Source organism: Streptomyces sparsogenes (genome assembly GCF_001704635.1).
Classification (GTDB): Bacteria; Actinomycetota; Actinomycetes; order Streptomycetales; family Streptomycetaceae; genus Streptomyces; species Streptomyces sparsogenes.
On the sequence record NZ_MAXF01000095.1, the window covers coordinates 1 to 55769 of the forward strand.

The 55769-nt window shown below is 73.8% G+C and carries 54 protein-coding genes and 1 pseudogene (1 of these 55 running past the window's edge); 31 read left to right on the forward strand and 24 right to left on the reverse strand.

Annotation, left to right across the window (positions count from 1 at the left end; translation table 11 throughout):
• The 4 genes from BBH68_RS19115 to BBH68_RS19130 all read right to left on the reverse strand — a co-directional run.
• Positions 1–543, reverse strand: a 543-nt coding sequence (locus tag BBH68_RS19115; protein WP_141713024.1) for an ATP-binding cassette domain-containing protein, incomplete at its 3' end; no start/stop codon positions are given.
• A gap of 13 nt (positions 544–556) precedes the next feature.
• Positions 557–1534 (reverse strand): ABC transporter permease, encoded by a 978-nt coding sequence (locus BBH68_RS19120; RefSeq protein ID WP_065964089.1) that lies wholly within the window; start codon positions 1532–1534, stop codon positions 557–559.
• Between the two features lie 173 nt (positions 1535–1707).
• The gene (locus BBH68_RS19125; RefSeq protein ID WP_065964090.1) at positions 1708–3510 is read right to left on the reverse strand and encodes an ABC transporter substrate-binding protein; all 1803 of its coding nucleotides are present in this window, start codon (positions 3508–3510) and stop codon (positions 1708–1710) included.
• A gap of 16 nt (positions 3511–3526) precedes the next feature.
• Entirely contained in the window at positions 3527–4564 is a 1038-nt protein-coding gene (locus BBH68_RS19130) for an ABC transporter permease (protein WP_076970783.1), read from the reverse strand.
• Between the two features lie 481 nt (positions 4565–5045).
• Here BBH68_RS19130 and BBH68_RS42010 point away from each other — a divergent pair, with 481 nt between their 5' ends.
• Positions 5046–6239, forward strand: coding sequence for a hypothetical protein (locus BBH68_RS42010; protein ID WP_065964091.1), 1194 nt, complete (start codon positions 5046–5048; stop codon positions 6237–6239).
• An 18-nt stretch (positions 6240–6257) separates the two neighbouring features.
• Here the strand turns inward: BBH68_RS42010 and BBH68_RS19140 are convergent, their stop codons facing one another.
• A complete protein-coding gene (locus BBH68_RS19140; RefSeq protein WP_065964092.1) occupies positions 6258–8444 on the reverse strand; it encodes a S9 family peptidase in 2187 nt (728 codons plus the stop codon).
• Between the two features lie 261 nt (positions 8445–8705).
• Here BBH68_RS19140 and BBH68_RS19145 point away from each other — a divergent pair, with 261 nt between their 5' ends.
• From BBH68_RS19145 to BBH68_RS39565, 4 genes are all read left to right on the forward strand, one after another.
• Positions 8706–8900 (forward strand): hypothetical protein, encoded by a 195-nt coding sequence (locus tag BBH68_RS19145; protein ID WP_065964097.1) that lies wholly within the window; start codon positions 8706–8708, stop codon positions 8898–8900.
• Positions 8901–8948: 48 nt separating this feature from the next.
• On the forward strand, positions 8949–9854 hold the full coding sequence (gene mshB, locus BBH68_RS19150; RefSeq protein WP_065964098.1) for an N-acetyl-1-D-myo-inositol-2-amino-2-deoxy-alpha-D-glucopyranoside deacetylase: 906 nt from the start codon (positions 8949–8951) through the stop codon (positions 9852–9854).
• The gene (locus tag BBH68_RS19155) at positions 9854–10219 is read left to right on the forward strand and encodes a DUF6113 family protein (RefSeq protein ID WP_065964383.1); all 366 of its coding nucleotides are present in this window, start codon (positions 9854–9856) and stop codon (positions 10217–10219) included. The genes mshB and BBH68_RS19155 overlap by 1 nt, the downstream gene beginning before the upstream one ends.
• 173 nt (positions 10220–10392) lie before the next feature.
• Positions 10393–12597 carry a peptidoglycan binding domain-containing protein gene (locus tag BBH68_RS39565; protein WP_065964101.1) on the forward strand — a complete coding sequence of 735 codons (2205 nt, stop codon included), beginning with the start codon at positions 10393–10395 and terminating at the stop codon, positions 12595–12597.
• Positions 12598–12740: 143 nt separating this feature from the next.
• Here the strand turns inward: BBH68_RS39565 and BBH68_RS19165 are convergent, their stop codons facing one another.
• Complete coding sequence (locus tag BBH68_RS19165; RefSeq protein WP_065964102.1) at positions 12741–13580, reverse strand: transglutaminase family protein; 840 nt, start codon at positions 13578–13580, stop codon at positions 12741–12743.
• A gap of 17 nt (positions 13581–13597) precedes the next feature.
• The gene (locus BBH68_RS19170; RefSeq protein WP_065964104.1) at positions 13598–14659 is read right to left on the reverse strand and encodes a GNAT family N-acetyltransferase; all 1062 of its coding nucleotides are present in this window, start codon (positions 14657–14659) and stop codon (positions 13598–13600) included.
• Between the two features lie 114 nt (positions 14660–14773).
• Here BBH68_RS19170 and fdxA point away from each other — a divergent pair, with 114 nt between their 5' ends.
• Entirely contained in the window at positions 14774–15100 is a 327-nt protein-coding gene (fdxA, locus tag BBH68_RS19175) for a ferredoxin (protein ID WP_065964105.1), read from the forward strand.
• A gap of 114 nt (positions 15101–15214) precedes the next feature.
• On the forward strand, positions 15215–16351 hold the full coding sequence (gene dapC / locus BBH68_RS19180; protein ID WP_065964106.1) for a succinyldiaminopimelate transaminase: 1137 nt from the start codon (positions 15215–15217) through the stop codon (positions 16349–16351).
• 190 nt (positions 16352–16541) lie between these two features.
• Here the strand turns inward: dapC and BBH68_RS44505 are convergent, their stop codons facing one another.
• Together BBH68_RS44505 and BBH68_RS19190 are read right to left on the reverse strand one after the other, a co-directional pair.
• Positions 16542–17219, reverse strand: a complete 678-nt coding sequence (locus BBH68_RS44505) for a hypothetical protein (protein WP_065964108.1) — start codon at positions 17217–17219, stop codon at positions 16542–16544.
• Positions 17220–17421: 202 nt separating this feature from the next.
• On the reverse strand, positions 17422–18336 hold the full coding sequence (locus BBH68_RS19190; protein WP_170066576.1) for a VldE C-terminal domain-containing protein: 915 nt from the start codon (positions 18334–18336) through the stop codon (positions 17422–17424).
• A 130-nt stretch (positions 18337–18466) separates the two neighbouring features.
• On the opposite strand from BBH68_RS19190, the gene dapE reads away from it, so the two are divergent.
• Positions 18467–19537 carry a succinyl-diaminopimelate desuccinylase gene (gene dapE / locus BBH68_RS19195; RefSeq protein WP_065964110.1) on the forward strand — a complete coding sequence of 357 codons (1071 nt, stop codon included), beginning with the start codon at positions 18467–18469 and terminating at the stop codon, positions 19535–19537.
• Positions 19538–19633: 96 nt separating this feature from the next.
• A complete protein-coding gene (locus tag BBH68_RS19200) occupies positions 19634–20383 on the forward strand; it encodes an LOG family protein (RefSeq protein WP_065964113.1) in 750 nt (249 codons plus the stop codon).
• A 77-nt stretch (positions 20384–20460) separates the two neighbouring features.
• On the opposite strand, the gene folP is transcribed toward BBH68_RS19200, so the two are convergent.
• Positions 20461–21321, reverse strand: a complete 861-nt coding sequence (gene folP / locus BBH68_RS19205) for a dihydropteroate synthase (protein ID WP_065964114.1) — start codon at positions 21319–21321, stop codon at positions 20461–20463.
• A 132-nt stretch (positions 21322–21453) separates the two neighbouring features.
• On the opposite strand from folP, the pseudogene BBH68_RS19210 reads away from it, so the two are divergent.
• Together BBH68_RS19210 and BBH68_RS19215 are read left to right on the forward strand one after the other, a co-directional pair.
• A pseudogene (locus BBH68_RS19210) lies at positions 21454–21775 on the forward strand (DivIVA domain-containing protein); the annotation flags it as partial.
• 211 nt (positions 21776–21986) lie between these two features.
• Positions 21987–22601 (forward strand): DNA-3-methyladenine glycosylase I, encoded by a 615-nt coding sequence (locus tag BBH68_RS19215; protein ID WP_065964115.1) that lies wholly within the window; start codon positions 21987–21989, stop codon positions 22599–22601.
• On the opposite strand, the gene chcB is transcribed toward BBH68_RS19215, so the two are convergent.
• Positions 22588–23391, reverse strand: coding sequence for a 2-cyclohexenylcarbonyl CoA isomerase (gene chcB / locus BBH68_RS19220; protein ID WP_065964116.1), 804 nt, complete (start codon positions 23389–23391; stop codon positions 22588–22590). The two genes, BBH68_RS19215 and chcB, sit on opposite strands and share 14 nt — an antisense overlap.
• 432 nt (positions 23392–23823) lie before the next feature.
• Here chcB and BBH68_RS19225 point away from each other — a divergent pair, with 432 nt between their 5' ends.
• On the forward strand, positions 23824–23991 hold the full coding sequence (locus BBH68_RS19225) for a DUF3117 domain-containing protein (protein WP_003966491.1): 168 nt from the start codon (positions 23824–23826) through the stop codon (positions 23989–23991).
• Positions 23992–24093: 102 nt separating this feature from the next.
• Here BBH68_RS19225 and BBH68_RS19230 read toward each other — a convergent pair whose 3' ends face one another.
• On the reverse strand, positions 24094–24759 hold the full coding sequence (locus BBH68_RS19230) for an O-methyltransferase (RefSeq protein WP_076970778.1): 666 nt from the start codon (positions 24757–24759) through the stop codon (positions 24094–24096).
• Between the two features lie 130 nt (positions 24760–24889).
• Between BBH68_RS19230 and sigE the strand changes: the two genes are divergently transcribed.
• The 5 genes from sigE (at position 24890) to BBH68_RS19255 (ending at position 30273) form a co-directional block, all read left to right on the forward strand.
• A complete protein-coding gene (gene sigE, locus BBH68_RS19235; RefSeq protein ID WP_076970779.1) occupies positions 24890–25672 on the forward strand; it encodes an RNA polymerase sigma factor SigE in 783 nt (260 codons plus the stop codon).
• Complete coding sequence (locus BBH68_RS19240; RefSeq protein WP_065964119.1) at positions 25669–26580, forward strand: anti-sigma factor family protein; 912 nt, start codon at positions 25669–25671, stop codon at positions 26578–26580. The genes sigE and BBH68_RS19240 overlap by 4 nt, the downstream gene beginning before the upstream one ends.
• 887 nt (positions 26581–27467) lie before the next feature.
• On the forward strand, positions 27468–28853 hold the full coding sequence (locus BBH68_RS39575) for a S1C family serine protease (RefSeq protein WP_245738122.1): 1386 nt from the start codon (positions 27468–27470) through the stop codon (positions 28851–28853).
• A 129-nt stretch (positions 28854–28982) separates the two neighbouring features.
• Entirely contained in the window at positions 28983–29465 is a 483-nt protein-coding gene (locus BBH68_RS19250) for a sec-independent translocase (protein WP_065964123.1), read from the forward strand.
• Between the two features lie 118 nt (positions 29466–29583).
• Complete coding sequence (locus BBH68_RS19255) at positions 29584–30273, forward strand: hypothetical protein (RefSeq protein ID WP_245738124.1); 690 nt, start codon at positions 29584–29586, stop codon at positions 30271–30273.
• A gap of 107 nt (positions 30274–30380) precedes the next feature.
• Here BBH68_RS19255 and BBH68_RS19260 read toward each other — a convergent pair whose 3' ends face one another.
• Genes BBH68_RS19260 through BBH68_RS19270 form a run of 3 tightly spaced genes read right to left on the reverse strand, consistent with a single transcriptional unit; the run spans position 30381 to position 33409 of the window.
• Entirely contained in the window at positions 30381–31535 is a 1155-nt protein-coding gene (locus BBH68_RS19260; RefSeq protein ID WP_065964126.1) for an Mrp/NBP35 family ATP-binding protein, read from the reverse strand.
• A 43-nt stretch (positions 31536–31578) separates the two neighbouring features.
• A complete protein-coding gene (locus BBH68_RS19265) occupies positions 31579–32097 on the reverse strand; it encodes a DUF1003 domain-containing protein (protein WP_065964129.1) in 519 nt (172 codons plus the stop codon).
• Entirely contained in the window at positions 32087–33409 is a 1323-nt protein-coding gene (locus BBH68_RS19270; RefSeq protein WP_065964130.1) for a magnesium transporter MgtE N-terminal domain-containing protein, read from the reverse strand. Before BBH68_RS19270 ends, BBH68_RS19265 begins: the two co-directional genes overlap by 11 nt.
• A 198-nt stretch (positions 33410–33607) precedes the next feature.
• On the opposite strand from BBH68_RS19270, the gene BBH68_RS19275 reads away from it, so the two are divergent.
• On the forward strand, positions 33608–34384 hold the full coding sequence (locus tag BBH68_RS19275) for a hypothetical protein (protein WP_174589053.1): 777 nt from the start codon (positions 33608–33610) through the stop codon (positions 34382–34384).
• A 24-nt stretch (positions 34385–34408) separates the two neighbouring features.
• Here the strand turns inward: BBH68_RS19275 and BBH68_RS19280 are convergent, their stop codons facing one another.
• Positions 34409–34948, reverse strand: a complete 540-nt coding sequence (locus tag BBH68_RS19280; RefSeq protein ID WP_065964132.1) for a hypothetical protein — start codon at positions 34946–34948, stop codon at positions 34409–34411.
• 124 nt (positions 34949–35072) lie between these two features.
• On the opposite strand from BBH68_RS19280, the gene BBH68_RS19285 reads away from it, so the two are divergent.
• Positions 35073–36095 carry a DMT family transporter gene (locus BBH68_RS19285; protein ID WP_065964134.1) on the forward strand — a complete coding sequence of 341 codons (1023 nt, stop codon included), beginning with the start codon at positions 35073–35075 and terminating at the stop codon, positions 36093–36095.
• A 42-nt stretch (positions 36096–36137) separates the two neighbouring features.
• Here BBH68_RS19285 and BBH68_RS19290 read toward each other — a convergent pair whose 3' ends face one another.
• Entirely contained in the window at positions 36138–37238 is a 1101-nt protein-coding gene (locus BBH68_RS19290) for a magnesium and cobalt transport protein CorA (RefSeq protein ID WP_065964138.1), read from the reverse strand.
• A 463-nt stretch (positions 37239–37701) separates the two neighbouring features.
• On the opposite strand from BBH68_RS19290, the gene BBH68_RS19295 reads away from it, so the two are divergent.
• From BBH68_RS19295 to BBH68_RS19310, 4 genes are all read left to right on the forward strand, one after another.
• Entirely contained in the window at positions 37702–38304 is a 603-nt protein-coding gene (locus tag BBH68_RS19295) for a suppressor of fused domain protein (RefSeq protein ID WP_065964139.1), read from the forward strand.
• A gap of 82 nt (positions 38305–38386) precedes the next feature.
• Positions 38387–39025 carry a DUF6758 family protein gene (locus BBH68_RS19300; RefSeq protein ID WP_065964140.1) on the forward strand — a complete coding sequence of 213 codons (639 nt, stop codon included), beginning with the start codon at positions 38387–38389 and terminating at the stop codon, positions 39023–39025.
• Between the two features lie 161 nt (positions 39026–39186).
• Positions 39187–40098: a PHP domain-containing protein gene (locus tag BBH68_RS19305; RefSeq protein WP_065964142.1), complete on the forward strand. Its 912-nt coding sequence runs from the start codon at positions 39187–39189 to the stop codon at positions 40096–40098.
• 100 nt (positions 40099–40198) lie between these two features.
• A complete protein-coding gene (locus BBH68_RS19310) occupies positions 40199–40804 on the forward strand; it encodes a MarC family protein (protein WP_065964144.1) in 606 nt (201 codons plus the stop codon).
• 170 nt (positions 40805–40974) lie between these two features.
• On the opposite strand, the gene BBH68_RS42015 is transcribed toward BBH68_RS19310, so the two are convergent.
• A complete protein-coding gene (locus tag BBH68_RS42015) occupies positions 40975–41127 on the reverse strand; it encodes a hypothetical protein (protein ID WP_014176661.1) in 153 nt (50 codons plus the stop codon).
• Between the two features lie 208 nt (positions 41128–41335).
• On the opposite strand from BBH68_RS42015, the gene BBH68_RS19315 reads away from it, so the two are divergent.
• Positions 41336–42268, forward strand: a complete 933-nt coding sequence (locus BBH68_RS19315) for an NYN domain-containing protein (protein ID WP_065964146.1) — start codon at positions 41336–41338, stop codon at positions 42266–42268.
• A 25-nt stretch (positions 42269–42293) separates the two neighbouring features.
• Here the strand turns inward: BBH68_RS19315 and BBH68_RS19320 are convergent, their stop codons facing one another.
• Both BBH68_RS19320 and BBH68_RS19325 read right to left on the reverse strand, forming a co-directional pair.
• Positions 42294–43187, reverse strand: a complete 894-nt coding sequence (locus BBH68_RS19320) for an alpha/beta fold hydrolase (RefSeq protein WP_065964149.1) — start codon at positions 43185–43187, stop codon at positions 42294–42296.
• Positions 43188–43338: 151 nt separating this feature from the next.
• Positions 43339–45186: a DEAD/DEAH box helicase gene (locus BBH68_RS19325; RefSeq protein WP_065964151.1), complete on the reverse strand. Its 1848-nt coding sequence runs from the start codon at positions 45184–45186 to the stop codon at positions 43339–43341.
• Positions 45187–45650: 464 nt separating this feature from the next.
• On the opposite strand from BBH68_RS19325, the gene BBH68_RS19330 reads away from it, so the two are divergent.
• A complete protein-coding gene (locus BBH68_RS19330; RefSeq protein ID WP_065964152.1) occupies positions 45651–46421 on the forward strand; it encodes a ferritin-like fold-containing protein in 771 nt (256 codons plus the stop codon).
• Positions 46422–46506: 85 nt separating this feature from the next.
• Here the strand turns inward: BBH68_RS19330 and BBH68_RS19335 are convergent, their stop codons facing one another.
• From BBH68_RS19335 to BBH68_RS19350, 4 genes are all read right to left on the reverse strand, one after another.
• Positions 46507–46773 carry a hypothetical protein gene (locus BBH68_RS19335; protein ID WP_065964153.1) on the reverse strand — a complete coding sequence of 89 codons (267 nt, stop codon included), beginning with the start codon at positions 46771–46773 and terminating at the stop codon, positions 46507–46509.
• A gap of 263 nt (positions 46774–47036) precedes the next feature.
• Positions 47037–47264 carry a DUF3107 domain-containing protein gene (locus BBH68_RS19340; protein ID WP_065964155.1) on the reverse strand — a complete coding sequence of 76 codons (228 nt, stop codon included), beginning with the start codon at positions 47262–47264 and terminating at the stop codon, positions 47037–47039.
• A gap of 147 nt (positions 47265–47411) precedes the next feature.
• Positions 47412–48053 carry a TetR/AcrR family transcriptional regulator gene (locus BBH68_RS19345; protein ID WP_065964158.1) on the reverse strand — a complete coding sequence of 214 codons (642 nt, stop codon included), beginning with the start codon at positions 48051–48053 and terminating at the stop codon, positions 47412–47414.
• A 135-nt stretch (positions 48054–48188) separates the two neighbouring features.
• Entirely contained in the window at positions 48189–48413 is a 225-nt protein-coding gene (locus tag BBH68_RS19350; RefSeq protein ID WP_065964159.1) for a hypothetical protein, read from the reverse strand.
• A gap of 166 nt (positions 48414–48579) precedes the next feature.
• Here BBH68_RS19350 and BBH68_RS19355 point away from each other — a divergent pair, with 166 nt between their 5' ends.
• From BBH68_RS19355 to BBH68_RS19380, 6 genes are all read left to right on the forward strand, one after another.
• Positions 48580–49638 (forward strand): alpha/beta fold hydrolase, encoded by a 1059-nt coding sequence (locus BBH68_RS19355; protein WP_065964160.1) that lies wholly within the window; start codon positions 48580–48582, stop codon positions 49636–49638.
• Between the two features lie 284 nt (positions 49639–49922).
• Positions 49923–50279, forward strand: a complete 357-nt coding sequence (locus tag BBH68_RS44270; RefSeq protein WP_065964162.1) for a hypothetical protein — start codon at positions 49923–49925, stop codon at positions 50277–50279.
• Positions 50276–51343, forward strand: coding sequence for a DUF3152 domain-containing protein (locus tag BBH68_RS19365; protein ID WP_342673139.1), 1068 nt, complete (start codon positions 50276–50278; stop codon positions 51341–51343). Before BBH68_RS44270 ends, BBH68_RS19365 begins: the two co-directional genes overlap by 4 nt.
• Positions 51344–51627: 284 nt before the next feature.
• On the forward strand, positions 51628–53574 hold the full coding sequence (locus BBH68_RS19370) for a DUF3492 domain-containing protein (RefSeq protein ID WP_065964164.1): 1947 nt from the start codon (positions 51628–51630) through the stop codon (positions 53572–53574).
• A gap of 104 nt (positions 53575–53678) precedes the next feature.
• Positions 53679–55115 (forward strand): hypothetical protein, encoded by a 1437-nt coding sequence (locus BBH68_RS19375; RefSeq protein ID WP_065964166.1) that lies wholly within the window; start codon positions 53679–53681, stop codon positions 55113–55115.
• Positions 55112–55769, forward strand: the 5' portion of a protein-coding gene (locus tag BBH68_RS19380; protein WP_065964168.1) for an SDR family oxidoreductase. The gene runs 314 nt beyond the window's last position; only the first 658 of its 972 coding nucleotides appear in the window; the start codon lies at positions 55112–55114; its stop codon lies off the right edge, out of view. The genes BBH68_RS19375 and BBH68_RS19380 overlap by 4 nt, the downstream gene beginning before the upstream one ends.

Genomic DNA, 55769 nt, shown 5'->3' on the forward strand with positions numbered 1-55769 from the left:
GCCATGGCGAGCGCGCTGCCGCATGCCGCCGGAGAACTGGTGCGGATAGTCGCGCACGCGCAGCTTGGGGTTGGGGATGCCGACCTTCTCGAGCATCTCGATCGCGCGGTCCCACGCCTCGCGCCGGGAGGCACCGGTGTGCTTGCGGTAGGGCTCGGCGATCTGGCGGCCGACGGTGTAGTAGGGCGAGAGGGCGGTGAGCGAGTCCTGGAAGATCATCGCCATCTTGTGGCCGCGCAGCTTCTCCAGGGTGCGCTCGGGCGCCCGGGTCAGCTCCTGGCCGTCCAGCCGGATCTCGCCGCGGATCTCGGTGGTGCGCGGGTCGTGCAGGCCCAGGACGGCGAGGTTGGTGACGGACTTGCCGGAGCCGGACTCGCCGACGATGCCGAGGGTGCGACCGCGCTCGAGCTCGAAGGACAGGCCGTCCACGGCCTTGACGACGCCGTCCTCGGTGGCGAAGCGCACATACAGATCGCGCACGGACAGGAAGGCGTCGCCCGCGGCGGGCGCCGGGGCGGCCTCGGACTTGGTCAGGGTGGTCACGTCGGTCGTACTCCTAGGCGAGGCGCACGCGCGGGTCGATGACGGCGTACAGCGCGTCCACGATGATGTTGGCGATGACGATCGCCGTGCAGCTGAAGAGCATCACGCCCATCAGCATGGGGAGGTCCTTCTCGGTCACCGACTCCACCGCGAGCCGGCCGAGACCGTGCAGGGTGAAGGTGAACTCCGTGATCATCGCTCCGCCGAACAGCGAGCCGAGGTCGATGCCGACGATGGTGACGATGGGGGCGATCGCGCCGCGCCAGGCGTAGCGGAAGAAGACCGTGCGGCCCGACATGCCCTTGGCCCGCGCGGTGCGCACATGCTCCTCGCTGAGCTGCTCGACCATCTGGGAGCGCGTCATACGGCTGTAGTTGGCGATGAAGATGATGGAGAGCACCAGCCAGGGCAGCAGCAGCCCGCTGAACCACTTGGCCGGGTTCTCGGTGATCGGGTAGTACTCGGGCCGGTCGATCAGGCCCCAGCTGTCGACCAGCAGCCACAGCGCGATGACGCCGACGAAGTAGATCTGGAGGGAGTTGCCGATCAGCGACAGGGAGCTGAAGAACTTGTCGGTGAAGGTGCCCCGCCGGGCCGCCGCGATCATGCCGATGCCGACCCCGATGAGCAGGAAGACGGCGGCGCCGCCGACGGCGAGCGACAGCGTGGTCGGGTAGCGGTCCATGATGGTCTCCCAGACCGGCTGGGAGTTGGTGAAGGAGTACCCGAAGCAGGGGGCCGGGCAATGGCCGACCTCGAAGTCCCGGCCGGCGAAGATGCCCACCAGATAGTGCCAGTACTGGACGGGGACCGGCTCGTCCAGGCCCAGGTTCTTGTTGATGAGGGCGATGGCGTCCGGGCCGCAGTTCTTGCCGCAGGCCAGCTGCGCCGGTTCGGAGGGCAGCGCGAAGAAGCAGAAGAACGTGATCGCGCTGATCAGAAGGATGATGACGATCGCGCCGAGGGAGCGGCGTACGAGGAAACGAAGCATGGCGTCGCGGGTCTTCCGGTACGGGCGCCTTGGGCGACCAGGTCGGGATCGGACGGGCGGCGCCGTCCGTCACCCTCGGGGTGGCGGACAGCGTGCCCAGGGAGCTGGTGGAGCGCCACGCGGCGGGGGGCCGGCTGTGCGGGACGAGGCTCCGCCGCGTGGCGTTCGCGGTGCTACTTCACATACACCCCGGTCGGGTTCGCGGTTCCGTATACCGGGTGGTAAGTGATGCCGCCGAGCCCCGAACCCCAGATGGACCACTGGCGGTTGTAGAAGAGCGGGACGCCGGGCACGTCGTCGGTGAGGATCTTGTTGGCGAGGGTGACCCACTCACCGGAGGCCTTCTCCACGTCCGTGACCTTCAGGATGCGGGCGATCTCGGCGTCCACCTTGCCGTCCTTGAGGTGCCAGTAGTTCTGCGAGCCGTCGGCGACGGCCTTGCTGTCGAACAACTGCGGCACCACGGTGGAGCCGACCGGCCAGTCGGCGCCCCAGGAGACGCGGTAGATGTCGAAGCCGTTGTCGACCTTGGCGATCTCGGTGGAGTAGTTGTTGGAGTCGATCTCCTTGCGCTCCACCTTGAACCCGGCGGCCTTCAGGGCCTTGGCGACGACCAGCGAGACGTTCTGGTACTCGGTGGTGTTGGGGTAGGCGTAGACGATCTCCTGCCCCTCCTTGCCCGCCTCTTTCAGCAGCTGCCTGGCCTTCTTGATGTCGCCGCCCTCGTTGCCCTTCTTGGTCTTGCCGAAGGGATCGAAGTCCTTCCAGCCGGCCAGGGAGGGGGCGACCAGGCTGCCCGCGACCTGCCCGGCCCGCTTGCCGCCGAACTGGCCCAGGATCTGGGCGTTGGGCATGGCGTAGGCGATGGCCTCCCGGACCTTCTTGTCCTTGATCCGGTCCATGTTGATGGCCATGTAGTCGACGTACGGCTGCACCTCGAGGAAGGTGCGCGACTTGGTGCCCGGGTCGTTGGCGACCTCCTCGCCGGCCTCCAGGGTCACCGCGTTGGTGAACGACATGGTCTGCTTGTCGCTGCCCCGGTCGGCCAGCAGCCGGCGGGCCGAGTCGGGCTCCTGGACGCCGAAGCGGATGTCGAACTTGTCCGGGTACTGGTGGCGGACCGGGTCCGTCTTGGGGTCCCACTCCGGGTTGCGCACCAGCGTCAGCGACTTGTCCGGGTTCAGCTTCTCGATCTTGTAGGGCCCGGAGGACACCGGGTGGTTGGTGTACTTGTCGGCGGTGTCCTTCTTGCCGTCGGAGGGCACCGCGCCGATGTTGGGCATGGCCACCGCGTACGGGGTGTCCGCGTGCGGCTTCTTGAAGTGGAAGACGATCGTCTTGTCGTCGGGCGTGTCCAGTACGTCCTTGGGCAGGTGCTTGCCCTTGTAGGGGCCGTCGGGCAGCGCCTTGCGGAAGCTCTGGCCCTCGCCGGAGAGCCACTGCGGGATGTACAGCGGGCCGTCGGTGGCCCACTTGGCGTAGAGCCGCTCGACCGACTGCCGGACATCGGCGGAGGTGATCGGGGACCCGTCCTCGAACTTGAGGTTGTCCTTGAGCGTGTACGTCCAGGTCTTGCCGCCGTCCGAGGACTTGCCGGTGTCGGTGGCGAGGTCGCCGACGAGCTTGACCCGGCCCTTGGCGTCGATCTTGTAGCTGGTCAGCGACCGGTTGTAGAGCATCTGGACGGTCAGCATGTCGGCGTAGTAGATCTGCGCCGGGTCCAGGTAGGTGAAGGCGTCGCGTTGCAGGACGTTGACCGTCCCGCCCTTCTTGGCGCCCGGCACCTCGGGGGCCGGGCCCGCGGAGTCGGCCGCGGTGCCCAGCGAGTAGTTCTCGGCCCGGTTCTTGTCCGGCTTGTTCTCCAGGGGCTCGTCGCCACTTTTGCCCCCGCCGCTGCTGCAGGCGGAGAGCACGAGGGCCCCGATCGCCAAAGAGACGGCCGCCAGCCGCCCTCTGCCCCGCTGAGATGAGGTCATGTGTCGTTGCACCTGCCTAGCGCTTAGTCTTCGGATCGAATGCGTCCCGGACCGAGTCCCCGAGCAGGTTGAAGGCCACCACGAAGATCACCATGGCCACGCCCGGGAAGAACATGTACGTGATGTCGTTCTGGTAGTGCCGGGCTCCGGTGGCGAACATCCGTCCCCAGTCGGGGGTCGGTTCGACGAGCCCGACGCCGAGGAAGGAGAGCCCGGCCTCGGCGGTCACGAAGGTCGGCAGCATCAGCGTCGACTGCACCAGGATCGGCGTCCACAGATTCGGCAGCAGCTCCTTGCGGATGATCCGCCAGGGGGAGGCGCCGGTCACCTTGGCGGCCTCCACGAACTCCCGCTCGCGCAGGCTGAGCACCTGCCCGCGCAGCAGCCGCGCCAGGCCCATCCAGCCCAGCGCCCACTGGACCAGGATCAGGGTGATGACCCGCAGATACGTCGGCGTCTCCTTCTCCGGGCTGACGAAGAGCGAGTAGACGACCGGGGTGAAGGCCACGAAGGAGAGCTGCGCGGGGAAGGCCAGGAGCAGGTCGATGAAACGGCCCAGGAAGTAGTCGGTCCTGCCGCCCATGTAGCCGGCCGTGACGCCCACGACGATGCCGGTGATGGTGCACAGGATGGTCACGGCGACCGCGATCAGCAGTGACGTGCGTATGCCGTACAGGAGTTGGGTGAACACGTCCCGGCCGAGCTGGGGCTGGAGGCCGAACCAGAACTCGCCGTCGATGCCCCCGTTGGGCTTGATCGGGTAGTAGAACTCGTTGAGCAGCCCGGGCCGGTCGAGGCCATAGGTGGTGTACGGGTCCTTGCCGTACAGCCAGGCGATCACCGGAGCGAGCAGGGCGATGAGGAAGAAGAAGATCACGACGTAGGCCGAGATCACGCCTGTCTTGTCGCGTTTGAAGCGCCGCCACATGAGCTGGCCGGGCGAGCGCCCCACCGGCGGGGCGCCCTCCTTGCCGACCTGGCCCGTCGGCTCGGCGTCCGGGCCCGGCACGGGGGCGTTCGCCCCGGCCGCGGCGGCCTGGGAAGGACTCGTCATCGCGTAGCGCCCCCCGCACTGATCGCTTGTGTATCGCGCTTGTCTACTCGCGTCATGTCGCTGCCCGGTCGCCGATCGTGCGCGTCTCGGGATGAGCGGACTTTCGCAACCCTTGAACAGCCCAGTCAAGGGGCCAGCGGAAGCGGAAGGTGCCCACCGGGCAACCTTGAGCGAACATTTTGCAGATCGAGGTCCCGGCGTGCTTGACAGAGATCATCCGAGGGCGGCAAACGGTGAGCAACGGGCATCAACCGCGTTAACAGGCAAGCAACTTGGCCGACGCGAGACCGATATACGGACGCGCCAGGCTGAACTGCGTACGGCCGTGCGGGTGCCGTAGACCGGCCGGGGCGCGCCATGTCGCCCCGGCCGGTCGCCCACCCCGGCGGTGCCGGGGCGCGCGGACCCTCCCGGGCTGCGCCGGCACATTGGTGGCGCCGGGACGGTTGATCGGGGGCCGGGGCGGGGCAAACCTACAGCCATGGGGCAGGGACGGATTCTCAACCGCGGGGCACGCGTCTTCGGCGCGCTGGTCTGCGCCGTGCTCGGGCTGATCTCACTGGCGTGGATCATCCGGGACTTCGACAAGGCCGACGAGGCCAGTCATGTGTGGTGGACCTGGGCCGGGATGCCGTACGGATTTTCCGGCACCCTCTTCGGCTCATCCCTCGCCGACCTGCTCCTGCTGATCCTCTACGCGGTCGTCGGGATGACCGCGCTGCGCTCGTCGGCCACCGCCGGAGCGCTGGCCTCGGCCGGCCTCGCGACGGTCGCGCTGCGCCTGCCCAGCCTGTGGAACCTGCCCGCCGACTGGATGCGGGGCATCCCCGACGACCTGAAGACCCGCGCCCAGCTGAGCGCGTGGACGGCGGTCCTGCTCGGGGCCGCCCTGCTGGTCGTCGTGGCCGTCGGCCGGCGCCCGGCCGACGCGGCCGTCCCCGACTACGCCGTCCCGCCCGCCGGCCGGCCGCCCGCCCGGCTCACACCCGGGGCCGGGGGGACGGCCGCGCTGTTCCTGGGGGCCGCCGCGGTCATCGGGGGCGCCTGGCAGATCTACTTCGCCCAGAAGCGGGACTGGGACCTCTACAAGTACCAGCTCACCGGGAAGTACACGCTGACCACGTTGCTCTCGCCGCCCAGCGCCTGGGCCGCCTGGACGGTGGCCCTGCTGACCCTGGCGGCGGCCTTCGCGGCCCTCGGCCGGTCGGCGCCGGCCCGGCCGCTGGGGATGACGGCGGCGTTCCTGGTGCTGGGCTACGGCATCGCCACGCTCTCGCTGTACATCAAGTTCGACTTCGTGGACCACTTCGACGACCTGGAGACCGTCGGCCAACTCTCCGTGCTGACCGCGTTCTTCGAGATCCTCGTCGGCCTGGTCGTCCTGATCGCGCTGGCCCAGCCCGGGGTCCCGGCCGACGGCGCGCCGCCCACCGGGTGGGGACAGCCCGCGGCACCGCCGTACGGGGGCTACGGCGGCGCCGACGGGGGCTACGGCGGCTACGGCAACCAGGGTGGCGCGGACGGCGGTTACGGGGGCTACGGCGGCGCGGACGGCGGCTATGGCTACGGCCCGCCGCCCGCGAGCCCACCCCCGCCCCCGGCGCCCCCCGCGACGCCGCCCACGGTCCCGCCGCCCCCGTCCTCGCCCCCGCCGCCGCCCCCGCCGGGCTGGTAGAGGCAGGGGCGCGCGGGCTCAGCTCACGCCCAGCGAGCGCCTCAGGAAGTCCACCTGCAGCAGGAGCAGGTTCTCGGCGACCTGCTCCTGGGGCGTCATGTGGGTCACCCCGGACAGCGGCAGCACCTCGTGCGGCCGCCCGGCGGCGAGCAGTGCGGAGGACAGGCGCAGGGCGTGCGCGACGACCACGTTGTCGTCCGCCAGGCCGTGGACGATCATCATCGGACGGTGCGGTTCCGCCGCGCCGGACAGTCCCTCGTCGGTCACCAGCGAGTTCTCGGCGTACACCTTCGGCTGCTCGTCGGGGTGGCCGAGATACCGCTCGGTGTAGTGGGTGTCGTACAGCCGCAGATCGGTGACGGGGGCGCCCACGATGCCCGCGTGGAAGACGTCGGGGCGGCGCAGCACCGCCAGCGCGGCGAGATAGCCGCCGTACGACCAGCCCCGGATGGCGACCCGGGACAGGTCCAGCGGATAGCGCTCGGCCAGCGCCTCGAGCGCCTCGACCTGGTCCCGCAGCGTCACCGCCGCCAGGTCGTCGCGGACGGCCTTCTCCCAGGCGGGGGAGCGGCCGGGCGTGCCGCGGCCGTCGGCGACGATCACCGCGAACCCCTGGTCGGCGAACCACTGCGAGGTGAGGTGGGCGTTGTGGGCGGCCACCACGCGCTGGCCGTGCGGGCCGCCGTAGGGGTCCATGAGGACGGGCAGCGGCCCGTCCCCCTCGCTGTGGCCGGACGGCAGCAGCACCGCGCAGGGGATGTCGCGCTCGCCCGCGAAGACCAGGTGCGGGCGGGCGGTGATGACGGGCCGCTCGGCGTGCGAGGGGATCTCCGCGAGGCGGTCGGCCGAGCCGTCGGCGGCGGGCCTGAGCACCTCCACCGTCGCGCCGGGCCGGTCGGGCCCGGCGTACGACAGGACGACGACCTCGCCGCCGCGCACGGCCGAGGACACGGCCGGGCGGGGTCGCTCGCCCACCGGCTCCCAGCCGCCCTGGTCCCCGCTGCCCCGGAACCAGGCGCGGAAGACGCCGATCTCGCCGGGCCCCTCGGGCAGGGCGGCGTCCGCGCCCGGCGAGGCGGAGAACAGCACGTCCTCGTCGCCGATGTCGAGCACGGAACGGACGTGCAGCGCCCCCGAGGTGAGCTTGCGGTCGCCGACCATCAGCACCCGGGCGCCGCCCTCGTCGGCGATGCGGACCAGCCGCCCGTCCGGCGTCCAGGACGGCACCCCAGGGAAAAGATCAAGCCAGACCGGGTCCTCGTCCACATGCACCGTGCGGGTGCGCCCGGTCGCGGTGTCCACGGCCAGATAGAGCTGGCTGCGCTGGTCGCGCGCCTGGACCAGCAGCAGCGGCGGGCCGTACGCGGACCAGTGCACCCGGGCCAGGTACGGATAGCGCCGCCGGTCCCACTCGATCTCCGTGCGCGACCCGTCCAGGCCCAGCAGCACCAGCCGCACCTCCGCGTTGTCGGTGCCCGCGGCCGGGTACGCGACCTCGGCGGGCCGCCGGTCGGGGTGCGCGGGGTCGGCGATCCACCACCTGCGCACCGGCGCCTCGTCGACCCGGGCGACCAGCAGCGCGTCGCTGTCCGGGGACCACCAGAAGCCGCGCGAGCGGTCCATCTCCTCGGCCGCGATGAACTCCGCGAGCCCATAGGTGACGGTGTCGCCCTCGGGCCGAGCCAGCGCCCGGTCGCCGCCGCCCCCGTCAGCGCCCCCAGCCCCCTCGTCGAGGTCTCTTACGCGCAGCGCGCCCTGCGCCACATAGGCGATGCGGCGTCCGTCGGGTGACGGGCGCGGGTCGACCACCGGCCCGGGCGCGGGGAGTTCGCGGGTCACGCCGGCGCGCAACTCGGAGGCGAACAGCCGTCCCGAGAGTGTGAAAGCGGCCAATTCGACGGCCAGGTCGGTCGCGTAGCCGACGATCCCCGCCGAGCCCTCGCGGCTGCGCTCGCGGCGCGCCCGCTCCTCGGCGGACAACTCCTCCTCCGCGCCGCCGAGCAGGGCCGCCGGGTCCGCGGCGGGGTACTCCCGCCGCTCGGCGAGGTCGTACACCCACAGGAGATTGGCCCGGTCGGTGCCGGAGCGGGAGCGCAGGAACACCACCCGCGAGTCGTCGGGCGCCACCGTGAAGGCCCTCGGCGCGCCGAGGGTGAAGCGCTGGGTGCGGGCGTGTTGCCGGGGGAACGAGAGCTGTCCGGTCATAGGGCGAGCGTACGGCTCCGCTCCGATTGCCCCCGGCATGTTCAGCCCGTGGCGGACGCGGAGCGCACGTTGTCGGATGTGGCGAGAATCAGGCCTGATGACGAGGCCGACGGTGCGAACAGGCATGCGCCCCTGTCATGCTCCCGTGCACCGAGTCGTGCGCACGGGCCCATAGTTATGATCGATTGCGCATAGTGGGTAGGCCCCCTGTGGCATGAATATGTCGTCCGTTCGAGCGCGTGTACCTGGAGGTGAGCCGCTGTGGCGCTCTCGATTTCGTTGGTCGTGCTGCTGCTGATCATCGTCGTCATGCTCGTCCAGAAGGCTGGGCTGAAGTCGGGGCACGCACTCCTCTGTGTGCTGCTCGGCTTCTACCTCGCCAGTTCCTCGATCGCCCCGACGATCGACGACCTCACGACGAACGTGGCGAACATGATCGGAGATGTCGACCTCTGATCCATGGCTGACCCGCGGCTCAGGCCGCGGGGCTCGTAGGCTGTGCCCATGACCCCGGTCCTTCCCGCCCGTCGCCTGCTTCTGGTACACGCACATCCGGACGACGAGTCGATCAACAACGGCGCGACCATGGCCAAGTACGCCTCCGAGGGCGCCCACGTCACCCTGGTGACCTGCACGCTCGGCGAGGAGGGCGAGGTCATCCCGCCCGCCCTGGCGCACCTCGCCGCCGACCGCGACGACGCGCTCGGCGCCCACAGGGTGGGCGAACTCGCCGTGGCGATGAAGGCGTTGGGGGTCAGCGATCACCGCTTCCTGGGCGGGCCCGGCCGGTACCGCGACTCCGGGATGATGGGCGCCCCGCAGAACGCCCGCCCGGAGTGCTTCTGGCGGGCGGACGTCGACGAGGCGGCCGCCCACCTGGTCGAGGTGATCCGCGAGGTGCGCCCGCAGGTCCTGGTCGCCTACGACCCGCACGGGGGCTATGGCCACCCCGACCACATCCAGGCCCACCGCGTCGCCATGCGCGCCGCCGAGCTGGCCGCGGAGCCGGTCTACCGCCGCGACCTGGGCGACCCCCACGAGATCGCCAAGGTCTACTGGAACTGCGTTCCGCGCTCGGAGCTGGAGGAGGGCTTCGCCCGGCTGCGCGCCGCGGGCGCGGACGCCCCGTTCCCGGGGATCGCCTCGGCCGGTGATGTGCCGGGGGTGGTCGACGACGACCGGGTGACGGCCACGGTGGACGGCTCCGCCCACGCCGAGGCGAAGGCGGAGGCCATGCGGGCCCACGCCACCCAGATCGTGGTGGACGGGCCCTTCTTCGCGCTCTCGAACGATCTGGGTCAGCCGCTGTTCACCAGGGAGCACTATCTGCTCGTCAAGGGGCGGGCGGTGCCGCCGCCCGGCGCGGACCGGGGCCGCGAGGACGACCTGTTCGCCGGGGTGACGGCGTGATGGCCGGGCGCGTGGCGGCGTATGTGCTGCTCGGAGTGGTGGGTGCGCTGGTCGCCGCCGCGGGCGCGCTGGTCCAAGCGGCCTGGTTTCCGGGCGGGTTGCTGCTCGCGCTGCTCGCGGTGGGTGCCCTCTGCTACGGCGGGGTCAAGGCCATGGGCACCCGGCTGGGCGGGGCGGTGCCGGCCGGGGCGTGGGTGATCGCGGTGCTGTTCCTCACGGTGGCCCGTCCCGAGGGGGATTTCCTTTTCGGTGCCGGAGCGGGTTCGTATGCTTTTCTCCTGGGCGGAATGTTCGCCGGTGTGATGTGTGCCACGATGCCGAAGGTGTCGCAACCGGGCAGCGGCCCGGCCCGACTTGGTAAGTGACGTCACGTTTTCGCCGGGGCGTTCCCAGGACGGCGGGCGGCGCCCGCCGGTGCGCGGGCTGCGGCGATACAGCGGTCGTCAAGTGCGTGCCCGTGTGGCCCAGTAAGGTGGTGCCGCCGCCGAGCCGCCCGCGCGAGTCTGACGGGCGGCGGAGCTAACTGGGAGAACCTGCTTTGAGCCGTGAATCTGACAGTTCGTCCTCCGGGGCCCGGAAGGGCAGCGGCGCCGCCGCCTACCCGCCCGGCACCCCGCCGTACGGATCCCGCCAGTACCCGTCGCCGAACCCGACGCAGGAGGCCCGGCAGGGCGGTTCCGGCGACGGCGAGGCGCGTGCCGCGGCCAGGCCGGAGGAACCGAAGACCGAGACCACGCTGACGACCCGGATCAAGATCAACATCCCGGGCTCGCGACCCATCCCCCCGGTCGTCATGCGTACCCCCGTCGGCGAGGAGGGCGTACCGGGCCCCCGGTCCGCCGACGACGCAGAGAGCGCCGGCGACGCCGCCCGGCCCGGCCCCGCCCCGGCGGCGGGCCCGGGAGCGGCCGGGGCGGCGCGCGGGGAGCACCCGGAGAAGCCGGAGAAGAAGGAGGAGCGGACCAGCGACTGGTTCGCGCCCCGCAAGCCCAAGGGCGGCGCCGCCACGACGGGCGGCTCGCCCAAGCCCCCGGCCCCGCCGTCCGGCGCCACGCAGTCCGGGTCCGTGCCGTCCGGCTCCGGGACGTCCGGTTCGGCGCGCTCCGGGTCCGCGCCCGAGACCACGCAGCAGTTCCCCGTCGTCGCCGAGGCCACCCAGCCGATTCCGACGGTGGAGGGCGGGCAGCCGTTCCCGGGCTCCGACTTCTCCTCGCCGCAGACCACCCAGCAGTTCCCCGCCGTGTCGCAGGACGGCGGGCCGGGCGCCGACCTGCCGTACTTCACCGACACCCCGCAGGGCGGCTTCCCCGGCGCGCCGGAGCCCAGCGGCCCGACGACCGGCCCGGTCACCGGCGAGATGCGGCTGCCCGGGCGGGCCCCGGGCGCCACCCGGCCACCGGCCGCGGGCGGCGGCGGGGGCGCGGCGCAGCCGCCCACCCCGCCGAACGGCTCGCCGCTGTCCGGCAGCCTCGGCGCCACCACGGGCACGAGCCCCGCGGCGTCGGCCGGGCCGCTCGGCGGCCTCGGCGGCAAGCCGGGGCAGGACTCCACGACGACCCCGCCGATCTTCCGCGACCCCGACCCGGCCCCCGGCGGGGGCGCGCCGGCCGAGCATGTCTCCGGAGAGACGCTGGTCAGCGGCATCCCCGTCGTCCCGCCCACGGGCAACCGGCCCGGCTCGCCCTTCCCGCCCGCCGGGAGCGGCACCGACGCGCCCGCCCCGGCCGCCGAGGACGCCACCCCGCCGAGCGGCCCCAAGCCCCCCGCCGCCCCGGCGGCCGCCCGCCCCAAGAAGAAGGGGCGCTCCAAGCTGGTGATGGCCGTGGGCGCGCTCGTCGTCCTCGGCGGCATCGCCTACGGCGCGGGCCTGGTGATGAACCACGCCGACGTCCCGAACGGCACCACCGTGCTGGGCGTCGACATCGGCGGCACCTCCAAGGAGACGGCCGTCCAGAAGCTGGACACCGCGCTGGAGGGCCGTACCACCGCCCCGCTGAAGGTGTCCGTGGACGGCCAGCAGAAGGAGATCAAGCCGTCCGTCGCGGGCCTGACCCTGGACACCGAGGCCACGGTCCGCGGCGTCGCCGGCCGCGACTACAACCCGGTCACCGTGATCGGCTCGCTGTTCGGCGGCACCCACCAGGCCGAGCCCGTCGTCACGATCGACGAGGAGAAGCTCAAGGACGCGCTGGAGCGGCTCGCGGGCACCTCGGGCACGGCCCGCGAGGGCACGATCAAGTTCGAGCCCGGCAAGGCCGTCGCGGTGTACGGCAAGGCCGGCAAGGCGCTGGACGTCGACAAGGCGGTCGCGGCGGTGGACGAGGCGTTCCGGCAGCGGGCCGCCACCGGGCAGAACAAGGTCATCACCCTGCCCGTCGTCACCAAGCAGCCGCAGATCAGCAACGCCGAGGTGGACCGGAAGATGCGGACCTTCGCCAAGCCCGCGATGTCGGCCCTGGTGAAGGTCCAGACGGACCCGGCGCACTCGCTGCCGCTGAGCCCGCAGAACTCGCTGTGGAAGGTCCTCTCCATGCGGGTGGTGGACGGCAAGCTGGTGGAGCACTACGACCTGAACGCCCTCAAGGAGCTGTACGGCGGCTTCTTCGACGGCGTGCTGATCGAGCGCGGCAACGGCAGCAAGCAGCCCGTCGCCCCGACGGACGTCGCGGTGGCGCTGGCCAAGGCGCTGCAGGGCAAGACTCCGGCCGAGCGGATCGGGATCATCGAGACCAACGGCAGCTGAGCCCGGCGCGTATCACGGCCCCCGCCCGGCACCGGGCGGGGGCCGTGGCGCGCGCCCGTCGCCGTACGGGAGCCGTGGTGCCCGGTGCCGTACGGGTCCGTGATACGCCTGGTGCCCGATGGGGCCGCGCGCGCCCGGCCCGCTCAGTTCAGCATCGCCCGGGCGGCCCGCGCCTGGCGCCGTACGGCCTCCGCCGCGTTCGGCTCCATCGCGGCCACCACCTCCGCGTACTGCTCCATCTCCTTCGCGCCGGCCACGAAGTCCCCACGCTCCACGAGCAGTTTGGCCCGCTCGTAGCGGAGCCGGGCCGGGTGGCTGGGCAGCAGCAGGGACAGCTCCACCGCCCAGAGCTGGACATCCGTACGCTCCGGGCGGGCGGCCGCCCAGGCGCGGATGTTGTTCAGGATCCGCAGCACGATCTCCAGCGGGGTGGCCGGGGCCAGTGCCGCCGGGGCCAGTGGGGTCCCCAGCGCGCCCGCCACCAGCAGCGCCGCGTCCTCGTCGGACAGCACCCGGCCGCCGTCGAAGGGGTCGGCCAGCACATGGCTCCCGTAGGGGTCGCCGAAGCCGACCACGAAGTGGCCCGGCAGCGCCACCCCGTACACCGGCGCGCCCGCCCGCCGCGCCACCTCCATCCAGACCACGGACAGCAGGATCGGCAGCCCGCGGCGCCGTCGCAGCACCTCGTGCAGCAGCGAGGACTCCAGCCGCCGGTAGTCGCCGGCGGAGCCGCGGAAGTCCAGCCGGTCCCCGAGCAGCCCGGCCAGCGCGGCGGCCCAGGCGTCGGGCGCGCCGGGGGAGTAGGGCACCAGACCGGCCAGCCGGTCCAGCTCGATCTGCGCGGCGTCGATTCCGTCCTCGTCCAGCTCCGGATCGGCTTCCTGGCCCACCAGCAGGCACAGCAGCGCCAGGTCGGGCCGCTCCTCGCGGGCCGCCTCGGCGAAGCGCGGGCGCCGGTCCGGGGTGTCGTTCATGCGTGGCATAGGTGCCTCGTACCCGCTCAGCGGTGGTTCTCGTGGGGTGCGCGCCAGTGGTGGTAGCTGTGGTGGGTGGTGAAGCCCATGCCCTCGTAGAGTGCCCGGGCACCGTCATTGTCCGTCTCGACCTGCAGATACGCAGCCGAGGCGCCCTCCTGGAGGGCCTTGCGGGCGAGCGCGGTCATCGCGGCGGTGGCCAGGCCGCGCCGGCGCAGCAGCGGGTCGGTCTCCACGGCCGTGAACCCGGCCCAGCGGCCGTCCACCACACACCGCCCGATCGCGGCCGGGGCAACCGCGGCCCCGTGCTCCTCCGTGCCTTCCGTCTCCTCCGTGTTCGCAATGGTCGCGGGAACGGTCGCGAACCACACCGACGGGCCGCCGCTGAGCACCCGCACCACCTCGGGGGCGGGCTCGCCGGAGGCGGAGCGCTGGTAGCGGGCCAGCCAGGCGTCGTCGAGGTCGCGGGAGAGGACGACCCGTGAGACATCGGCGTCGAGGTCCGCGAGGGGCGCGAGGGCCGCGATCCGTATCTCCGCGGAGACCTCCTGGGTCCAGCCGTGCTCCGCCAGCTCCGCGGCCAGCAGCTCCTGCGTTCCCTCCGCGCCTGTGCTGACCTGGATGTACGCGGGCAGGCCGCGCTCGGCGTACCAGGCGGCCACCCGCCGCAGCGCGTCCCGCACCGGCATGCCGGGGTCGCCCAGCGGCAGGACCGAGTTGGCGCGCCGGGTGAAGCCGCCCGCCGCGCGCAGCTCCCACCCGCCCAGCCGCTCGCTGACCACGGGCGGCCAGGCGCGGGCCGCGGCCCGGTCCAGCTCCGCCGCGGTGGCCGCCGGGCCGCGCCGGCGGGCCGGAGCCGCGGGCACCACCTTGCCCGCCACCAGCGAGGATTCCGGAATGCGGACCTCCGCCCCCGTCCTCCGGGTGACGCACAGCACACCGCCCGTCCACGATGTGAGCACCCCGACCACGTCGGTGAACCGCGCGCCGCTCTCGCCATCCGTGACCGTCAGCCTGACGGACACGCGTTTTCCCACGTCAGACGGGTCAATTCGGATCTCAAGACGTCCGCCAGTGGTGAAATCCACAGCTCTGTTCGCCCCTCATGTGCGTCTGGTGCCCAAGACCGGAGATACTAGGTGCGGGCATCGACGACGCCGCGCTCCCGCGCGATAGCAGCCCTAACGAGGAGGAACGACAGCGTGACCTACGTCATCGCGCAGCCTTGTGTCGACCTGAAAGACAAGGCGTGCATCGAGGAGTGCCCCGTCGACTGCATCTACGAGGGCCGGCGGTCCTTGTACATCCACCCGGACGAGTGCGTCGACTGTGGGGCCTGCGAGCCGGTCTGCCCGGTCGAGGCGATCTTCTACGAGGACGACACTCCCGAGGAGTGGAAGGACTACTACAAGGCCAACGTCGAGTTCTTCGACGAGCTGGGCTCGCCCGGTGGCGCGAGCAAGCTGGGCCTGATCGAGCGTGACCACCCCTTCATCGCCGCCCTGCCCCCGCAGGAGCACGACGAGTGACCTCGCGGCGCGCGGGGGCGTTCTGAAGACGCCCCGGCACCGCGCAGCCCTCGGTCCCGCACGCCACCCCGGCCTGCGGGGCCGGGCTGTTTTACCCGAGAAAGCGAGCCAGTTGTGCCACCCGTCTCCGCCCGTCTCCCGGTCTTCCCCTGGGACCGGCTCGAACCGTACAAGGCGACCGCCGCGGCGCACCCGGACGGCATCGTCGACCTGTCGGTGGGCACCCCCGTCGACCCGGTCCCCGAGCTGATCCGCGAGGCGCTGACCGGCGCGGCCGACAGCCCCGGCTATCCGACCGTATGGGGCACCGCCGCGCTGCGGGACGCGCTGACCGGCTGGGTGGAGCGGCGGCTGGGCGCGACGGGCGTGGACCACACCCAGGTGCTGCCGGTCGTGGGCTCCAAGGAGCTGGTGGCGTCGCTGCCGGCCCAGCTCGGCATCGGCCCCGGCGACCGGGTCGCCTTCCCGCGGCTGGCCTACCCGACGTACGAGGTGGGGGCGCGGCTGGCGGGCGCGGAGCCCGTGCCGTACGACCCGGAGACCTTCGCGGCCGGCGCCGCGGCTACCGAGCTGGACCCGGCGGGGCTGAAGCTGCTGTGGCTCAACTCCCCGTCCAACCCGACCGGCCGGGTGATGGACAAGGACGAGCTGCGGGCCGCGGTGGCCTGGGCGCGCGAGCACGGCGTGCTCCTGGTCAGCGACGAGTGCTACCTGGAGCTGGGCTGGGACGCCGACCCGGTGTCCGTGCTGCACCCCGAGGTGTCCGGCGGCTCCTTCGAGGGCCTGGTGGCGGTCCACTCGCTCTCCAAGCGCTCCAACCTGGCGGGCTACCGCGCGGCGTTCCTCGCCGGTGACGCGGCGGTGCTCGGCGAGCTGCTGAAGATCCGCAAGCACGGCGGGATGATGGTGCCCGCGCCCGTCCAGGCCGCCACCGTCGCGGCCCTGGGCGACGACGCGCACGTCGCCGAGCAGCGCGAGCGCTACGCCCGCCGCCGGTCCGCGCTGCGCGAGGCGCTGGAGGGGTGCGGCTTCCGCATCGAGCACAGCGAGGCGTCGCTGTACCTGTGGGCGACGCGGGACGAGCCGTGCTGGGACACCGTCGGCGCGCTCGCCGAGCTGGGCATCCTGGTGGCGCCGGGCGACTTCTACGGCCCGGCGGGGGAGCGGAACGTCCGGGTCGCGTTCACCGCGACCGACGAGCGGGTGGCCGCGGCGGCCCGCCGCCTGGGCGGCGGCCTGCCCAAGGCCTGAGGGACGCGGCTGAGCGGACATACGACGGGCCCGGGGAGCCGAAGCTCCCCGGGCCCGGGTGCGCCGAAGGGGTGCGCCGCTGTCGAAAGGGAGAGCGCGCGGAGGCCTTGAGGAACGAAGGGCCGAGCACGGTCGACCGTCGACAGGGGCTGAGGCGCCCCGGAGGCGGGAGCCCCTGAAGAAGGAGGCGTCAGCCGCCGAGGAGGGGGAGGCCCTTGACCGCCAGGCCGTCGGACAGCGGGGTGGTCGGCAGCGGGTTCTGGGCGGCCGGGGCGGCGGGGGTGGCCGGGTGCTCGGCGGTCTTCGCCGCCTTGCCGACCTTGCCCGCGACGGCCTTGCCGACCTTGCCGGCCATGGCCTTGCCGCGGCTCGGCGCTGCGTGACGGCCCTTGCCCTTGGCCGCGCCGGCCACGGCCTTGCCGTGGTCGCCCTTGACGGCCTTGACGGCCTTGACGGCCTTGGCGCTCTTGGCGCCCTTGGCGGCCTTGGCGGCCTTGGTGCCGGAGGAGACCGCCTTGCCGGTGGCCGTCTTCGCCCCGGAGGCGGTCCTGCCCGCGGCCGAAGCGGCCTGGCCCGCGGTCTTGCCCGTCGCGGGAGCGGCCTGGTCCTGGCCCGGGAGAACACGCTTGACGGTCCCGCCGGCCTTGCCGCTGACCTCGCCCGCCGCGCTCCCGACGTGCTGCGAGGCGGAGTCCGCGAGGCTGCCGACCGCGGCGGTGTCGAGCGCGCTCAGCCCACCGAGCTTGGAGGTCTGCGGCAGGGCGAGGTCCGCCGCGCTCGCGGCGCCGGCCGCACCGACCACGGGAGCTGCGCCCGCTGCGACCAGCAGCGCGGTCCGGGCGATCCGACGCGTGAGGGGGAGGGACATGATGCTCCTTTGACGGAGGGACATTTGGCGTGGGTGTCCGGCAGGCGGACGCAGTGAATACCGCGTGAGAAGCGGGAAGGTTGCGGTGCGCCAAGGTAAAGAATTGGCAATGCGTCGCATAATCCGTTTCGGATATGGGTGGCCGTCCGGGAATGCCGCCGCAGCCGCCCCGACCCCCCGTCACCAGCGGTGACGCGCCCCGCTATCGGGCGGTGACGATCCGCACTTCCGCCCCGGAACCCGTGTCGGTGGTACGCCAACCACCGTCCGAATTCCCGGCGTTCCACACATGGTCGCCGTAAGAAACGCGTTCGATGCGCAACTCGTCCGAGTGGGCCACCGCCCAGGAGGCCAATTCCCAGCCGCGCCGCTCCCCGCCGTCCCGGGCCGTGGCCGCCCCGGCCTGGACGCGCACCACATGCGGGGCCGCCGTCCGCCCGCCGCCCTGCCCGGCCGGCCGGATCGCCGCCGCCACCTCCGCGCCGAACTGCCGCTTCAACTCCGCCCGGACCCGCGCCGGTTCGCCCGCGACTCCGTCGTCCACCGGGCCGGGGCAGGAGAAGGCGGCCTCCGAACGCCCCGTCAGCGCCGCGGTCAGCACCACGGCCTCGGTCTCGTGCTTCGCGTACGCCTGCGGGAAGCCGCTGTACTGCACCCGCTGGGCGGCCACCGTGAGCGGGAGCCGCGAGTAACCGGGGACCCGCACCAGACGGTCGTAGAACCTGCCCGTGGCGTAGACCGGGTCCTGGATCTGCCGCGCGGTCCCCCAGCCCTGCGAGGGCCGCTGCTGGAAGAGCCCCAGCGAATCCCGGTCGCCGTGGCGGACGTTGCGCAGCCCGGACTCCTGCAGCGCGGTGGCGAGCGCGATCGTGACGGCCCGCTCGGGCAGCCCCCGGGAGGCGGCCACCGCCTCGATCGTGGCCGCGTTGACCGCCTGTTCGGGATCCAGCGACACGTCCTCGCCGTCCACCCGGGCCGTACAGCGCGGCGGCCCCCAGCCGCCGGTCTCGACGAGCAGCGCCGCATAGCCGACCAAGGCCAGCAGAACGGCGAACGCGATCGTGGTACGCCCCCTGCGGGCGCGGCTGGCAAGGACGGACAGGGGCACGGCCCACACGTTACTTCAGCGCCACCCGGCCCCGGGGCGGCATGTGCCAAGCGGCACATCACCCTCCGGACGGCCGCCGCGGCCACCGCGCCCGGCCCGGACGGCGCCGCGCCCGGACTCCTCGTCTAGGGTCGGCTCCATGGCACACCCCGCACTCGATCTGTCCCTGGACGCCGCCCGGCTCACCGCCCGGCTCGTCGACTTCCCCTCGGTCAGCGGCGACGAGAAGGCGCTCGCCGACGCCGTCGAGCAGGCCCTGCGCGCCCTGCCGCACCTGACCGTCGACCGCGACGGGGACGCCGTCGTGGCCCGGACGAACCTGGGACGGGCCGAGCGGGTGGTGCTCGCCGGACACATCGACACCGTACCGATCGCCGACAACGTGCCCTCGCGGCTCGACGAGCACGGCGTGCTGTGGGGCTGCGGCACCTCCGACATGAAGTCCGGCGTGGCCGTCCAGCTGCGCATCGCCCGGACCGTGCCCGCCCCGAACCGCGATCTGACCTTCGTCTTCTACGACCACGAAGAGGTGGCCGCCGAGCTCAACGGGCTGGGGCGGCTGGCCGGCCGGCACCCCGAGTGGCTGGCCGGCGACTTCGCCGTCCTGCTGGAGCCCACCGACGGCAAGGTCGAGGGCGGCTGCCAGGGCACCCTGCGGGTGCGGGTCACCGCCACCGGCCGGCGCGCCCACTCCGCGCGCAGCTGGCTCGGCGAGAACGCCATCCACAAGGCCGCGCCCATCCTGGACCGGCTGGCCGGCTACCTGCCGCGCCGCGTGGAGATCGACGGGCTCACCTACCGCGAGGGCCTCAACGCGGTGCGCGTCGAGGGCGGCCACGCGGGCAACGTGATCCCGGACCTGTGTGTGGTGACCGTGAACTACCGGTTCGCCCCCGACCGCTCCGAGGCGCAGGCGCTGGAGCATGTGCGCGAGGTGTTCGCCGGTTTCGAGGTCGAGGTCACCGACAGCGCGCCCGGCGCCCTGCCCGGCCTGACACGCCCGGCCGCCGCGGCCTTCGTCGAGGCGGTCGGCGTGGAGGTGGCCCCCAAGGACGCCTGGACGGACGTCGCCCGCTTCTCGGGCCTCGGCGTGCCCGCGATCAACTACGGCCCCGGCGATCCGAAGCTCGCCCACACCCGGGAGGAGCACGTCGCCACCGCGGCCGTGCTGGAGGCCGAGGAGCGGCTGCGGGCGTGGCTGACGCGCTGAACACCCTTTTTCTTGGCTCCGCCCGCCGCCGGGGGGCCTAGGCTGAACGACAGGTCTGCGGCTGATCCGAGGCAGATCTTGGCGAAGGGAGCACACATGGGCAAAGCCGACGACGAGCGAGCGCCGCAGGAGCAGCGCCAGGGCCCGGTCGTGCGCCGACGTCACCAGGTACGGGCCGGCACGACCGACCAGCGGCTGCTGGACACCCAGGGCGCGACGCACTGGGTGCACGAGGACCCGTTCCGGGTGCTGCGCATCCAGTCCGAGTTCGTCGAGGGGTTCGGCACGCTCGCCGAGCTGGGCCGGGCGGTCAGCGTCTTCGGGTCCGCCCGCACGCCGGAGGGATCCCCCGAGTACGAGGCGGGGGTGCGGATCGGGCGGGCCCTCGCGGAGGCGGGGTTCGCGGTGATCACCGGCGGCGGCCCGGGCGCGATGGAGGCGGCGAACCGGGGCGCGTGCGAGGCGGGCGGGGTCTCCGTCGGCCTCGGCATCGAGCTGCCGTACGAGCAGGGGCTCAACCCGTACGTCGACATCGGCGTGAACTTCCGCTACTTCTTCGTCCGCAAGACGATGTTCGTGAAGTACGCGCAGGGCTTCGTGGTGCTGCCCGGCGGGGTCGGCACCCTGGACGAGTTCTTCGAGGCGCTCACCCTCGTCCAGACGAAGAAGGTGACCCGCTTCCCGATCGTCCTCTACGGCAGCGCCTACTGGCAGGGGCTGGTGGGCTGGCTGAAGGACACGCTCGTCGCGCAGGGCAAGGCGAGCCCGGTGGACCTGGAGCTGTTCCGCCTCACGGACGACGTGGACGAGGTCGTCGAGCTGATGACCAAGGAGTCCGGCGGCTGACCGACCGCCGGACCAGCCGCCCCCGCCCGGCGCCGTCGGGCCCCGTCCGGCGCCGCCGGCCCAGCCGCCCGGAGCCGTCAGGCCAGTCCGCGCCGGGCGACCGCCGGGGGCCGGTGGCCGGCGATGGCCGAGACCATGTCCAGCACCTGGCGGGTCTCGGCCACCTCATGCACCCGGTAGACCCGCGCGCCGAGCCAGGCCGAGACCGCGGTCGTCGCCAGGGTGCCCAGCAGCCGCTCCTTGACCGGGCGGTCGAGCGTCTCGCCGACGAAGTCCTTGTTGGACAGCGAGACCAGCACGGGCCAGCCGGTCTCCGCCAGCTCGCCCAGCCGCCGGGTCGCCTCCAGCGAGTGCCGGGTGTTCTTGCCGAAGTCGTGGCCCGGGTCGATCAGGATCGACTCGCGCTCCACGCCCAGCTCGAGGGCGCGCCGCGCCAGCCCGAGCGTGACCCGCAGGATGTCGGCCACCACGTCGTCGTACGCGACCCGGTGCGGCCGGGTGCGCGGCTCGGCGCCGCCCGCGTGGGTGCACACCAGGCCGACGCCGTGCCGGGCCGCGACCTCGGCCAGCTTCGGGTCCACCCCGCCCCACGCGTCATTGAGCAGATCCGCGCCCGCCTCGCAGACCGCCTCCCCGACCTCATGGCGCCAGGTGTCCACACTGATCACCACGTCGGGGTGGCGCCGGCGCACCTCGGCGACGAAGCCGACCGTGCGGCGCGCCTCCTCGGCGGCGCTCACCTCTTCCCCGGGACCGGCCTTCACCCCGCCGATGTCGATGATGGCCGCGCCCTCCGCCACCGCCTGCTCGACCCGGGCCAGGGCCGGCTCGTCGCGGAAGGTGGCCCCCTGGTCATAGAAGGAGTCCGGCGTCCGGTTCACGATCGCCATGATCACCTGTTCGTTCTCGCCGAACTCACGCCGTCCGAGCCGCAGCATTCCGTACTTCCTCTCGCTTCGTCTTCAGAGGGCTTCAGCGACGATAACTGTCGGTGGGGCATGGCACGATCGAGGCAGACTGATAGGACGTACGGGTAGGACGTACGCGCGCACCCCGGGGAGACGGTCGTCGTGTTTTGGTTCTTGCTGATCGCGCTGGTCGTGGTGGTCGGCGCGGTCACGCTCGCGGTCGTCGGGGGCGGTGACGGCGGCGCGCTGGCCGAGGCGCCCCCCGACCGGCTCGACGACGCGCTGCCCGCCGACCGGCCGCTGGGCCGGGCCGATGTGGAGGCCCTGCGGCTTCCGATGACCGTGCGGGGGTACCGCATGGCCGATGTGGACGATGTGCTGGGCCGGCTCGGCGCCGAGCTGGCCGAGCGCGACGCCCGGATCGCCGAGCTGGAGACGGCCCTGGCCGGGGCGCGGGCGTCGGCGCACGGCGGGGCCGGCCCGCTGGAGCGGCCCGGCGGCTTCCCGCCGGGGGACACCGCCGCGCCGGGTCTGCCGCCCCACGACACCGCCCCGCCCGGCCTGCCGCGCGACCTGCCGCCGCCCGGGCCGCCCGCCCATGACCTGCCGACCCACGATCTGTCCCCGCACGACCCGCCCCCGCACCATCCGCCTCTGCCCGGCACCCCGCCGCGCCGACCCGACGGGGAGGGGGCGTGAGCGCCGGGGGAGCGGTTCCGGGTCCGGACGGGCTGGCGCGCTGCCCGTGGGGCCTCGAGGCCGAGACCATGGCCGACTACCGCGTCTACCACGACACCGAGTGGGGCCGCCCGGTCCACGGCGACGACGCCCTGTTCGAGCGGATCTCCCTGGAGGCGTTCCAGTCCGGCCTGTCCTGGCTGACGATCCTGCGCCGCCGCGAGGGCTTCCGCGCCGCCTTTGCCGACTTCAAGATCGCGGCGGTCGCGGAGTTCACGGCGGCGGACGAGCAGCGGCTGCTCGGCGACTCCCGCATCATCCGCAACCGGGCCAAGATCTCCGCCGTGGTGGCCAACGCGCGGGCGGCCGCCGAGCTGGCGGCGGGCGAGCTGGACGAGCTGATCTGGTCGCACGCCCCGGACCCGGCCGCCCGCCCGGCGCCGCGGACCTTCGCCGACGTCCCCGCGATCACCCCGGAGTCGACGGCGCTGGCCCGCGACCTCAAGAAGCGAGGCTTCCGTTTCGTGGGCCCGACCACGGCGTACGCCCTGATGCAGGCCTGCGGCCTGGTCGACGACCACCTGGCCGACTGCCACGCCCGGGGCTCGGGGGCGGCACTCAGCGGCCGGTGAAGCGGGGCTTCTCCTTCTTGACGAAGGCGTCCACCGCGGCGAGGTGGTCCTCCGAGGCGCCCGCGCGCCGCTGCAGCTCGTCCTCCTTGGACAGCGCCTCGGTCAGGCTGTGCCCGGCCGCGTAGGCGAGGGATTCCTTGATCGCCGCATAGGCCCCGGTGGGGCCCTCCGCCAGCCGCCGGGCCACCGCCGCCGCCTCGGCGGCCAGCTCCGCGGCCGGGACGACCTTGTTCGCGATGCCCAGCTCGTAGGCCTCCTGGGCGCCCACAGAGCGCGGGAAGAGGAGCAGGTCGGCGGCGCGGCCGTGGCCGACCAGGCGCTGCAGGGTCCAGGAGATGCCGGAGTCGGCGGTGAGGGCGACCCCGGCGAAGGAGGTGTTGAAGGAGGCCGTGTCGGCGACGACGCGGTAGTCGGCGGCGAGGGCGAAGCCCGCGCCCGCGCCCGCCGCGACCCCGTTGACCGCGGCGACGACCGGCTTCGGCATCCCCGCGATGGTGGTCACGATCGGGTTGTAGTGCAGCGCGACGGTGCTCATCGTCGAGCCCTCGCCCTGGCCCGCCCGTTCGGCCGCCAGCAGTCCGATGTGCTCCTTGAGGTCCTGGCCCACACAGAAGGCGCGGCCGCTGCCGGTGAGCAGCACGGCCCGCACGGCCGGGTCCCCGGCGGCCTGCCGCAGGGTGTCGCGCAGCGCGACCTTGGCGTCGATGTTGAGCGAGTTCATGGCGTCGGGACGATTCAGGGTGATCGTCGCGAGTCCGTCGGTCAGCTCGTAGAGCACGGTGTCGGCCATGGTGGGTCCTCCGGTGCGGCTGGGTCGCGGCTCGGTGCGCCGCACCGGCGGCCCGGTCGGGGCCCGGCGCGGCGGTCAGCGCACAGCATGCCGGAGATCGGCGCGGGGCGACACGCGACCGTGCCCGAGATGTGACCGCGGCCGACATGCGACCGTGTTCGGCGTATGACTGTGCCCGACCTGTGACCTGCGTCAAACAACCGGCCCCTTCCGGGCCGCCGCGGGGAGGCACCTCGGGCGTCGGCGCCGTACGGTATCGCGACCCCTCCCCGAATTGGGCGGTTTTGGGTGAGCGCGTTGCGCAGGGGTTGCCGACCGATGTTGGTCATCGGGTCGTGCCATGCGGGATAATGACAGGGAAGCAACGTGTTCGATGCCGGTGACACCTGGGTTGTCGGCTGCGATGAGCTGGTTTCAGGAAGGGGAACGAGCATGGCGGCCATGAAGCCGCGGACGGGCGACGGCCCGCTCGAGGTGACCAAGGAGGGGCGGGGCATCGTCATGCGCGTTCCGCTCGAAGGCGGCGGTCGGCTCGTCGTCGAGCTGACCCCGGACGAGGCCGACGCGCTCGGCGATGCCCTGAAGAAGGTCGTCGGCTGAAGCCATCGGTCCCACCACCACCCGTGTGCCGCCCCGGCGGCCGGTATGTCCATACCGGCCGCCGGGGCGGTGCTTTTACGCCCGCCGCCGCCCGCGCCGCCCTCACCTGCGCTTGACCGCGCAGAGCAGCCCGTCGCCCACCGGCAGCAGCGACGACTGGAGCACGGTGGACTCCCGCACGGTGCGCAGCAGCTCGCGCAGGCGCAGCACCTCGGCCGGCTGCACCGCGGAGTCCACGGTCCGCCCGTTCGCGAAGACGCCCTCGAAGCACACCAGCCCGCCAGGCCGCAGCAGGCGCAACGATTCACCGAGGTAGTCGAGGCACTCGGAGCGGTCGCCGTCGCAGAACACCAGGTCGTAGCCGCCGTCGGCGAGCCGGGGGAGGACGTCGAGCGCCCGGCCGGGGATGAAGCGCGCCCGGTTCCCGGTGAAGCCCGCGGCGCGGAACGCCTGCCGGGCCAGCTGCTGCATCTCCGGTTCGGAGTCCACGGTGGTCAGCACGCCGTCGGGCCGCATGCCGTGCAGCAGGTGGATGCCCGAGACGCCGGTCCCGGTGCCGATCTCGGCGACGGCCTTGGCGTCCGCGGCGGCGGCGAGCAGGCGCAGCGCCGCGCCCGTGCCGGACGACACCGAGCGCATCCCCGCCTCCCGGGCCCGCTCACGGGCCCAGCGCAGGGCTGCGTCCTCGGCTACGTACGCGTCGGCGAACGCCCAGCTCGTCTGCCGGTTGCCGGTAATGGCCCTCTCCTGTCCCCGTAGTTGACGCAAGCGTGACTGTAGCCGCTGCGCCCGGGAACCCGCAGATGGGACCGGGCGTTGGAAGAGGAAGGGGGAGCTTGTGGACCACGAACAAATGCAGGTCAAAAATGCTTATCCGGAGCTAACGGGCGAGGTGGATATGGTAGGGGCTCTACTGGACACCACCAGAGCCGACAGGGGAGGTGCGGCTGCGGCCGGTGACCGGGGAGTGCTGAGGCGCTTTCGCAGGTCAGCGGGCGAGCCGAAATCCGTGACCGACATTGCTGACCGTCCTCGTTCCGCCGATTCCGCTACGACCGCGACCTTCGCCACCGCTGCGGACGCCCCGGCGTGGACGCCTCCTACCTGGGAGGAGATCGTCAGCACGCACAGTGCACGGGTCTACCGCCTCGCGTACCGCCTCACCGGGAACCAGCACGACGCCGAGGACCTCACCCAGGAGGTCTTCGTCCGCGTCTTCCGCTCGCTGTCCACGTACAGCCCCGGCACCTTCGAGGGGTGGCTGCACCGCATCACCACCAACCTCTTCCTCGACATGGTCCGCCGCCGGCAGCGCATCCGCTTCGACGCGCTCGGTGAGGACGCGGCCGAGCGGCTCCCCAGCCGTGAGCCCTCTCCCCAGCAGCATTTCAACGACACCCACTTCGACGCCGATGTGCAGCAGGCCCTCGACACCCTCGCGCCGGAGTTCCGCGCCGCCGTGGTGCTCTGCGACATCGAGGGGCTGTCGTACGAGGAGATCGCCGCCACCCTCGGTGTGAAGCTCGGCACGGTGCGCAGCCGGATCCACCGCGGCCGCTCGCACCTGCGCAAGGCCCTGAAGCACCGCTCGCCCGAGGCCCGGGCCGAGCAGCGCACGGTGACCGCGGTGCCCCGCCGCGTCGCCGCGCCCAGGCTGAGCGGGGAGGTCGGAATCGCGTGACCCGGTCAGGCGGTCAGTCCCCCGCCGAGCAGCATCTCGGCGACCGCCTTGCAGCTCTGGTCGATGGCGAGCTGGGGCACGACGCGCGCGAGCGCGTACTCGCGCACCTCGCGACGTGCTGCAAGTGCAAGGCGGAGGCCGACGCTCAGCGGCGGCTGAAGAACGTGTTCGCGCAGACGGCGCCCCCCGCTCCCTCGGAGGGCTTCCTGGCGCGGCTCCAGGGCCTGCCGGGCCTGTCGTCGGCCGACGGGCCCGACGGCGACGGCGCCGGGAGCGACGGCTCGCCGTTCGGCGGCTCCGGCGTCTTCGGCGCCCGGGACACCCCGGGCGTGCGCGGTGCGCACGAGCCGCGGGAGCAGCCCTTCGCGTATCTGCCGACGGCCGGGCCGGCCGGCCCGGCCGCCGCGCGTGTCGCCGCCTCGCGTGAGCGCGGCTTCCGCATCCATGAGGTCGGGCGCTCCGCCCCGCGCCGACGGTTCGCCTTCGCGGCGGCGGGGGCGGTGTCCCTGGCCGCGTTCGCGCTCGGCGGAGCGCTTCCGCTGGACGCGGCGGTCGAGTCGCCCGGCAGCCAGGCGGAGGGCTCGGACAGCGCGGTGAGCCCGGTCGGTGCGAGCACCAAGGTGGAGGACGCCGTAGGGGTGTGGGAGCGCACCCGCCGCGACCTGGGCCTGATGGACGCGGCGGCCTCCCAGGGCACGCCGTCGCCGAGCTTCACAGGATCCCAGACCCTCAGTGAGTTCTCCGGCAGCGTCCCGGATCCGCTGATCCAGCCGATCCTGGCGGCCACCCGGCTGCTGCGCGCCGCGACGTCCACGCCCCCGGCCCCCGCGCCGACCGAGATGGTGGGCCCCTCCCAGTCGGCGTCCCGGACCCCGCCGTACCACGGGGTGGCCGCCCCGCCGGAGTAGGCCCCGCCCCGGCGCGGCTCCCCGGCATACGTCTGGCGAGCCTGTGGGGAGGAAGCGAGCCGCGCTGTGGTGGCGGACCTGATTGAATCGCTTCCGGGCGGCGCCACCCGGTGGCGGTGGGGGCCGTCCCGAGGCGGCGCAGTCCGCGTCGTGTCGCGGGATACCTGGGGAGATCATGGACGAGGGAAAGGCCACCGGGCCCAAGCCGAAGTGGTGGAACCGCCCGGTCACACGACCCGTCGGCCGGTCGTCATCCGAGGCCGAGCCGAAGCCCGCGGAAGACGCCACGGCAGGGGACTCCGTGGCGCCGGGCGCGGCTGACGGCACGTCGGTTCCGTCAGCTCCATCGGTTCCGTCGGCGGGGGCCCGAAGCCCCGCCGACAACGCTGTCGGTGACGCTGTCTCCGGAGGCGACCGTGACGGTGCGTCGGACCGGCCGGCGGAGCCCGCCGAACGCACCGGGGCACAAGCCGACGCGGCAGCGGCAGACGCGGCAAGCGAGTCCGGCACCGCAGCGGCAGACGCGGACGCGGTGGGCAGTCGGCAAGCGGCGGACAGTCAGCACGCGGCCGGGAACCGGCCCGAGGCGGGCCGGTCGGGCGCCGAGAGCGCGCCGGGCGCCGAGAGCACGCCGGGCCCCGAGAGCGCGCCGGGCGCGCAGGCCGCCGTCCATCCGCTGCACGAACCCGATCCGTACAGCACCCCGCCCTACGGCGGCCCCGGCCCCTGGGCCCCGGCCCCTCCCGTGCAGCGGCCGATGCCGACCCCGGCCCACGGCACCCACCTTCCACCCGGCCTCCCCCCGGCCGCGACGCCCGCCCACGGCACCCACCTTCCGCCCGCCGCCGCGCCCCAGGCCGTGCCGCCGCCCGGGATGACCCCGGCCCATGGCACCCAGCTCCCGCCGGGCGCGCCGACGGACCCGGGCGCCGCCACCGCCCAGCTCCCGCAGCAGCCCGGCCAGCCCCTGCAGTCCCAACCCCAGCCGGGCCAAGCCCAACCCGGCCAGCCCCTGCAGCCCCAACCCGGCGGGCCCCAACCCGCCCCAACCCGGCGGGCCCCAACCCGGCGGGCCCCTGCCGGCCCAGCCGGGCCAGGCCGCGCAGTGGCAGCACTACGACCCGTGGACCTCGGCCCCGTCGCCGGACGCGCCGCGGAAGGCCCCCCGGCGCCGCGGTCTGGCCGGGGCCGTGCTGATCGCGCTGATCGCGGGCTGCCTCGGCGGCGGCATCGGCGCGTATCTGGAGCACGAGAGGGCCGGCGAGGGCAGCGCGATCCACCTGCCGCAGGCGCCCGCCGAGGACGAGCCACGAGACCCGGACAGCGTCGCGGGCATCGCCGCCAGCGCCCTGCCGGGCGTGGTGACCATCCATGTCAGCGGCGGCACCGAGCAGGCCACCGGCACCGGCTTCGTGCTCGACAAGCAGGGCCACATCCTCACCAACAACCATGTCGTGGAGCCCGCCGGGGCCGGCGGCGACATATCGGTGACGTTCAGCGGCGGCGAGGTGGCGGACGCGAAGGTCGTCGGCCGGGACAGCGGCTACGATCTGGCGGTCATCAAGGTCGAGGGCGTCTCCGGGCTGCACCCGCTGCCCCTCGGCAACTCCGACTCGGTGCGCGTCGGCGACCCCGTCGTGGCCATCGGCGCCCCGTACGACCTGGCGGGCACCGTGACCTCCGGGATCATCAGCGCCAAGGAGCGCCCCATCACCGCGGGCGGCGAGCAGGGCGACGGCAGCGACATCAGCTATGTCGACGCGCTGCAGACCGACGCCCCGATCAACCCGGGCAACTCCGGCGGCCCGCTGGTGGATTCCAAGGGGCGGGTGATCGGCATCAACAGCGCCATCCGGGCGGCCGACGACGGCTCGGGGGTCGACGGCGGCCAGGGCGGCAGCATCGGCCTGGGCTTCGCGATCCCGATCAACCAGGGCAAGCGGGTCGCCGAGGAGCTGATCAACACCGGCAAGGCCACCCACCCTGTGATCGGCGTCACGCTCGACATGGAGTACACGGGGGACGGCGCGCGGGTGCACACCCGGGGCGCCGGCGGCCCGCCGGTCAACCCGGGCGGCCCGGGTGACAAGGCCGGGATCGAGGCCGGCGATGTGATCACCGAGGTGGACGGCGTCCGGGTGCACAGCGGCCAGGAGTTGATCGTCAAGATCCGCAGCCACCGGCCCGGCGACCGGCTCCGGCTGACGCTGCACCGGGACGGCGGGGAGCGGACCGTGGAGCTGACGCTCGGTTCGGCCGGGGGCGGCGGCTGAGACCGTCCGGCGGCGGGGACCGCGGACGACGCCCGATGTTGGTCCGGGCGTCTCCCGCCCCGCCCCTACGGGCAGGTACCGTGTTCTGTGGCCTGGACCGTGGCCTCAGACGTCTCTAGGAGCTGCAAGGTGTTCTTCGACATAGGACCCCTCGAGCTGATCGCGCTCGTCATCCTTGCGGTGCTCGTCTTCGGTCCCGAGAAGCTCCCGAAGGTCATCCAGGATGTGTCGCGGTTCATACGGAAGGTCAGGGAGTTCTCCGACAACGCCAAGGAGGACATCCGCTCCGAGCTGGGCCCGGAGTTCAAGGACTTCGAGTTCGAGGACCTGAATCCGAAGAACTTCGTCCGCAAGCACGTGCTGGACTCGGACGACCTGGGCCTCAAGGAGATCCGCAACGGCTTCGACCTCCGCAAGGAGATGGCCGAGGTCGCGGACGCGGTGAACGGCCGGGAGAGTGACTCCGCGCAGGGCTCTTCAGGTTCTTCCCCGGGCTCGCGGTCCGGTGGCGGCTCCGGGTCCGGCGGCGGCTCCAGCACCCCTGACCTGCTGCGCAAGCGTGAGGAGCCGGGGCGGGAGGACCGTCCGCCCTTCGACTCCGACGCCACTTGATCCCCCCCGTATGCCCGGGCTGGTTGACCCGTATGGCTATCCTCCCTTTGTCCGGGGTGAGGTCGCCTGAGGGGGGCGGGCCGCCCACGACGCAGGGCAACGAGGAGGCTCCGCGCAGATGGAGACGACGAGTCGGCTGGGGACGGAAGGGGCCGCCGGTGGATCGGGCGCGCCCGGCGGCGACGCCGGGGCGGCCGCGCACGGCATCCCCGCCGACGCTCGGCGGAAGGTCGACGGCTATCTGCTGGCCGCCTTCCCGTGGTACGGCCTTGACGAGGCGTTCACGGGGCGGCGCTGGCTGATGCAGGTGGGCGCGGCCGCGGACGGGACGGTCGAGCACGGCTCCACCGGCCACGGCGACGAGCCGTCGCTGCGCGCGGAGACCGAACCGGACCAGCAGCGCTTCGCGGTCGTGGTGACCGTGGCCAGCCGCCCGGTGCGGGACAGCGCGGACGGCACCGGCGTGCTGGAGGCCACCTCGGTCTCCTCCGCAGCCTGGCTGGCCGGGTCCGGCCTGCTGTCGTCCACCTGGCCGACGCGCATGGAGCGGGCGCTGCGCCAGGACTGGCTGGACCAGCAGACGGCGATCGCCTGGGAGCTGGCGGACGACCTCGACGGCCCGAGCTGGTCGCAGCTCTCCCTGCCGGTGGACGGGGTGCCGACCGACTTCCACTACCGCGAGTCGGAGTACGGCTGGGTGCTGGCCGGATCCGCCCGCGAGGGCGTGCACATCGGCGCGTACGGGCGCGGGATGAGCGCGTACGGGCTGGGCTTCGCGGTGGTCAAGGACATCACCGCGTACGAGTAGGCAGAACCGCGTACGGCCGGGACGCGGGGAAAGAGTCGGGGGCGGCCCCCTGGGGAGGCCGCCCGTCGCCCACCGCCCTCACCGGGCGCGGTCGGGCCCTCAGGCCGTCAGAACTTGTTGCGCGGCGTGATCCCCAGCGACATGCCCGCCAGCCCGCGCTGCCGCCCGCCGAGCTTGCCCGCGATGGCCCGCAGCGCGCTGCCCGCCGGGGAGTCGGGGTCGCTCAGCACGACCGGCTTGCCCTCGTCGCCGCCCTCGCGCAGCCGCACGTCGATGGGGATGGCCCCGAGCACCGGCACGGTGGCCCCGGTGGCCCGGGTCAGCCCGTCGGCGACCGTCTGGCCGCCGCCCGTGCCGAAGACGTCCACCATCTCGTCGCAGTGCGGGCAGGGCAGCCCGGACATGTTCTCGACCACGCCGACGATCTTCTGGTGGGTCTGGACCGCGATCGACCCCGCCCGCTCGGCGACCTCGGCGGCGGCCTGCTGCGGCGTGGTGACGACCAGGATCTCGGCGTTGGGCACCAGCTGGGCCACGGAGATCGCGATGTCCCCGGTGCCCGGCGGCAGGTCGAGCAGCAGCACGTCCAGGTCGCCCCAGTAGACATCGGCCAGGAACTGCTGGAGCGCGCGGTGCAGCATCGGCCCGCGCCACACCACCGGCGTGTTGCCCGGCGTGAACATGCCGATGGAGATGACCTTCACGCCGTGGGCGGACGGCGGCATGATCATGTTCTCGACCTGGGTGGGGCTGCCGTCGGCGCCCAGCATGCGGGGGACCGAGTGGCCGTAGATGTCGGCGTCGACCACGCCGACCTTCAGGCCGTCGGCGGCCATCGCCGCGGCCAGGTTGACCGTCACCGACGACTTGCCGACGCCGCCCTTGCCGGACGCCACCGCGTAGACCCGGGTCAGCGAGCCGGGCTTGGCGAAGGGCACCTCGCGCTCGGCCTGGCCGCCGCGCAGCGAGGCGGCCAGCTCGCGCCGCTGCTCGTCGCTCATCACATCCAGCTCGACGGTGACGCCGGTCACCCCGGCGACCTGGGCCACCGCCTCCCGCACCCGGGCGGTGATCGTCTCGCGCATGGGGCAGCCGGAGACCGTCAGATAGACCGCCACCGCGACCGTACCGTCCGCCGCGATCTCGACGGATTTCACCATGCCGAGGTCCGTGATCGGCTTGTGGATCTCCGGGTCGTTGACCGTCGCGAGCGCGGCGCGCACCGCGTCCTCGGTCGGTGTGGGGGCAGTGTCGGTAGCCATAGGGAGATGGTACGGCGCGCGGGGTACTCAGCGGTAAGGCGCGTCAGCGGTCCCGTTCCTCCTGGGGGGCGGGGGACGGGGCGGCCCGCCCCCTCTCCCGCTCCATCTCCCTGACCAGGTCCTGGAACTCCGAGCGGATCCAGTCACGGGTGGCCACCTCGCCCATGCCCATCCGCAGCGCCGCGATCTCCCGGGCCAGGAACTCGGTGTCGGCGATGGACCGCTCGTCCCGGGCGCGGTCCTGCTCGAGGGTGACGCGGTCCCGGTCGGCCTGCCGGTACTGGGAGAGGAGGATCAGCGGGGCCGAGTAGGAGGCCTGGAGCGAGAGCATCAACGTCAGGAAGATGAACGGGTAGGAGTCGAACCGCAGCCGCTCCGGGGCCAGGATGTTCCAGCCGAGCCACACGGCGACGAAGACCGTCATCCAGGCGATGAAGCGCCCGGTGCCCAGGAAGCGGGCGATGTGCTCCGACGCCTTGCCGAACGCCTCCGGGTCCCACCGCGGCAGTCGCACGCGGCGGCGCTCCCGGGGCCGGTCGAGCCGGGTTCCGTCACCGGACATCGGGCGCCTCCGGCCGGCCGGCGGGGACCTGGGGCGCGCGGCCGGCGACCGGCGGCAGCGCCATGCCGTACAGCTCCCGCTCCCGCCAGTCCGGCGGCAGCAGGTGGTCCAGCACGTCGTCCACGGTCACCGCGCCGAGCAGCGAGCCGCCCTCGTCCACCACCGGCGCCGTGACCAGGTTGTAGGTGGCCAGATAGCTGGTCACCCCGGGCAGCGGGGCCTCGGGCGGCAGCGGCCGCAGATCGGTGTCGACGACCGAGCCGACGAGCGTGTACGGCGGCTCGCGCAGCAGCCGCTGGAAGTGGACCAGGCCCAGGTAGCGGCCGGTCGGCGTCTCGTCGGGCGGCCGGCAGACGTACACCTGCGCGGCCAGCGCCGGGGTCAGGTCCTGGTCGCGCACCCGCGCGAGGGCGTCCGCGACCGTCGCGTCGGGGCGCAGCACGATCGGGTCGGGCGTCATCAGCCCGCCCGCCGAGCCCTCCTCGTACGACATCAGGCGCCGCATGTCCGCCGCGTCCCGGGGGCGCATCAGGGCCAGCAGCCGCTCCTTGTCCTCCTCGGGGAGCTCGGAGAGCAGGTCGGCCGCGTCGTCGGGGTCCATCGCCTCCAGCACGTCGGCGGCGCGCTCCTCCTGGAGCTTGCCGAGGATCTCGACCTGGTCGTCGTCCGGCAGCTCCTCCAGGACGTCGGCGAGCCGCTCGTCGTCCAGCGCCGCGGCCACCTCGCCGCGCCGCTTCTCCGAGAGGTGGTGCAGCACGTTGGCGAGGTCCGCGGGGCGCAGCTGCTCGAAGGTGGCCAGCAGGCTCTCCGCGCCCTGCCCGTGCTCCTCCAGGGAGAAGCCGGTGACCGCGGACCAGTCGACGGTCAGCGTCTCCCCGCGCCGCCGCAGCGCGCGGGACCTGCCGCGGCGTACGAAGACCTTGTTGATCTCCCACTCGCGGCGCGCGGGCAGCTGTCCCATGGCCACGTCGAGGACGGTGACCTCCTCGCCGGTCTCCACCAGCCGTACGGTCCGGTCCAGCAGCTCGCCGAGGACCAGCGTCTCGGTCGGGCGCTGCGCGAAGCGCCGCATGTTGACCACGCCGGTGGTGATGACCTGCCCGGACTCCACGCCCGTCACCCGGGTCATGGGCAGGAAGATCCGGCGGCGGGTGACCACCTCGACGACGAGCCCCAGGACGCGCGGCGGCCGGCCGCCCAGGCGCAGCATGGCCACCAGGTCGCGGACCCGGCCCACCTGGTCGCCGTTCGGGTCGAAGACGGGAACACCCGCGAGGTGTGAGACGAACACCCTGGGGGCGCCTGCGGGCATGTCATGCGCCTCCCTGTGCCAAGAGTCCTTCTGTGCCGGCCTGCCGCCGTATGCGGCTTTTGATGCTTGATGCCGGGTTCAGGCTAGCGCGCCCGGCCCCGCCGTGCCGCCGGACCAGTGGTCCTCCGGGACTGTGCCGACACCTCCGGACGGCACCGGTACGCTGCCCCTGCACCGGCTTCAGGAGGCAGAGCAGACGTGCGCACCCGGAACACGGCTCTCGTGGCGGCGATGTGCGCGGGGTTGGCCGCGGCGCTCGCCGGATGTGGCGGCGACGGCGGCGGCGGCGAGGACCCCGACGCGGGCACCAACGGCGTGGGCAAGCTCCCCGCCACCAAGATCGAGAGCAGAGCCAGGAAGGCCGCCGGCGCGGCCGAGGCGGTACGCCTGTCCGGCCAGCTCGTCACCAAGGGGCGCACCTACAAGGTCGACATGCGGCTCAAGGCGGACGGCGGCACCGGCCAGGTCTCCACCGAGGGCAGCACCTTCGAGCTGCTGCGCGTCGGCAAGGACCTCTACCTCAAGGCCGACGCGGGCTTCTGGACGCACAAGACCGGCGGCCACGCGGGGAGCGGCGCCGGGCAGAACAGCGCCGGGCAGAACGGCGCCGGCGTGGGCGACAAGCTCGACGACAAGTACGTCAAGGTGCCGGTCCGCGACCCCTCGTACAAACGGCTCAGCGGACTGACCGACAAGACCCTGCTGCTCGACGGGCTCCTCGGCCTGCACGGCGGGATCTCCACCGGCGACCGTGGCACGGTCGGCGGCGTACGCACCATCCGGATCCGCGGCGGCCAGGGGAGCGGTGGGACGCTCGACGTCTCCCTGGAGGGGAAGCCGTACCCGCTGCGGCTCCAGCGCGCGGGCGGCGCGGGCGTCATCCGGCTCGCCGACTGGGACAAGGACTTCCCCCTGACCGCCCCCGCGAAGGACGAGGTGGTCGACTACGGGCAGCAGATCCCCAGCGGTACGTAGGGGGAGGGGGCTGCCCTCGGCGGCTCAGCCGCTCCGGCGGGGGCGGCCGCGGCGGGCGAGGAGTTTGGGCAGGCCGGCGGGCATGGGGCGGCGGGTGAGGGCGGGGCTCGGCCGAGGGGGCGCGGCGAGGGAGCCGGACGGCGGCTCCTCCAGCGGGCCGGGGGCCGGCTCGAGGCGCAGCACCCGGCACTCCCGGGCCCAGCGCTCGGCGATCCGCTCGGCGTCCGGCGCGTTCAGCCGCTTGCCCTTGAGCTCCTCCACGGCGGCCGTCCACGCATCGCCGCCGGGCGGGAGCTCGGCCACCCGGGCGGGCCAGGTGACGAGCCGGCCGCCCTTGTCCTTGCTGCGTACGGTGACGGTGGCCGCGCCGCCGTCCACCAGCCCGAGCCCGTTCAGCGGCTGCTCCCCGGGGCCGTCCCCGACCAGGCAGACCGCGCCCTCGTGCCACACGTGCCACAGCGCGCGGTCGGCGGCCGGGGCGGGGCCCGCGCCCCGGACCCAGATGAGGGCGGACTTCTTGGTCGCCTCCTCGACGAGCGCGCGGTCCATGGGGGTCTGCGTCATGCGGACACCCTATGACCACGGCGACAGGACGGTCGCGGGACCGCCGCCGACCGCCTGACGGACAGCCGTTCCACCACGTGGGCGCGCGGTTCCCCGGGCGGCCCGTGCCCCCTACGCTGATGCGGTGTCCAGTGCCAGCTCCAGCCGCCGCGGAAGCTCCCCCGGAGTCGCTCCGGCCGGTCAGGCCGGGCCCGTCACCCCTGCCCCGAAGCCCACTCCGAGGTCCGAGCGGAGTCCTGGGCGGGGTCCCGAGCGGAAGCCGCCCGCCGGGCACCCCGGCGGCCCCCTCGACGTCGCGCTGCTGGCGCTCGCCGTCGCCTCGGTCTCGTTCTCCGCGCCCCTGATCGCGGCGACGGCCGCCCCGGCGCTCGCGGTCGCGTTCTGGCGCAACGCCATGGCCGTCGGCGCCCTCACCCCCCTGGCGCTGCTGCGCCACCGCCGGGAGCTGCGCGGGATGGGGCGCCGCGGGGTGCTGTTGTCCGCCGGGGCCGGGGTGCTGCTCGCGCTGCACTTCGGGGCGTGGCTGCCCAGCCTGCACATGACCTCCGTCGCCTCGTCGACCGCGCTCGCCACCACCACCCCCATCTGGACCGCGCTGCTGCTGCGGCTGCGCGGGCAGCGCCCGCCCGCCCTGGCCTGGGCCGGCATGGCGGTCGCCGTCCTCGGCGTGGTCATGCTGACCGGCGTCGACCTGGCGCTCTCCCCCCGCGCGCTCGCGGGCGACGCGCTCGCGCTGGTCGGCGGCATCGCGGCGGCGGGGTACGTGGTGCTCGGCGCCGAGGTGCGGCGGACGGCGTCCACGACGGCGTACACCTACGTCTGCTACGGCACCACCAGCGTGCTCCTGCTGCTCACCTGCCTGGCCAGTGGCACGGCCCTGGGCGGCTACAGCGGCGCCACGTGGCTGAAGCTGGCCGCGCTGACGGTCACCGCCCAGCTCCTCGGCCACTCGATGATCAACCGCGTGGTCAAGGGGCTGGGGCCGTCCGTCACCTCGACCGCGCTGCTGCTGGAGACGCCGGGCGCGGCCCTGATCGCCGCGCTCTGGCTGGGTCAGACGCCGCAGGCGATCGCCTACCCGGCGCTCGCGGTGATCCTCGTCGGGCTGGCGCTGGTGGTCCTGGCGGACCGCAGACGGCCCGGCTGAGGGCGCCCGGTGGCCCACCGGGGGCCCACCGGGCCCGGGGGGTCAGAGCCAGCCGTTGCGCTTGAAGCCGCGGTGGATCACGAAGCAGATCCCGACCGTGACCAGCAGCACCGCCGGGTAGCCGAACTTCCAGCGCAGCTCCGGCATGTAGTCGAAGTTCATGCCGTAGATCCCGGCGATCATCGTGGGCACGGCGAAGATCGCCGCCCAGGAAGTGATCTTGCGCATGTCCTCGTTCTGGGCGACGGTGGCCTGCGCCAGGTTCGCCTGGAGGATCGAGTTGAGCAGGTCGTCGAAGGCCAGCACCTGCTCGTTGACCCGGGCCAGGTGGTCCGCGACGTCCCGGAAGTACTTCTGGATGTCCGGGTCCACCACCCGCATCGGCCGCTCGCTCAGCAGCTGCATCGGCCGCAGCAGCGGCGAGACGGCCCGCTTGAACTCCAGCACCTCGCGCTTGAGCTGGTAGATCCGCCCCGCGTCACCGCCCCGCCGGGAGCTGGCCGCCGAGAAGACGTCGATCTCGACCTCGTCGATGTCGTCCTGGAGGGCGTCGGCGACCGCCAGATAGCCGTCCACGACCTGGTCGGCGATCGCGTGCAGCACCGCCGAGGGACCCGTGGCGAGCAGCTCGGGGTCCTGCTGGAGGCGGTGGCGCAGCGCGCGCAGCGAGCCCTGGCCGCCGTGCCGGACGGTCACGATGAAGTTCCGGCCGGTGAAGCACATCACCTCGCCGGTCTCCACCACCTCGCTGGTCGCGGTGAGTTCGGCGTGGTCCACGTAGTGGATCGTCTTGAAGACGGTGAACAGCGAGTCGTCGTACCGCTCCAGCTTCGGCCGCTGGTGCGCCTGCACCGCGTCCTCCACGGCCAGCGGGTGGAGCCCGAACTCCTGTGCGATGCCCGAGAACTCGCGCTCCGTCGGCTCGTGCAGCCCGATCCAGGCGAAGCCGCCCTCCGCGCGCACCCGCTTCATGGCCTCGGCCGGGCTCAGGTGGTCGCTGACCCGCCGTCCCTCGCGGTAGACGGCGCAGTCGATCACCGCCGTGGAGACGGACGGGTCGCGGGTGGTGTCGTAGTTGCTGGTGGTGCGGGTGCGGCGCAGGGCGGGGCGGACGGCTGCGCGCAGGTCACGGATCATCGACATGACGGGCTCCTTCACGGGCCGGCCGTCAGCGGCGGGCGCGCGGCGCAGCGCGGCCCGGAAGGTGGACGTACGGGTTCGACGGCCCTACGTCCGCAAAGCGGGCGGCACTCCGTGCGCTGGCGCTGACGGGAGTTCGCGGGGAAACGCTGGACAAAAGGTTCTGAAGCGTTGCGAAGGCGCTCTACCGTCAAGTGCCCCGGATGCGAGAAGACTTCACGTGTTTCACCGCGAGGCGGTGGGGTACGGAAGGTTTCAGATCACGAACAGCCGCATACCAAGGGGAAGAGGACGGGAGAACTGGCGGTACTGCACGGTCGACTAGGATCCACTGCAGCCCCACCTCCTCCGGTCGGTCCCCCTTGAGGGATGACGTGTAACTCCTCGGGCAGGGGCCAAGGCTATCAGCCGGTTGACGCGACAAGACGTCGCTTTGCCTGTTCGATACGCGATCTATGCTCGCCGCATGTCAGACGTTCTTCAGCTGGTCGAGACCCGGCTGCGCACGGCGCTGGGCGAGCCGGACGCCCGCGCGGCCGTCACCTTCGTGGGCACGGACCGCATCGAGGTGCTGCGCTTCCTCGACGGCGACGTGGTCCGCTACGCCACGCCCGGCATGTCCGACCGGCCGATGACCGACCCGACCGCCGTCCTCGCCGACCCGCTGCGCGGCCCGCGCGCCGAGCTGGTGCTGACGGTGCGGATCGGCGGCGCCGGCCCCGAGCTGCCCGTGCTGGACGAGGTGCTCCGCCCGCTCGCGGTACTGGCCGCCTCCCCCCAGGTCGAGGGCGTGGTGGTGACGCCGGGCGCGTCGCTGGACCTGGGCGGGCCGCTGTGGTCGGGGGCGCCCTTCACCTCCGTCCTGGTGGCCGAACCGGGCGGACTGGTCGAGGACTTGGAGCTCGACCCGCCCAGGGACCCGGTCCGGTTTCTGCCGCTGCTGCCCATGACCGGCAACGAGGCGGCGTGGAAGCGGGTGCACGGGGCGGGGGCGCTCCAGGACCGCTGGCTCCGGCACGGCACGGATCTGCGGGACCCCACCCGCTCGGGCGTACCGCTGGCGAACTGAAGGGTTCCCGCGCGGCCCGCGTCGCATCCGGACGGGTGATCGTCCTTGACGCGGGGGCGCGCGGGTAGGACCGTGGGGCCCTATGAGGGGCGAACCCAGTTGCCCGAAGTGCGGTGGCCGGGTGCGGGCGCCCGGTCTCTTCGCCGACTCCTGGCAGTGCGCGGTGCACGGTACGGTGCACCCTCTCCAGCCGGTCGTCCCGCCGAGCGTCGAGGCGCTCGTGGTGGTGACCAACCGCGCCCGGGTGCCCGTGTGGATGCCATGGCCGCTGCCGGTCGGCTGGCTGTTCACCGGCGTCGCGTGCGCGGGCGACGATCGCAGCGGCGGCCGGGCCACCGCCGTGGCCTGCTCCGGCCCCGGCCCGCTGGGCGGCCCCGGCGAGCTGCTGCTGGTCGCGGAGGAGCTGGGGGTGGGGCTCGGCGCGCGGTACGCCGGGATCCGCGGCCCCGACCCCGGTCCGGGCATGCGGGTCGACCGGGCCCCGCAGGTCAAGGTGTTGGCCGCCGGGCGGCCCACCCCGCTGTGGCTGGTCGAGGGCACCCCGGAGGACCGGGCGGTGTTCGCGGGCGAGGCGTGCGGGCTGTGGCTGTGGGCGATCGTATGGCCCGAGCAGACCGGTCTGATGATGTACGACGAGATGGTGCTCACCGATCTGCGGGACGCGGGGGCCGAGGTGGACCTGGTGCCCTGCGGGGCGCTGTCGCCCCGCATCCTGGGCTGACGGCTCCTGGGCTGACCGTTCCTGGGCCGGCGGCTCCTGGGCTGACCGCATCCTGGGCCGGCGGCTCCTGGGCCGGCGACCCGGCGCGCGAGGGCAAATCCGGCGGGCGGTTATCCTGAAGCGTCCCCTCCGTCCCACCGCCGCAGCTTGGAGTCCGTGTCGTGCGCATCGATCTGCACACCCACTCCACTGCGTCCGACGGCACGGACACCCCCGCCGAGCTGGTGCGCAACGCCGCCGCGGCCGGGCTGGACGTCGTCGCGCTCACCGACCACGACACCGTCGGCGGCTACGCGGAAGCGAAGCGGGCGCTGCCCGCGGGGCTGACCCTGGTCACCGGCGCCGAGCTGTCGTGCCGGCTGACGGCGGCCTCGGAGCCCGGGGCTTTCGAGGATGCCGCGGCTTCCGGGGGCGACTCGGCGGGTGTGAGCCTGCACATGCTGGCGTATCTCTTCGACCCGGCCGAGCCGGAGCTGGCCCGCGAGCGCGAGCTCGTACGCGACGACCGGGTGCCGCGCGCCCGGGCCATGGTCGACAAGCTGCGCGAGCTGGGCGTGCCGATCACCTGGGAGCAGGTGGCGCGGATCGCCGGCGACGGGGCCGTGGGGCGGCCGCACGTGGCCACCGCGATGGTCGAGCTGGGCGTCGTCGACAGCGTCTCGGACGCCTTCACACCGCAGTGGCTGGCCAACGGCGGCCGGGCCTACGTCGAGAAGCACGAGCTCGACCCCTTCGAGGCGATCCGGCTGGTCAAGGCGGCCGGCGGGGTGACCGTCTTCGCGCATCCGCTGGCCCTCAAGCGCGGGCAGTGCGTGCCCGAGAGCGCCATCGCGGAGCTGGCCGCCGCGGGGCTCGACGGCATCGAGGTGGACCACATGGACCACGACGAGGCCACCCGCGCGCGGCTGCGCGGGCTCGCCGCGGAGCTGAGTCTGCTCACCACCGGCTCCAGCGACTACCACGGCAGTCGTAAGACCTGTCGGCTCGGTGAGTACACGACGGATCCCGAGGTCTACGGAGAGATCGTCCGCCGGGCGACCGGGGCCTTCCCGGTGCCGGGCACGGGGGGCTGAGCGGGCGCCGCCCGTCCGCGCGATGCCGGCCTCCTGGCGCCGACCCCACCCCCTTCTCTTTCCACGATCTCCGCTCTCTCTTGCGCAAGGCCCCATCACCGTGTTCGACCTCGCCGTCTTCGGCTCGCTCTTTCTCACCCTGTTCGTGATCATGGACCCGCCGGGCATCACCCCGATATTCCTGGCGCTCACCTCCGGCCGGCCCGTCAAGGTCCAGCGCCGGATGGCCGGCCAGGCGGCCCTCGTCGCCTTCGGGGTCATCGCCGTCTTCGGGGTCTGCGGCCAGCAGATCCTCGACTATCTGCATGTCTCGGTCCCCGCGCTGATGATCTCGGGCGGGCTGCTGCTCCTGCTGATCGCGCTCGACCTGCTGACCGGCAAGAACGACGAGCCCACCCAGACCAAGGACGTGAACGTCGCCCTCGTGCCGCTCGGCATGCCGCTGCTGGCCGGGCCCGGGGCCATCGTCTCGGTGATCCTGGCCGTGCAGCACGCGGACGGGCTCGGCGGTCAGGTCTCGGTGTGGACCGCGATCGCGGCCATGCATGTGGTGCTCTGGCTGACCATGCGCTACTCGCTGCTGATCATCCGGCTGATCAAGGACGGAGGGGTGGTGCTGGTCACCCGGCTGGCCGGGATGATGCTCTCCGCCCTGGCCGTGCAGCAGATCATCAACGGGGTCACCCAGGTGATCAACGGCGGCTGAGCGGGGCGCCCGGACGCACGTGCGCCCCCGTGCGATGAGGCACGGGGGCGCGGCGTGTGAGCTGACTACGGCGTGTGGATCAGCGACGTAACGTACCGTAACGAACGGTAGCGAACAAGAATGAACGATAACGACAAGCTACGTATAGCTACGCATCCACGGGCGGGGCGTTACCGGGCGGAGCTTTCGGCGGGGCGGATGTAGATGCGCTGGCCGATCGCGGCGGCCTGCTGCACGATCCGGTTGACGGAGGCGGCGTCCACAACGGTGCTGTCCACGGCGGTGCCGTCGACGTCGTCAAGGCGCATGATCTCGAAGCGCATGGCTTCTCCCTTCGTCTGATCCTCCTGAGGAGAACTGTGATGTGAAACGGACGCCTGCGGCGCCTGTGCCGCGAGCATCCGTACGGTTCAACAGCGGGTGCCCCGGAAAACATTCCCTACGCTAAAGAAAATTTTCGGGAGTCTAATTACCGTCTCGTACCAGGTCCGGTTGTGCCCTCGCCGCACGGGCCCGGAGAATGAACCGCGTATGAGTGACGCAACGCCTCCGGGCCAACCAGACCTCGCCTCGATCGCCGCCGGCATCGAGCGCACCAACGAGCTGCTGCAGCGCGTGCTCGCCGAGGTCGCGACCACACCCTCCACCCACGCGATATTCGTCGACGCCGGGTATGTCTACGCGGCCGCCGGCCGGCTGGTCGCCGGGACGGAGGACCGCAGGGCCTTCGAGCTCGACGCCGAAGGGCTCATCGAGGCGTTCATCGACAAGGCCCGGACGATCTTCCCGGACAGCAGACTGCTGCGCGTCTACTGGTACGACGGCGCCCGGCGCCGGATCCACACCTCCGAACAGCAGAGCATCGCCGAGCTGCCCGACGTCAAGGTCCGCCTCGGCAACCTCAACGCGAACAACCAGCAGAAGGGCGTCGACTCGCTCATCCGCACCGACCTGGAGTCACTCGCCCGGCACCGCGCCATCGGCGACGCGGCGCTGATCGGCGGGGACGAGGACCTGGTCTCCGCGGTCGAGGCCGCGCAGGGATACGGCGCGCGGGTGCACCTGTGGGGCATCGAGGCCGTCGAGGGGCGCAACCAGGCCGAGCCGCTGCTGTGGGAGGTCGACAGCCAGCGCACCTTCGACCTCGACTTCTGCAAGCCGTACGTCACCCGCCGCCCGGCGGGCTTCGAACCGTACGGCGCCGACCCGGGGCAGTGCGGGCCCGCGCCCAGCCGCGACGACGTGCGCTTCGTCGGGGCCCAGATCGCCGCGCGATGGCTGTCCTCACGCGGCCGGGAGTCCCTCGCCGAGCTGCTGCCCGGCCACCCCTATCTGCCCGGCTCGGTCGACCAGGAGCTGCTGATCGACGCCGAGGCCCTGCTGCGGCTGTCGCTGCGCACGCACGCCGATCTGCGGCGGGCGCTGCGGGACGGCTTCTGGGAGCACCTGCAGGCCCAGTACTAGGCGTTGGCGCGGCCGCTGGGCGAGGCTACTGCTGGGCGAGGCCGTCCCAGAAGGCGATCAGCGCTTCGGCGGTGGATTGCGGCCGCTCGGCGTTGGGGGAGTGCCCGGCACCCTTGATCACCGTACGGTGGGCGGCGAGCCGCTCGGCCATCTCGTCCATCAGCGGCACCGGCCAGGCGTAGTCCAGCACCCCCGACAGCACATGCTTGGGCAGCGGCACCGCGGCCAGCTCCGCGACCCGGTCAGGCTCCCGGTTCAGCTGCCGCCCGGTGGCCATCAACTGCTCGGGCACGGTGGCGAGCCACCGCTTGTGGAGGAAGTCCTCCACCGCGGGCGACGTCGACTCCTCGGGCGCCTCCGGCGGGTCCAGCTCGCGCATCGCCTGCCAGACGGACTCCATGTCGCTCACGGTCAGCGCGTCGATCAGCAGCTTGGTGCGGGCCTGCTGCGGCTCGGAGATGGCGGCCGGGCCGGAACTCATCAGCGTCAGCGAGGCGAACGTCTCCGGGGCCCGCATCACCGCGGCCCGCACGATCAGCCCCCCGAGCGAGTGACCGAGCACATGCAGCGGCACACCCCGCTCACCTGCGCCGCCGCCGGCTCCGGCCTCCAGCGCGGCCGCCTGCGCCAGCACGTCCTGGGCCAGCTCCTCCTGCGCGTACGCCGCCTCGTCCCGCGGCCCCTCCGTCTCGTGCTGCCCCCGCCCATCCACCGCGACGGCCCGGAACCCGGCCCGGACCAGGGGCTCCAGCAGCGCGATGAAGTCCTCCTTGCTCCCCGTGAACCCCGGCACCAGCAACACCGCCCCCCGCGCCGCCCCCTCCGGGCGCGCGTCATGCACGGCGAACTCCCCGCGCACGGTGCGAAGACGGTACGCCCGGGCACACCCGGGCAGCGTGAGGAACGGCGGCCTGCTCATGCGCCGAGGCTAGCGCGTACACGGAAAATCCTGGCTAACCCCCCATGACGCGCGCCGCCCGCGCCGCGCGCGGCCGGGTGACGACTGGCGAGACGCCGAGGGCCCGGTCCGCGGGTGGGCGGGCCGGGCCCTCGGCGAGGGGCTGATGTCGTCAGCCGGTTTCCGTGTCGGCCTTCGCGGCCGCGCTGCGGGTGCGGCGACGGCGGCGGACCGGCTTGGCCTCGCCTTCCTCGGCCGGAGCCGTGGCCGGCTCGGCCTCGGCGGACGGCGCTGCCGCCGCCGGCTCGGACGCCTTCGCGGCCTCCGCCGCCTTGGCGGTCGACGCGCCGCGGGTGCGGCGGCGGCGCGGCTTGGCGGGGGCCTCGGTCTCCGCGGGGGCGGCTTCCGGCTGGGGCTGGGCGGGGTCGGTCACGACCGTCGCCGGGCCCTCGGCGGTGGCCACGGCCGTCTCCGCCTTGGCCGCTGCCGTCTCCGCGCCCGCCGTTTCCTTGCCTGCTGCCTCCGCGGCCGCCGCCTCCGCCTTCGCCGTGACGCCGCCGCGGGTGCGGCGACGGCGGCGGGGCTGCCTCGGCTCGGCGGCCGGGTCGGCCGGGTCGGCCGGGGTGGCGGGGTCGGTCGTGACCGTCGCCGGGCCCTCCGCCGTGGTCACGGCGGTCTCGGCCGACTGCGGCGAGTCACCGGCTTCGCCGTCGATCACCACGCCACCGCGCAGCCGGCGCCGCTGGCGCTGGGTGCGGGTGCGGGCGGGGCGCTCCTCGGCGGGGGCCGCCGCGCGGCGGCCGCGGCCGCCCCGGGCGCCGCGGGGGCCGGTCTCGCCGAGGTCTTCGATCTCCTCGGCGTCCAGGCCGGCCCGGGTCCGCTCCGCGCGGGGCAGGATGCCGGTGATGCCCTCGGGGATGTTCAGCAGCTCGTACAGGTGCTCGGAGGTGGAGTAGGTCTCCTCCGGGTCGCTGAACGGCAGGTCGAGCGCCTTGTTGATCAGCTGCCAGCGCGGGATGTCGTCCCAGTCGACGAGGGTGACGGCGGTGCCCGACGCGCCCGCGCGGCCGGTGCGGCCGATGCGGTGCAGGTAGGTCTTCTCGTCCTCGGGGGACTGGTAGTTGATCACATGCGTGACGCCCTCGACGTCGATGCCGCGCGCGGCGACGTCGGTGCACACCAGCACATCGACCTTGCCGTTGCGGAAGGCGCGCAGCGCCTGCTCGCGCGCCCCCTGGCCGAGGTCGCCGTGGACCGAGCCCGCGGCGAAGCCGCGCTGGGAGAGCTGGTCGGCGATGTCGGCGGCGGTCCGCTTCGTACGGCAGAAGATCATGGCCAGGCCGCGGCCCTCGGCCTGCAGCACGCGCGCCACGACCTCCGGCTTGTCCATGGAGTGGGCGCGGAAGACATGCTGGGTGATGTTGGCGACGGTCGCGCCCTCGTCGTCCGGCGCGGTGGCGCGGATATGGGTGGGCTGCGACATATAGCGCCGGGCCAGCGAGATGACCTGGCCCGGCATGGTCGCCGAGAAGAGCATCGTCTGGCGTTTCGCCGGCAGCATCTGGATGATCTTCTCGACATCGGGCAGGAAGCCCAGGTCGAGCATCTCGTCGGCCTCGTCGAGGACGAGGCTCTTCACGGCGGAGAGCCGCAGCTTCTTCTGGCCCGCCAGGTCGAGCAGCCGGCCAGGGGTGCCGACCACCACGTCGACGCCCTTCTTCAGGGCCTCGACCTGCGGTTCGTACGCGCGGCCGCCGTAGATCGCCAGGACGCGCACGGCGCGCACCTTGCCGGCGGTGAGCAGATCGTTGGTGACCTGCTGGCACAGCTCGCGGGTGGGGACGACCACGAGCGCCTGCGGGGCGTCGGTCAGCAGCTCGGGCTCGGCCCGGCCCGCCTCGACGTCCGCGGGGACGGTGACGCGCTCCAGCAGCGGGAGGCCGAAGCCCAGCGTCTTGCCGGTGCCGGTCTTGGCCTGGCCGATGACGTCGGAGCCCGAGAGGGCCACCGGGAGGGTCATCTCTTGGATGGGGAACGGGGACGTGATGCCGACGGCCTCGAGGGCCTCGGCCGTCTCGGGAAGGATCCCGAGGTCTCGGAATGTGGTCAGGATGCTTGCCTCTTCTGTGAGACGCGGCGTGAGGCGGCGAAGGGGGTCGCACGGCGCCCCGAGTACGACCGGCCTTGGGGTGGCCGGTCCGGCGCGGGACCACTGCCCTCGCTCGAGCGCTCATACCGCGAGCGGGTCCCTCCTGCCGTGCGCACGATTCCGTGCGCGCCGCGCGGAGGGCGGTCGGTTTGGAGCCGATCGGGCCACCGACCGGGCATCCGTATGCGTGGAACGACCCGCCGATACTCGGCGGGCGCCTTTACCACTGTACCCCGTGAGCGCGCATCTGTGACCGTGATGCCGGGTACGCCCGCCGGTCGGCCATGGCTGACCAGGGCCCTCCCCGGGGCGCCCAGCGGGCTATTGTGCGCACCATGGAGACGTCTGACACACCGGAGAACGGCCCCGCCGCCGGGGAGCGCACCGAGGGACACGCCGACGGGGAGCCCGCCGGAATCGCCGCCCAGGACTGGGCGCGGGCGGCCGCCGACCCGCAGTACCGCGCCGCCGTGGTGGACCTGCTCGGCGCCCTCGCCTACGGCGAGCTGGCCGCCTTCGAGCGCCTGGCCGAGGACGCCAAGCTGGCGCCCACGCTGGAGGACAAGGCGGAGCTGGCGAAGATGGCGTCCGCCGAGTTCCACCACTTCCAGCAGCTCAGGGACCGGCTGGCGGAGGTGGGCGAGCAGCCGACGGCGGCCATGGAGCCCTTCGCGGCGGCGCTGGACGGGTTCCACCGCCAGACCGCGCCGTCGGACTGGCTGGAGGGCCTGGTCAAGGCGTACGTGGGCGACTCGATCGCCAGCGACTTCTACCGCGAGGTGGCGGCCCGGCTGGACTCGGACACCCGCGCCCTGGTGCTGGGGGTCCTCGACGACACCGGCCACGCCTCGTTCGCGGTGGAGAAGGTGCGGGCGGCCATCGAGGCGGACCCGAGGGTCGGCGGGCGGCTGGCGCTGTGGGCGCGGCGGCTGATGGGCGAGGCGCTCTCGCAGGCGCAGCGCGTGGTCGCGGAGCGGGACGCGCTGTCCACGATGCTGGTGGGCGGGGTGGCGGACGGCTTCGACCTGGCGGAGGTCGGCCGGATGTTCTCCCGGATCACCGAGGCGCACACCAAGCGGATGGCCGCGCTCGGCCTGGCGTCCTGAGCCCTCAAGCACAGCGGCGGCGGCGCGCGGCCCGCACCCCCGGGGGTGCGGGCCGCGGCGCGCGCACATGTCGTGCGGCCCGGCTTCAGGCCGGCGCGGAGCGGCGGACCCTGCCGGCCGGGCGGACCAGCAGCGACAGCAGCGCCACCGCGAATCCCAGCGCGACGACCAGCACCGTCGGCGTGTGGCCCGCGCCCAGCACGGTGTGGCTGAGCAGGGCGCCGAGCAGCGCGGCGGCCGGGCCGGTGGACAGCAGCAGACGCCTGGAGTGGAACCTCCGGGGCTGCCAGCGGCCTGCCCCGTACGCGATGGCGAGACCGATCAGTACGGAGCCGAGCGCTTCCAAGATCATGGTGCGTCCTTCCCGTGAGCGGATCGGGACCGCGGCCTGCTGATACATCGGTGCCGAGCCCCGGTCGAGGCCGTACTACCCCCGCCCGGGGGTGGGCAACCCTGCGCGGCCCCACCCACACCCGAAGGGGGTCCTCCGTACCCGGGCGTGGCCCTGAAGGCCGCATGCGAAACATGCGAAACATCGAAACGTGGCATGCGAAAGCCGCGGGGCCCGGTGGAGGATCCACCGGGCCCCGCGGCTGTTGGCTTCGGCGCGGACGCTCAGAGCGCGCTGAAGCCGACCTTGCGGACGGTCGGCTCGCCGATCTCGACGTACGCGAGCCGGTCGGCCGGGACCAGGACCTTGCGGCCGTGGTCGTCCACCAGGGTCAGCAGCTGCGCCTTGCCGGCGAGCGCGTCGGCCACCGCACGCTCGACCTCCTCGGCAGACTGCTCGCTCTCCAAGGTGATCTCGCGGGGCGCGTGCTGCACGCCGATCTTGACCTCCACGGCTTTGTCCCTCCGACGGTCAGTTGGGTGCGCGGCCAGCCGCGCCGTACGCAGCACACATTAGCCGGGCGCGGAGACCGGCCGGGCCGCCCGGGCGCACGCCCGCAGCGAACACGCGCCCCGGCCGCTCCCAGCCGCCCCCGCGGCTCAGTGGCCGCCGTCGGCCCCGTGCAGCGGGAAGCCCGCGATGCCCCGCCAGGCGAGCGAGGTGAGCAGCTGCACCGCCGTGTCCCGGGGGACGGCGCTCTCGCTGGAGAGCCAGTAGCGCGCGACGACCTGCGAGACCCCGCCGAGGCCGACCGCCAGCAGCATCGACTCGTCCTTCGACAGACCGGTGTCCTCGGCGATGACCTCGCTGATCGCCTCGGCGCACTGCAGGGCGACCCGGTCCACGCGCTCGCGCACGGCCGGCTCGTTGGTCAGGTCGGACTCGAAGACCAGGCGGAAGGCGCCGCCCTCGTTCTCCACGTACGCGAAGTAGGCGTCCATGGTGGCGGCGACCCGCTGCTTGTTCTCGGTCGTGGACGCCAGCGCGGTGCGCACCGCCTGGAGCAGCGACTCGCAGTGCTGGTCCAAAAGGGCCAGGTAAAGGTCCAGCTTGCCGGGGAAGTGCTGGTAGAGCACGGGTTTGCTGACCCCGGCGCGCTCGGCGATGTCGTCCATGGCCGCCGCGTGATAGCCCTGCGCCACGAAGACCTCCTGGGCCGCCCCCAGGAGCTGATTCCGTCGGGCTCGGCGCGGCAGGCGCGTGCCCCGCGGGCGCGCCTCGGTCTGCTCGATGGCTGTCACGCCGCCTCCCAATGAGTGTTCCGTACACGGTGTCCACCGCGCCCGCCATCGTACTTTTGGGTAACAGGCCCGCGCGCGGTCCGTACGGAGAATTTCACGTACCGGACTCCATGAAAAGCTGACAAATGGCGCAGGTCATGGGTAGTCGTCCTCGTCCACCTCGACGACCCGGGCCTGTTCCAGCCGGTCCGCCTCGTTCACCTCGATCGATCCGTCGCCGTTCACGGGCTCGTCGCGCCGGGGAAGGAGGTCCTGGCGCTGCTCCGCGGCATCCACTTCCGGAGCCTCGACGTCCTCCACGGCGAATTCGGTGGCCTCGGTTTCCTCGAAGGTCTCGGGGTCGCTGGGGTCGACGGTCATTTCTCCCCTTCCTCAGGTGCCCGGGTCCGGGCCGCTCGTCCCGCGGCCCTGGTCCCGGTGATCGTCCCTGTGTAATACGAGCCTAGGAGAGCTCACTTTCGGACGCTACGTGGTCTGTGAGGGCCAACACAGGGTTCCCTGCGTGATGGTCTCGTAACATTGCCGCATGTCTTTGCCCGAGCCGCCGGATGCCCGCATCGTCCCAGCGGTACCACCCGCCCGGCCCGTCCGCGTCGGCGCGGGGGAGAAGCTGCGCACCGCGCGCCTCCCGGGTCTCACTCTCACCGTACGGTCCCGCCGGCCGGTCCGGGACGGGCTGCCCCCCGCGCTGTATGTGCACGGGCTCGGCGGCTCCTCGCAGAACTGGTCCCTCCTGATGGAACCGCTCGCCGACCGGCTGGACAGCGAGGCCCTCGACCTGCCCGGCTTCGGCGACTCGCCCCCGCCGGACGACGGCGACTACTCCATAGCCGGCCACGCCCGTGCCGTGATCCGCTACCTCGACGCGAGCGGTCGCGGCCCCGTGCACCTGGTGGGCAACTCGATGGGCGCCACGGTCTCCACCCGCGTCGCCGCGCTGCGCCCGGACCTGGTGCGGACCCTCACGCTCGTCTCGCCCGCGCTGCCCGAACTGCGCCCGCAGCGCACCGCGATCCCCACCGGCCTGCTCGCGATCCCCGGCGTCACACGGCTGTTCACCCGGCTGACCAAGGACTGGGACGCGGAGCGGCGCACCCGCGAGGTCATGGCGCTCACCTACGGCGACCCGGGCCGGGTCAGCGCGGAGAACTTCGCGCTGGCGGTCGAGGAGTTCGAGCGGCGGCTGGCCCTCCCGTACTTCTGGGACGCGCTCACGCGCTCGGCGCGCGGCCTCGTGGACTCGTACACGCTGGGCGGCCAGCACTCGATGTGGCGGCAGGCCGAGCGGGTGCTGGCGCCGACGCTGCTGGTCTACGGCATGCGCGACCAGCTGGTGTCCTTCCGGGTGGCGCGGCGGGCCGGCGCGGCCTTCCGCGACTCGCGGCTGTTGACGCTGGTGGACGCGGGGCACGTCGCGATGATGGAGTATCCGGAAGCAGTGGCGCAGGGCATGCGCGAGCTGCTTGACGACGTGGCAGGACGAGAGGGCCGGGAGGGCCGGGAGTACGGCGGCCGCCGGGGCGACCCGGACGAATGGGTCGCCCCGGTGCCCGGCGTGGACGGGAGCGGTGCGGCGCGTGGGTAAACACAGCGCACGTGGCGGCCAGGAGGGCCGCGACCGCCGGTCCGGGCAGGCCGGCCCCGGCGCGGGTGCCGGGCCCGGTTCCGGTCCCGAGTTCGTGGAGCACGTGGCGCCCGGCGCGGCCGCGGCCCCGGGCACCGGCCGCAGGCGGCGGGTGGTGCCGGGGCCGGGCGCGGATCCCGCGGTGACACCGCCGCAGGGCGTGCCGCGCATGCGTCCGCAGGAGCCCGCCGTGCCCCGGGCCCGCAGCGGGCACCCGGAACACCGCGAGCAGGGAGGCGGCTGGGGTGCCCTGGGCGGCCCGGGCGGGCCGGGCGGACTGGCTGGTCCGGGCGGGCCGGGCGGACTGGCTGGTCCGGGCGGGCCGGGCGGTCCTGCTGGGGGCGGCGGTCGTGGCGGACCCGGGGGTTCCGGGGCCCGAGGGGGTCCTGGTGGCCCCGGCGGTCGTGGTGGTCTCGGTCCCGATGGGCCCGGCGTTCCCGCGGGCCCCGGTGGTTTCGGCGGTCCCGGTGGGCCTGGCGGCCGTGGTGGACTCGGTCCCGGTGGGCCCGGTGGTTTCGCCGGCCCCGGCGGGCCGGCGCGGCGGGGTGGTCCGGGGGCCGCTCCCGGCGGCGCGCGGGCGTCGTTCGGGGCGCGGACGGTGAGCGCGCCGTCCGGCGTGGCGGCGGGCGGCCTGATGCCCGGTCCACGCAAGGAGTACGTCGAGGCATTCGACACCCCCGACGCCCTCGACTGCGACGGCGAGGACCTCTTCGCCGCAGGCGCCCCGGGCGCGGCGCGGGCGCGGCGCCGTACGGGCGCCGACGCGGGCGGGGCGCACGACGGCGGCAGCGGCACCGACACCGCCGAGGGCGCGGAGGAGCCCCGGGAGGCGGGCGGGCACGCCAAGGGCGGCAGGACGCGGACGTTCACCGGTGTGGCCGCCGCGGCCGTGACCACCGTGCTGGCGGTGGTGGTCGCCGGACAGGTGGCGGGCGGGCCGCAGGACGAGGGCAACACCGCGCGGTCCCCGGGCGGCGCCGGGCGCTCCGACGCGCCGGGCGACCACGACGACGGGCGCGGCGGCAAGGCGACCGCCTCCGCCTCGGCCAACCCCGCCCCCACGGCCACCTCGTACGACGCGCTGATGGCGCTCAAGTTCCCGCTGGACCCCAAGCTGAGCGGATCCGGGGCGTTCAAGGCCATCCCCGGACATGACAAGGGAACCGGCCGGGGCCGGGTGTGGCGCTATCGCGTGGACGTCGAGAAGGGGCTGCCGCTGGACGGCGAGCTGTTCGCGAAGGCCGTGCACAAGACGCTGAACGACGACCGCAGCTGGGGACACGGCGGGACCCGCTCCTTCGACCGGGTCTCCTCCGGCCGGGCCGACTTCGTGATCACGCTGGCCAGCCCCGGCACCACCGCGAAGTGGTGCGCGAAGTCCGGCCTGGACATCACCCAGGACAACGTCTCCTGCGACTCGGCCTCCACCGAGCGCGTGATGATCAACGCCTTTCGGTGGGCGCAGGGCGCGCGGACCTTCGGCGACGACAGGATGCACGCGTACCGGCAGATGCTCATCAACCACGAGGTGGGCCACCGGCTCGGGCACAACCACGAGTACTGCTCGCGGCAGGGCGCGCTGGCGCCGGTGATGATGCAGCAGACCAAGTTCCTGACGACGGACGGGGCGACCTGTCGGCCGAACGCCTGGCCGTACCCCAAGTAGGCGCCCCGCGCACCGTCCCCCGCCTTCCCCACGCGCGCCCGTCAACCACGGGCGCGCGCCCGTCACCCACAGCCACGCGCCCTTGAACGGCGGCCGCCCTGCCGCCGACGCGCGGCCCGTACCGCCCCGCAACGCCTGACCCCCGGGAAAGTCACGGGCGTTCACCCCTTCCGGTGGCGCGACGGACAACCGTCCGTCGCGCCACCACCCCGCCCGCATAACGTGCTGCCGCTGCCGGACGGCGGCGCGACTGCTTGCCGACAGGGGAGATCGGGGGTGCGCTCATGCGCGTGGGACTGCTCACGGAGGGTGGGTATCCATACGCGACCGGTGAGGCGAGAGTGTGGTGCGACCGGCTGGTGCGGGGGCTCGACCAGCACGAGTTCGAGGTCTACGCACTCAGCCGGAGCCCCCGCCAGGCGTCAGGGGGCTTCATGGAGCTGCCCGGCGCGGTCCGGCGGGTCCGCACCGCGCCGCTGTGGGGGGAGGTCGCGGGGACGCCGCGCCGGGGACGGGAGTCGTACGGGCGGCGCGAGCGGCGCCGGTTCGCCGAGTGCTTCGGGGAGCTGGCGGCGGCGATCAGCGCGCCGGGCGGCCCCGGGAGCCCGGTCGCCCCCGCTGTCCCCGCTTCCCTCGACGCCCCCGCTGCCCCCGCTGTCCCCGAGCCGGACCGGGCCGAGTGGGCCGGCGGTACCGACAGCACGGGCTACGCCGACGGACGCCAGGCGGACCGTTTCGCCAGTGGGCTGTACGGGCTCGCCGACCTGGCCCGGGAGCACGGCGGGCTGCCCGCCGCGCTGCGCTCCGAGACCGCCGTACGCGCCCTCGAGCGCGCCTGCCACACCCCAGGCGCCCTCCACGGCGCGCACCAGGCGCGGGTCGCCGACCTGCTGACCCTGGCCGGAGCGCTGGAGCGCGCGCTGCGCCCGCTGTCGCTCGACTGGTACGGCGAGGGCCACGGCGAGGGCCCCGGCGCCACGGCCGGACCCGGCCTGTCCGGTGTGGACCTGTGCCACGCCGCCTCGGCGGGCCCGGCCGCGCTCCCGGGGCTGCTGGCCCGGCGCTTCTTCGGCACCCCCCTCCTGGTCACCGAGTACGGCGTACGGCTGCGCGAGTACTACCTGGCGAGCGCCGCCCGCCCCGCCGCGCCCAGGAGCGCGGCGCACTCCGGGCCGGTGCGGACGCTGCTCGCCTCGTTCCAGGGGCGGCTGGCCGCCGAGGCCTACGCCCGGGCGGCGCTGGTCACCCCCGGCAACACCCATGTGCGCCGCTGGCAGGAGCGCTGCGGTGCCGCCCCGGAGCGGCTGCGCACCGTCTACCCGGGCATGGACGCGAGCCGCTTCGCGGAGGTGGGCGAGCGCGGGGCGGGCGGTGCCGGCCGCGCCGGCGGGCTCGGTGGCGTGGCCGGCGCCGGCGCGGCGGCCGACGACGGCCGCACGCTGGTGTGGCTGGGCCGCCTCGAGCCCGCCAGGGACGTGGTGGCGCTGCTGCACGCCTTCGCCCAGGTGCGGCGGGCGGTGCCCCGCGCGCGGCTGCGCCTCGTCGAGACCGGGCGCCCCGCCCCGGGCGCCGCCGACTACCCGGCCCACTGCCGCGCCCTCGCCGCCCACCTCTTCCCCGACGAGGCCGCCGACGCCCATACGGTCGGCGACAATCCGGTGTCCTTCGAGCGCCTCGGCGGCCCGGAGCTGCCGTCCGCCGCCGAGGCGTACGCGGCGGCCGGCGTCGTGGTGCTGTCCAGCGTGGTCGAGGGCTTCCCGGTCGGACTCGTCGAGGCGATGTTCTGCGGGCGCGCCACGGTGTCGACGGACGTCGGCGCGGTGTGCGAGGTCATCGGCGGCACGGGCCTCGTCGTCCCGCCGCGCAACCCGCGCGCGCTCGGCGACGCCTGTCTCGCACTGCTCGGCGACCCCGAGCGCCGCGCGCGCCTGGGCGCCGCGGCGCGCGCCCGCGCGCTGGAGCTGTTCACCACCGAGCAGAACGTGGCGGCGTTCCGGGGCATCTATCTGGAGCTCATGTCGCACTGCCCGGTGCGCCGGGACGAGACCGACGAGGACGGCGAGCCCGTGCCTTTCGCCCGCCCGGCCGAGGCCCACATCCCCGGCCGCTGGGCGGGGCGCCGCGGCGAGGCCCACGCGACGGCCGACCACACCCCCACCTGGGCCACCGCCCCACCCGACCCCGAACCCTTGGGAGTGGGCCCGCGGCTGCCGGAAGAGGCCCGCCCATGACCCCGCCCGGCCCGCCCGGAGCGGATCCCGTCCCACACCCCGCCCCTCAGCCGGACGCCTCGCGCACTCCCCGAAGCCCCGGCGGGTGGAACGCGCCGTCCCGCGTGCTCGTCGCCGGGCCGTCGGAGGAGGTCGCCGAGCCGTCGGAGGAGGTCGCCGGGCCGTCGGAGGAGGTCGCCGGGCCCTCGGAGGAGGGGAACGCGGCCGAGAGGGACCCGGCCGGGGCGCGGCCGGAGGGGAAGCCGCAGCCGCGGGCCGCCGGTGCGGTGTTCGTGGGACGGGGGTCCGCGGACCCGGTGCGGGTGTTGCTGCACCGTCACCGCGACCTGTGCGCCCGCGCGGTCGATCCGCTGGAGATCGCGGCCGGGCTCGAGGCCCAGGGCATGACGGACCGTACCGCCGCCCGCTTCCGGCACCGTGACGTCTTCGCGCTCGCCGAGGAGCTGTACGCGCGGGTCCCCCGCGAGAGCGGCGGCCCGCCCGCCCCGCCGACCGACACGCAGACCGATCCGCCGGCCGGGCCGCCGCGCGGGCGCCTGGGCGGCCGGCTGGCGCTGGGCGCGCTGCACCTGGTGCCCGGGGCGCTGTGCGCGGCGACCGCCGTCGGGCTCGCCAGGGCGGGGGCCGCGGCGCCCGGGGCGCGGGTCGCCGCCGGGGCGGGGGGCGCCGTGCTGGTGGCCGCCGCGCTGTGGCTGTGCCTGGCCCGTGGGCCGCTGAAGGCGCGGGGCGGCGGGGTCGCCGCGCGGCTGACCGGGGTGTGCCGGGTCGGCTGGCTCGTCGCGTTCGCCCTCGGCGGTGACTGGCTGCTCGCCGGGGTGCGGACCGGCGTATGGCGGCCGTTCGGCGCCGAGGCCGCCGCCGGGGCCGCGGTCGTACTGGCGCTCGCGCTCGCGCCGGCCGCCTGGTGCGCGCGGTGGTTCGCCCGGCGGGCGCGCCGCAGGCTGGCGGGCAGCCGGGGGCTGGCGGAGTTCGCGGCGGGTGTGCGGCCGCTGCTCGCCGGCACGGTGGCGCTGTTCCTGTGCGCCCTGCCGCCGCTGGTGTCCGGGGTGCGGCTCGCCCTGCCCGGCCGCCCGCCCGAGCCGGCCCCGAGAACCGCCGCCGGCGCCCTCCCCACGGCCGACGCCGCCGCCGGGGCCGTCGTCGCCCTGTGCGTCGTGCTGTTCGTGGCCCGGCTGCTCGCCGTCCACGGCTACCGCCGGGCCGCCGCGCTCGGCACCGCCGCCGCCTGCCTGGCCGAGGCCGCGGTGGTGTGCGGTACCGCGACCGGCCGGCTGCCGGGAGGCGAGAGGGTCGGCGAGGCCGTGGCGCGGGCGTCGGCCGCCTGCGGGCCCGTCACCGTCCCGGCCGCGGTCTGCGGGGCCACCGCCCTCGCGCTGCTGGCCTACGCGTTCGCCGCGCTCTCCCGCGCCTCGGCCCACGGCCCGGGCACCGACCGCCCCACCGCCTCCGAACCCGCCGCCCCCCTCCGCCCACCACGACAAGGAGCACATGACATGAGCGACGGCATGACCGCCCCCCAGCCCCAGGAGCGTGACCGATGAGGGTCCTGCTGCTCGGCTCCGGGGGATATCTCGGCCGCTACGTCGCCGAACACCTGCTCGCCGACCCCGCCGTCCAGCTCACCGCGCTCGGCCGCGGCGACGACGCCGACGTGCGGTTCGACCTGTCCACCGGCAGCCCCGGCGCGCTGACCCGCTTCCTGAACGCCGTCCACCCCGGGGTGGTGATCAACTGCGCGGGCGCGACCCGCGGCGGGGCGCGCGAGCTGACCCGGCACAACACCGTGGCGGTCGCGACGATCTGCGAGTCGCTGCGGCGCAGCGGCTGCGGCGCCCGCCTGGTCCAGCTCGGCTGTTCCTCCGAGTACGGGCCGTCCCAGCCCGGCTCCTCGACGGCCGAGGACGCCGTGCCGCGCCCCGGCGGCCCGTACGGGGTGAGCAAGCTGGCCGCGACCGAGCTGGTGCTGGGGTCGGGCCTGGACGCGGTGGTGCTGCGGGTGTTCTCCCCGGTCGGGCCCGGCACCCCGGCCGGGTCGCCGCTGGGCCGGCTGGCCGAGGCGATGCGCCGCGCGATGCAGGCGGGCGACGGGGAGCTGAAGCTGAGCGGCCTGGGCGTGCAGCGCGACTTCGTGGACGTCCGGGACGTGGCGCGGGCGGTCCACGCGGCCTCGCTCTCGGCCGCGCAGGGGGTCGTCA

What these genes read in the sequence shown, in the direction of transcription:
- mshB (WP_065964098.1), top strand. Translation starts at nt 8,949, where the DNA reads ATGACCCCGGTCCTTCCCGCCCGTCGCCTGCTTCTGGTACACGCACAT.
- dapE (WP_065964110.1), top strand. Translation starts at nt 18,467, where the DNA reads ATGGCACACCCCGCACTCGATCTGTCCCTGGACGCCGCCCGGCTCACC.
- BBH68_RS39575 (WP_245738122.1), top strand. Translation starts at nt 27,468, where the DNA reads ATGGCACCCAGCTCCCGCCGGGCGCGCCGACGGACCCGGGCGCCGCCA.
- BBH68_RS19120 (WP_065964089.1), bottom strand. Translation starts at nt 1,534, where the DNA reads ATGCTTCGTTTCCTCGTACGCCGCTCCCTCGGCGCGATCGTCATCATC.
- BBH68_RS19225 (WP_003966491.1), top strand. Translation starts at nt 23,824, where the DNA reads ATGGCGGCCATGAAGCCGCGGACGGGCGACGGCCCGCTCGAGGTGACC.
- chcB (WP_065964116.1), bottom strand. Translation starts at nt 23,391, where the DNA reads ATGGCCGACACCGTGCTCTACGAGCTGACCGACGGACTCGCGACGATC.
- BBH68_RS19370 (WP_065964164.1), top strand. Translation starts at nt 51,628, where the DNA reads ATGCGCGTGGGACTGCTCACGGAGGGTGGGTATCCATACGCGACCGGT.
- BBH68_RS19255 (WP_245738124.1), top strand. Translation starts at nt 29,584, where the DNA reads ATGGAGACGACGAGTCGGCTGGGGACGGAAGGGGCCGCCGGTGGATCG.
- BBH68_RS19290 (WP_065964138.1), bottom strand. Translation starts at nt 37,238, where the DNA reads ATGTCGATGATCCGTGACCTGCGCGCAGCCGTCCGCCCCGCCCTGCGC.
- BBH68_RS42010 (WP_065964091.1), top strand. Translation starts at nt 5,046, where the DNA reads ATGGGGCAGGGACGGATTCTCAACCGCGGGGCACGCGTCTTCGGCGCG.
- BBH68_RS44505 (WP_065964108.1), bottom strand. Translation starts at nt 17,219, where the DNA reads ATGTCCCTCCCCCTCACGCGTCGGATCGCCCGGACCGCGCTGCTGGTC.
- BBH68_RS19125 (WP_065964090.1), bottom strand. Translation starts at nt 3,510, where the DNA reads ATGACCTCATCTCAGCGGGGCAGAGGGCGGCTGGCGGCCGTCTCTTTG.
- BBH68_RS19320 (WP_065964149.1), bottom strand. Translation starts at nt 43,187, where the DNA reads ATGAGCAGGCCGCCGTTCCTCACGCTGCCCGGGTGTGCCCGGGCGTAC.
- BBH68_RS42015 (WP_014176661.1), bottom strand. Translation starts at nt 41,127, where the DNA reads ATGCGCTTCGAGATCATGCGCCTTGACGACGTCGACGGCACCGCCGTG.
- BBH68_RS19155 (WP_065964383.1), top strand. Translation starts at nt 9,854, where the DNA reads ATGGCCGGGCGCGTGGCGGCGTATGTGCTGCTCGGAGTGGTGGGTGCG.
- BBH68_RS19355 (WP_065964160.1), top strand. Translation starts at nt 48,580, where the DNA reads ATGTCTTTGCCCGAGCCGCCGGATGCCCGCATCGTCCCAGCGGTACCA.
- BBH68_RS19295 (WP_065964139.1), top strand. Translation starts at nt 37,702, where the DNA reads ATGTCAGACGTTCTTCAGCTGGTCGAGACCCGGCTGCGCACGGCGCTG.
- BBH68_RS19315 (WP_065964146.1), top strand. Translation starts at nt 41,336, where the DNA reads ATGAGTGACGCAACGCCTCCGGGCCAACCAGACCTCGCCTCGATCGCC.
- BBH68_RS19130 (WP_076970783.1), bottom strand. Translation starts at nt 4,564, where the DNA reads ATGACGAGTCCTTCCCAGGCCGCCGCGGCCGGGGCGAACGCCCCCGTG.
- BBH68_RS19335 (WP_065964153.1), bottom strand. Translation starts at nt 46,773, where the DNA reads ATGATCTTGGAAGCGCTCGGCTCCGTACTGATCGGTCTCGCCATCGCG.
- BBH68_RS19300 (WP_065964140.1), top strand. Translation starts at nt 38,387, where the DNA reads ATGAGGGGCGAACCCAGTTGCCCGAAGTGCGGTGGCCGGGTGCGGGCG.
- BBH68_RS19325 (WP_065964151.1), bottom strand. Translation starts at nt 45,186, where the DNA reads ATGACCCTCCCGGTGGCCCTCTCGGGCTCCGACGTCATCGGCCAGGCC.
- BBH68_RS19330 (WP_065964152.1), top strand. Translation starts at nt 45,651, where the DNA reads ATGGAGACGTCTGACACACCGGAGAACGGCCCCGCCGCCGGGGAGCGC.
- BBH68_RS19270 (WP_065964130.1), bottom strand. Translation starts at nt 33,409, where the DNA reads ATGCCCGCAGGCGCCCCCAGGGTGTTCGTCTCACACCTCGCGGGTGTT.
- BBH68_RS19200 (WP_065964113.1), top strand. Translation starts at nt 19,634, where the DNA reads ATGGGCAAAGCCGACGACGAGCGAGCGCCGCAGGAGCAGCGCCAGGGC.
- BBH68_RS19165 (WP_065964102.1), bottom strand. Translation starts at nt 13,580, where the DNA reads ATGCCACGCATGAACGACACCCCGGACCGGCGCCCGCGCTTCGCCGAG.
- BBH68_RS19260 (WP_065964126.1), bottom strand. Translation starts at nt 31,535, where the DNA reads ATGGCTACCGACACTGCCCCCACACCGACCGAGGACGCGGTGCGCGCC.
- BBH68_RS19265 (WP_065964129.1), bottom strand. Translation starts at nt 32,097, where the DNA reads ATGTCCGGTGACGGAACCCGGCTCGACCGGCCCCGGGAGCGCCGCCGC.
- sigE (WP_076970779.1), top strand. Translation starts at nt 24,890, where the DNA reads ATGGTAGGGGCTCTACTGGACACCACCAGAGCCGACAGGGGAGGTGCG.
- BBH68_RS19140 (WP_065964092.1), bottom strand. Translation starts at nt 8,444, where the DNA reads ATGACCGGACAGCTCTCGTTCCCCCGGCAACACGCCCGCACCCAGCGC.
- BBH68_RS19350 (WP_065964159.1), bottom strand. Translation starts at nt 48,413, where the DNA reads ATGACCGTCGACCCCAGCGACCCCGAGACCTTCGAGGAAACCGAGGCC.
- folP (WP_065964114.1), bottom strand. Translation starts at nt 21,321, where the DNA reads ATGCTGCGGCTCGGACGGCGTGAGTTCGGCGAGAACGAACAGGTGATC.
- BBH68_RS19280 (WP_065964132.1), bottom strand. Translation starts at nt 34,948, where the DNA reads ATGACGCAGACCCCCATGGACCGCGCGCTCGTCGAGGAGGCGACCAAG.